This is a genomic window from Thermus brockianus, from assembly GCF_021462505.1.
GTDB classification, from domain to species: Bacteria; Deinococcota; Deinococci; order Deinococcales; family Thermaceae; genus Thermus; species Thermus hydrothermalis.
This window is the reverse complement of sequence record NZ_JAKEDV010000009.1, coordinates 53088-97939: the sequence shown is the minus strand read 5'-3', so window position 1 is coordinate 97939 and position 44852 is coordinate 53088. Positions and strand designations below refer to the sequence as shown.

42 protein-coding genes and 3 pseudogenes (1 of these 45 only partly in view) are annotated in these 44852 nt (G+C 68.7%); 32 read left to right on the top strand and 13 right to left on the bottom strand.

The genetic code is table 11. The annotated features are described in order from the left end of the window. Nucleotides 1–55 precede the first annotated feature (55 nt). Nucleotides 56–385 carry a 3'-5' exonuclease gene (locus tag LXN00_RS10930; protein WP_234508176.1) on the bottom strand — a complete coding sequence of 110 codons (330 nt, stop codon included), beginning with the start codon at nucleotides 383–385 and terminating at the stop codon, nucleotides 56–58. 138 nt (nucleotides 386–523) lie between these two features. Between LXN00_RS10930 and LXN00_RS10925 the strand changes: the two are divergent. The 5 genes and pseudogenes from LXN00_RS10925 to dnaE all read left to right on the top strand — a co-directional run bounded on the left by LXN00_RS10925 (nucleotide 524) and on the right by dnaE (nucleotide 6793). Further along, nucleotides 524–1566, top strand: a pseudogene (locus LXN00_RS10925) (transposase). Between the two features lie 256 nt (nucleotides 1567–1822). Next, nucleotides 1823–2449: a LexA family protein gene (locus LXN00_RS12665; protein ID WP_267962813.1), complete on the top strand. Its 627-nt coding sequence runs from the start codon at nucleotides 1823–1825 to the stop codon at nucleotides 2447–2449. Further along, nucleotides 2450–3682 (top strand): hypothetical protein, encoded by a 1233-nt coding sequence (locus tag LXN00_RS12750; RefSeq protein ID WP_279231877.1) that lies wholly within the window; start codon nucleotides 2450–2452, stop codon nucleotides 3680–3682. Then, nucleotides 3630–3782: a hypothetical protein gene (locus LXN00_RS10900; RefSeq protein ID WP_234508174.1), complete on the top strand. Its 153-nt coding sequence runs from the start codon at nucleotides 3630–3632 to the stop codon at nucleotides 3780–3782. The genes LXN00_RS12750 and LXN00_RS10900 overlap by 53 nt, the downstream gene beginning before the upstream one ends. After that, nucleotides 3755–6793 (top strand): DNA polymerase III subunit alpha, encoded by a 3039-nt coding sequence (gene dnaE, locus LXN00_RS10895; protein ID WP_267962812.1) that lies wholly within the window; start codon nucleotides 3755–3757, stop codon nucleotides 6791–6793. The genes LXN00_RS10900 and dnaE overlap by 28 nt, the downstream gene beginning before the upstream one ends. A gap of 48 nt (nucleotides 6794–6841) precedes the next feature. Here dnaE and LXN00_RS10890 read toward each other — a convergent pair whose 3' ends face one another. Beyond that, a complete protein-coding gene (locus LXN00_RS10890) occupies nucleotides 6842–7312 on the bottom strand; it encodes an RES family NAD+ phosphorylase (protein ID WP_234508172.1) in 471 nt (156 codons plus the stop codon). 10 nt (nucleotides 7313–7322) lie between these two features. After that, a complete protein-coding gene (locus LXN00_RS10885) occupies nucleotides 7323–7679 on the bottom strand; it encodes an antitoxin Xre-like helix-turn-helix domain-containing protein (RefSeq protein WP_234508170.1) in 357 nt (118 codons plus the stop codon). A gap of 923 nt (nucleotides 7680–8602) precedes the next feature. Here LXN00_RS10885 and LXN00_RS10880 point away from each other — a divergent pair. The 6 genes from LXN00_RS10880 to LXN00_RS10855 all read left to right on the top strand — a co-directional run bounded on the left by LXN00_RS10880 (nucleotide 8603) and on the right by LXN00_RS10855 (nucleotide 16765). Continuing rightward, on the top strand, nucleotides 8603–10294 hold the full coding sequence (locus tag LXN00_RS10880; RefSeq protein WP_234508169.1) for a tetratricopeptide repeat protein: 1692 nt from the start codon (nucleotides 8603–8605) through the stop codon (nucleotides 10292–10294). A gap of 35 nt (nucleotides 10295–10329) precedes the next feature. Further along, entirely contained in the window at nucleotides 10330–11598 is a 1269-nt protein-coding gene (locus LXN00_RS10875) for a peptidase S8 and S53 subtilisin kexin sedolisin (RefSeq protein ID WP_234508167.1), read from the top strand. Nucleotides 11599–11661: 63 nt separating this feature from the next. Beyond that, the gene (locus tag LXN00_RS10870; RefSeq protein ID WP_234508165.1) at nucleotides 11662–12975 is read left to right on the top strand and encodes a S8 family peptidase; all 1314 of its coding nucleotides are present in this window, start codon (nucleotides 11662–11664) and stop codon (nucleotides 12973–12975) included. 110 nt (nucleotides 12976–13085) lie between these two features. Further along, entirely contained in the window at nucleotides 13086–14267 is a 1182-nt protein-coding gene (locus LXN00_RS10865; RefSeq protein ID WP_234508163.1) for a hypothetical protein, read from the top strand. An 88-nt stretch (nucleotides 14268–14355) separates the two neighbouring features. Further along, on the top strand, nucleotides 14356–14979 hold the full coding sequence (locus LXN00_RS10860; protein WP_234508161.1) for a gamma-glutamyl-gamma-aminobutyrate hydrolase family protein: 624 nt from the start codon (nucleotides 14356–14358) through the stop codon (nucleotides 14977–14979). Nucleotides 14980–15349: 370 nt separating this feature from the next. Then, a complete protein-coding gene (locus tag LXN00_RS10855; RefSeq protein WP_234508159.1) occupies nucleotides 15350–16765 on the top strand; it encodes a DUF5666 domain-containing protein in 1416 nt (471 codons plus the stop codon). A 347-nt stretch (nucleotides 16766–17112) separates the two neighbouring features. Here LXN00_RS10855 and LXN00_RS10850 read toward each other — a convergent pair whose 3' ends face one another. Further along, nucleotides 17113–17328, bottom strand: a complete 216-nt coding sequence (locus tag LXN00_RS10850) for a DUF4926 domain-containing protein (RefSeq protein WP_243092367.1) — start codon at nucleotides 17326–17328, stop codon at nucleotides 17113–17115. A 285-nt stretch (nucleotides 17329–17613) separates the two neighbouring features. On the opposite strand from LXN00_RS10850, the gene LXN00_RS10845 reads away from it, so the two are divergent. From LXN00_RS10845 to LXN00_RS10820, 6 genes are all read left to right on the top strand, one after another. Beyond that, complete coding sequence (locus LXN00_RS10845) at nucleotides 17614–18048, top strand: YceI family protein (RefSeq protein WP_234508155.1); 435 nt, start codon at nucleotides 17614–17616, stop codon at nucleotides 18046–18048. A gap of 72 nt (nucleotides 18049–18120) precedes the next feature. Then, on the top strand, nucleotides 18121–18909 hold the full coding sequence (locus LXN00_RS10840) for a cytochrome c3 family protein (protein ID WP_234508153.1): 789 nt from the start codon (nucleotides 18121–18123) through the stop codon (nucleotides 18907–18909). Nucleotides 18910–18920: 11 nt separating this feature from the next. Next, nucleotides 18921–19361, top strand: a complete 441-nt coding sequence (locus tag LXN00_RS10835) for a hypothetical protein (protein WP_234508150.1) — start codon at nucleotides 18921–18923, stop codon at nucleotides 19359–19361. Beyond that, nucleotides 19358–20014, top strand: a complete 657-nt coding sequence (locus tag LXN00_RS10830; protein WP_234508148.1) for a response regulator transcription factor — start codon at nucleotides 19358–19360, stop codon at nucleotides 20012–20014. Before LXN00_RS10835 ends, LXN00_RS10830 begins: the two co-directional genes overlap by 4 nt. Further along, nucleotides 20011–21252, top strand: a complete 1242-nt coding sequence (locus LXN00_RS10825; protein WP_234508145.1) for a sensor histidine kinase — start codon at nucleotides 20011–20013, stop codon at nucleotides 21250–21252. The genes LXN00_RS10830 and LXN00_RS10825 overlap by 4 nt, the downstream gene beginning before the upstream one ends. Continuing rightward, complete coding sequence (locus tag LXN00_RS10820; protein ID WP_234508143.1) at nucleotides 21227–21766, top strand: hypothetical protein; 540 nt, start codon at nucleotides 21227–21229, stop codon at nucleotides 21764–21766. Before LXN00_RS10825 ends, LXN00_RS10820 begins: the two co-directional genes overlap by 26 nt. Here the strand turns inward: LXN00_RS10820 and nuoB are convergent. From nuoB to LXN00_RS10780, 8 genes and pseudogenes are all read right to left on the bottom strand, one after another. Then, a complete protein-coding gene (nuoB, locus tag LXN00_RS10815; protein ID WP_234508142.1) occupies nucleotides 21763–22572 on the bottom strand; it encodes an NADH-quinone oxidoreductase subunit NuoB in 810 nt (269 codons plus the stop codon). The genes LXN00_RS10820 and nuoB overlap by 4 nt on opposite strands. A gap of 8 nt (nucleotides 22573–22580) precedes the next feature. Further along, a complete protein-coding gene (locus LXN00_RS10810) occupies nucleotides 22581–23891 on the bottom strand; it encodes a hydrogenase-4 subunit G (protein ID WP_234508139.1) in 1311 nt (436 codons plus the stop codon). Then, the gene (locus LXN00_RS10805) at nucleotides 23879–25225 is read right to left on the bottom strand and encodes a proton-conducting transporter membrane subunit (RefSeq protein WP_234508137.1); all 1347 of its coding nucleotides are present in this window, start codon (nucleotides 25223–25225) and stop codon (nucleotides 23879–23881) included. Before LXN00_RS10805 ends, LXN00_RS10810 begins: the two co-directional genes overlap by 13 nt. A gap of 3 nt (nucleotides 25226–25228) precedes the next feature. After that, nucleotides 25229–25861: an NADH-quinone oxidoreductase subunit K gene (locus LXN00_RS10800; protein ID WP_234508135.1), complete on the bottom strand. Its 633-nt coding sequence runs from the start codon at nucleotides 25859–25861 to the stop codon at nucleotides 25229–25231. Beyond that, entirely contained in the window at nucleotides 25849–26703 is an 855-nt protein-coding gene (locus LXN00_RS10795) for a respiratory chain complex I subunit 1 family protein (RefSeq protein ID WP_234508133.1), read from the bottom strand. The genes LXN00_RS10800 and LXN00_RS10795 overlap by 13 nt, the downstream gene beginning before the upstream one ends. Then, nucleotides 26700–28361 carry a proton-conducting transporter membrane subunit gene (locus LXN00_RS10790; protein ID WP_234508131.1) on the bottom strand — a complete coding sequence of 554 codons (1662 nt, stop codon included), beginning with the start codon at nucleotides 28359–28361 and terminating at the stop codon, nucleotides 26700–26702. Before LXN00_RS10790 ends, LXN00_RS10795 begins: the two co-directional genes overlap by 4 nt. Then, nucleotides 28358–28687 carry an ArsR/SmtB family transcription factor gene (locus tag LXN00_RS10785; protein WP_234508129.1) on the bottom strand — a complete coding sequence of 110 codons (330 nt, stop codon included), beginning with the start codon at nucleotides 28685–28687 and terminating at the stop codon, nucleotides 28358–28360. Before LXN00_RS10785 ends, LXN00_RS10790 begins: the two co-directional genes overlap by 4 nt. 212 nt (nucleotides 28688–28899) lie before the next feature. Then, nucleotides 28900–30025: pseudogene (locus LXN00_RS10780) on the bottom strand (diaminopimelate decarboxylase family protein). Between the two features lie 73 nt (nucleotides 30026–30098). On the opposite strand from LXN00_RS10780, the gene nagA reads away from it, so the two are divergent. Both nagA and LXN00_RS10770 read left to right on the top strand, forming a co-directional pair. Then, complete coding sequence (nagA, locus tag LXN00_RS10775; RefSeq protein WP_234508128.1) at nucleotides 30099–31175, top strand: N-acetylglucosamine-6-phosphate deacetylase; 1077 nt, start codon at nucleotides 30099–30101, stop codon at nucleotides 31173–31175. Between the two features lie 15 nt (nucleotides 31176–31190). Beyond that, nucleotides 31191–31436: pseudogene (locus LXN00_RS10770) on the top strand (TSUP family transporter); the annotation flags it as partial. Between the two features lie 16 nt (nucleotides 31437–31452). Here the strand turns inward: LXN00_RS10770 and LXN00_RS10765 are convergent. After that, a complete protein-coding gene (locus LXN00_RS10765) occupies nucleotides 31453–32244 on the bottom strand; it encodes an SDR family NAD(P)-dependent oxidoreductase (protein ID WP_234508126.1) in 792 nt (263 codons plus the stop codon). Nucleotides 32245–32328: 84 nt separating this feature from the next. On the opposite strand from LXN00_RS10765, the gene LXN00_RS10760 reads away from it, so the two are divergent. From LXN00_RS10760 to dctP, 13 genes are all read left to right on the top strand, one after another. Then, the gene (locus tag LXN00_RS10760) at nucleotides 32329–33753 is read left to right on the top strand and encodes a CoA-acylating methylmalonate-semialdehyde dehydrogenase (protein WP_234508124.1); all 1425 of its coding nucleotides are present in this window, start codon (nucleotides 32329–32331) and stop codon (nucleotides 33751–33753) included. Further along, complete coding sequence (locus LXN00_RS10755) at nucleotides 33747–34907, top strand: M20 family metallopeptidase (RefSeq protein ID WP_234508122.1); 1161 nt, start codon at nucleotides 33747–33749, stop codon at nucleotides 34905–34907. The genes LXN00_RS10760 and LXN00_RS10755 overlap by 7 nt, the downstream gene beginning before the upstream one ends. Nucleotides 34908–34953: 46 nt before the next feature. Further along, nucleotides 34954–35520: a LemA family protein gene (locus tag LXN00_RS10750; protein ID WP_234508120.1), complete on the top strand. Its 567-nt coding sequence runs from the start codon at nucleotides 34954–34956 to the stop codon at nucleotides 35518–35520. 10 nt (nucleotides 35521–35530) lie between these two features. Beyond that, the gene (locus LXN00_RS10745) at nucleotides 35531–36640 is read left to right on the top strand and encodes a DUF3137 domain-containing protein (protein WP_234508118.1); all 1110 of its coding nucleotides are present in this window, start codon (nucleotides 35531–35533) and stop codon (nucleotides 36638–36640) included. Between the two features lie 22 nt (nucleotides 36641–36662). Next, nucleotides 36663–38144: an ABC transporter substrate-binding protein gene (locus LXN00_RS10740; protein ID WP_234508116.1), complete on the top strand. Its 1482-nt coding sequence runs from the start codon at nucleotides 36663–36665 to the stop codon at nucleotides 38142–38144. Continuing rightward, nucleotides 38145–39080, top strand: a complete 936-nt coding sequence (locus tag LXN00_RS10735; protein WP_234508114.1) for an ABC transporter permease — start codon at nucleotides 38145–38147, stop codon at nucleotides 39078–39080. Continuing rightward, nucleotides 39073–39870 carry an ABC transporter permease gene (locus LXN00_RS10730; RefSeq protein WP_234508113.1) on the top strand — a complete coding sequence of 266 codons (798 nt, stop codon included), beginning with the start codon at nucleotides 39073–39075 and terminating at the stop codon, nucleotides 39868–39870. The genes LXN00_RS10735 and LXN00_RS10730 overlap by 8 nt, the downstream gene beginning before the upstream one ends. Before the next feature lie 57 nt (nucleotides 39871–39927). Then, nucleotides 39928–40737: a cyclase family protein gene (locus LXN00_RS10725; RefSeq protein WP_234508110.1), complete on the top strand. Its 810-nt coding sequence runs from the start codon at nucleotides 39928–39930 to the stop codon at nucleotides 40735–40737. Beyond that, a complete protein-coding gene (locus LXN00_RS10720) occupies nucleotides 40731–41279 on the top strand; it encodes a peroxidase-related enzyme (protein WP_234508108.1) in 549 nt (182 codons plus the stop codon). The genes LXN00_RS10725 and LXN00_RS10720 overlap by 7 nt, the downstream gene beginning before the upstream one ends. Next, complete coding sequence (locus tag LXN00_RS10715) at nucleotides 41276–42049, top strand: ABC transporter ATP-binding protein (RefSeq protein WP_234508105.1); 774 nt, start codon at nucleotides 41276–41278, stop codon at nucleotides 42047–42049. Before LXN00_RS10720 ends, LXN00_RS10715 begins: the two co-directional genes overlap by 4 nt. After that, complete coding sequence (locus LXN00_RS10710; RefSeq protein ID WP_234508103.1) at nucleotides 42036–42803, top strand: ABC transporter permease; 768 nt, start codon at nucleotides 42036–42038, stop codon at nucleotides 42801–42803. Before LXN00_RS10715 ends, LXN00_RS10710 begins: the two co-directional genes overlap by 14 nt. Next, nucleotides 42800–43789, top strand: coding sequence for an ABC transporter substrate-binding protein (locus LXN00_RS10705; RefSeq protein ID WP_234508101.1), 990 nt, complete (start codon nucleotides 42800–42802; stop codon nucleotides 43787–43789). Before LXN00_RS10710 ends, LXN00_RS10705 begins: the two co-directional genes overlap by 4 nt. A 174-nt stretch (nucleotides 43790–43963) precedes the next feature. Continuing rightward, nucleotides 43964–44852 carry the 5' portion of a TRAP transporter substrate-binding protein DctP gene (dctP, locus tag LXN00_RS10700; protein WP_234508099.1) on the top strand. 377 nt of this gene lie beyond the right edge of the window, so only the first 889 of its 1266 coding nucleotides appear in the window; the start codon lies at nucleotides 43964–43966; its stop codon lies off the right edge, out of view.

Below are 44852 nucleotides of genomic sequence, written 5' to 3'. Positions count from 1 at the left end.
TACGCTTGTTGGTGAAGCGGCTGGCTAGGGCCGCGTAGCTGGCCGTGGAGGACTTTTACGACAGCCTCTTATAGGTAGGAAGGCTGTATTTTTCCAGGCTCCGGTTCAAAAGGGGCAGGTCGTAGCGCAGCAGATTGTGTCCGATGAGCCAACGACCCCCAACGAAGTTCTGCAATTCCTTGAGGGCCCTCTCCAGCGGCACTTTCTCCCGCTCGTACTCGTCAAAGACGATGCCAGTAAACCGGAAAGCCTCGTGGTTGGCGTCAAGGGGCTCTTCGGTGGATACAAAGCGGTGAAAGGATCTACCCTTCGCGTCCTGGGCAGCGATTTCCAGAATCTCGGCCTCGTTTGGGTCTGGGGAGGTGGCCTCGAGGTCCAGAATCACGCAGTCGCCTAGGGTACTCGGTAGACTCCTATCCTCAAGCATTTTCCCCCATCCTTCATTCCTTGGGCCCGAGTTTGTACACACCAGTAAAGGGATTTAGGAGTTACGCAGTTGACTGCCAACCCCTTGGTTACTATGATGATATCACACACAGAAAAACGGGCTTGGCAAGAGGAGGTGATACCTGTGAGCCCACCCAAGTGCGATGACCTTGTCTACATTCACTTCCTCATCGCCTCTCAGAAGAACTTTACCTGCACCGAGGCAGAAAGATGTCAACCAGAAAGCCCCAATAGCCCAGCCCACGATGCCTTCACCCGCCTGCTGCAAAGACAGCCTTTAGACACAGAGGCGTTGTGGCAGGAGGCAAAGGCGTTCGTAAAAAAGAGGAGGGGCTTTTGGTTTTGGATGACACCACTTTAGATAAGCCCTACGCTCAAAAGATGGAACTTGTCACCTATCATTGGAGTGGCAAGCACCAGAGGGTGGTGAAGGGCATTGCTCTTTTGACTTTGCTTTGGACGGATGGGAAAGCCCTCATCCCCTGCGACTTTCGGGTTTATGACAAGCCCATCTCCGCAAAGACCAAGAACGAGCACTTTCAGGAGATGCTTTTGTCCGCCAAGGAGCGAGGCTTTCAGCCTGAGTATGTGCTGATGGACAGCTGGTATTCGGGTTTGGAGAACCTCAAGCTCATCGCTTCCTTTGGCTGGTTTTTCCTGACAAGGCTAAAGAGCAATCGGATGGTGACCCCCGATGGCAAGGGGAATGTGCCCATAGGCAGTGTGGACATCTCAAAGGAAGGGAGGGTTGTGCATCTTCGGGGTTTTGGGTTTGTGAAAGTATTCCGGACGGTCTCCAGAGACAGAGACGCGGAATACTGGGCGACAAATGACCTGGGGATGACGGAGGAAAAGAGAGCCACGCTGGAGAAGCGGGGATGGGGGATAGAGGTATATCATCGTGCGCTGAAGCAGTGCTGCGGTGCGGAAAGAGCACAGGTTCGGAAAGCGGTGGCTTATCTCAAGCACCTTTTGCTCTCCTTGCGGGCTTTCTTGAGGTTGGAGGTTTATCGTTTGCGGACGGGGATAAGCTGGTATGAGGCGAAGGCAGCCATTCTTCGGGACGCCATCCGAGCCTATCTGGCACACCCCTCCTATGAACTCATCCCAACTGCGTAAGTCCTATCACCGTTGTACCGCAAGCCGCGGCTCTCCAATCCCTCCCGAAGCATCGAGAGGCTAAATGGTTGTTGTTGGAAGGGCTACGTCTTGGGCCAGGCGGAGAGGGGCTGGGGGCCTCCTTGGAGGTCGGTTCTCGGCGAGGGAAGCCGCGCTTGCCCATGTCAATTCGACACCTCAAGGGAGTTTGCAAGGCAAGCTCCGTAGGCCTTGACGCCCCCTAGTACCTGTTATATAACAGGTGTAGGGGGATCCTATGAAACTGCCTCCCGGGCAACAGCGGGTGCTCAAGGCCGCGGCGGAGATGGTCCAGGAGGGCTTCTCCCCCACGGCCCACGACCTCACGCGCCTCCTCGGCCTGCGGCCCCAAACCCTGCGGCAACACCTCGAGGCCCTGGAGAAAAAGGGCCTCCTCCGCCTCCACCCCGCCGGCCACGGCCGCCCCACCCACCTGGAGCTCACCCCCGAGGGCCTCCTGGTGGCGGGGGCGGCCATCCCCTTGGTGGGCCGCATCCCCGCAGGCCCCTTGGAGGAGGCCATGGAGGAGGCGGAGGGCCTCCTGGCCCTTCCGGGAAGGCCGGGCCTCTTCGCCCTGGTGGTGGAGGGGGACAGCATGGCGGAGTACCTCCTGGAGGGGGACGTGGTGGTGGTGGAGCGGGGGCCCAAGCCCAGGCGGGGAGAGGTGGCGGCGGTCCTCCACCAGGGGCGGACCACCTTGAAGTACGTCTACCTCGAGGGGGACGAGGTGGTCCTCAGGCCCCACAACCCCGCCTACCCCACCCTGCGCCTCCCCGCAGGGGAGGTGGAGGTGCAAGGGGTCTTCCGCTTCCTCCTGCGGGGACGGGAGGCCTTGGAGGCCCTAAGGATCCTGCGGAGGCTCTAGATGGTGGCCGCCGCCCTCTTCCGCCCCTGGCCCGTTTGGCTCCTCGGGCGGGAACGGCCCGAGCTCCAAGACCTCCCCCTGGCCCTGCACCGGGGCGGGCGGGTGGTGGCCCTCTCCCCCAAGGCCCGCCGCCTCGGGGTGCGGGAGGGGATGGGGGTGGAGGTGGCCCGGATGCGGGCGGCGGGCCTCGCCCTCCTCCCCTACCCCGCCCACGCCGCCCCCGCCTGGCGGGCCCTCCTCCAGGAGCTTTACCGCCTCACCCCCTGGGTGGAGCCCCTGGAGGAGGGGACGGTCCTCCTCGGGCTCGCCCCCGCCGAGGCCCGGCTCCTGGCGGAGGGGTACGGGGTGCGGGTGGGGGTGGCCGCCTGGCGGGAGGTGGCCCTCCTGGCCGCCTGGGCCGCCCGGGAGGGGGAGGCCCGGGTGGTGGCGGAAGGGGCGGAGCGGGCCTTCCTGGCCCGGCTTCCCCTCCACTTCCTGAGGGGGGTGGGGCTTGGCCTCGAGGGGCTCGGGAAGCTCAGGCTTCTGGGGCTCAAGCGGGTGGGCGAGCTCCTCGCCTGGAGCCCCGCCCAGCTTCGCGCCTACCTCCCGGAAGGGGAAAGGCTTCTCCCCTACCTCCACGGCCCCTGGCACCGGGGGGTGGCCCGCTTCCCCGAGGCGCCCCAGGTGGAGGCCAGGGCCCCCTTGGACCCCCAGGGGGAGGTGGGGGTGGACCTCCTGGAGCACCTGGCCCGGAGGCTCCACCAAAGGCTCGCCGGCCGGGCCGCCCTTTGGGTGGCGGTGGAGGCGGTGGGGGCGGGGCTTCGCTTCCGGGGGGAGCACCTGGCCAAAGCCCCCTTGCGGGAGGAGAAGGAGGTGCGGCTCGCCCTGGAGCTGGCCTTCCGGCGGAGCGGGGCCTGGGGGATGCCCCTGGAGGAGGTGCGGGCGGCGGCCTCGGGCCTCCACCGCCCCGCCCACCAGGAGGGGCTTTTCCGCCGGCCGGGGGCCGGGCTCGGCCCCCTCTTGGCCCGCTACCCGGGGGCGCTTTTGCGGGTGGAGGTCCTGGACCCGGAGGCCCTGGCCCCGGAATGGGGCTTCCGCTACCGGAGCCTGGAGGTGGAGGATGCGGCTTTACCTGGTGCCCCTCACGGTCCTCGTTCAGGAGGGGAAACCCCGGTGGGTGGTCTGGGGCAGGAAGCGGCGGGTGGTGCGCCTCCTGGACCGCTGGCGGGCCGGCGGGCGCTGGTGGCGCCTTGAGCCCGGGCGGGACTACTTCCTCCTGGAGGTGGAGGGAGGCCTCCTCCTGGAGGTCTACCGGGAGGGGGAAGGATGGGTGCTGAGCCGGGTCCTGGACTAGCCCTGCTCTGGACGGAGTCCTACTTCGGCCGAGGGGTTTCCTCCCCGGAGAGGCTTTTGGAGGTGGCCTCGGCCCTGGGCCACACCCACCTGGCCCTCACGGACTGGCGCTCCCTCACCGGGGGCGTGCGCCTATACCAGCGGGCGAAGGCCCTGGGGGTGGTGCCCCTCCTGGGGGCGGGGCTTCCCCTCAAGACCCCGGAGGGCACCTTCCCCGTCCTCCTCCTGGCGGGGAGCCGGGAGGGGTACGCCCGGCTTTCCGCCCACCTGACCCAGGCCCTGGCGGAAGGGAGCCTGCCCCTGGAAGCCCTCCTCGAGGCCAACGAGGACCTCGTCCTCCTCACGGGGGGAAGGGAGGGCTTCCCAAGCCGCCTCCTGGCGCAAAGGCGCCTGGAGGCCTTGGATCGCCTCCTAAAGGCCCTGCGGGCGGCCTTCGGGGAGCGGCTTTTCCTCTCCCTCTACCACGCCCGCCTCCCGGGGGACGACCGCCGGGCCCGGGTGCTCCGGGCCCTGGCCCAGGACCGGGGCCTGCCCTACGTGGCGGCCCTCGAGGTGCGCCAGGCCACGCCGGACCTCTACCCCCTCCTGGACGCCCTCACCTGCGCCCGGCTGGGGGTGAGCGTGGAAGAGCCCCATCCGGAAAGGCCCCGGAACGAGGCCCTGGCTCTGCCCAGCCGGGAGGAGGCCCTGGACCGCCTCCCCTTCCCCGAAGCCTGGGCCAACGCCCGGGCCCTGGGGGAGGCCCTGGCCTTCCCCCTCCTGCCCGAAAGGAGCCTGGACCCTCCCGTCCCCCTCCCCCCGGGGCGCACCCCCATGGGGGAGCTCGCCCGCCTGGCCTGGGAGGCCTTGGAGCGCCGCTACCCCCACAGGCCCGCCTACCGGGAGCGCCTCAGGGAGGAGCTCGCCACCGTGGAGGCCTTGGGCCTCGCCGGCTTCTTCCTCCTGGCCCACGGAGTGGCGGCCTGGGCCCGGGCCCGGGGCATCCTGGCCTCCGCCCGGGGGAGCGCCGTGGGGAGCCTCCTCGCCCACCTCCTGGACCTCACCCCTGTGGACCCGGTGGCGGAGGGCCTCCTCTTTGAGCGCTTCCTCCACGGGGGGATGAAGGCCCTGCCGGACATAGACCTGGACCTGGCGAGCCGCCGCCGGGAGGAGGTGATCCGCCACCTGGAGGAGGCCTACGGGGCCCAGGAGGCCATGGCCGTCGCCTACGTCACCTACCGCCTGCCCTTGGCGGTGCAGGACCTGGGGCGGGCCCTGGGCCTGCCCGCCCCCTTGCGGAACCGCCTCACCCGGGCCCTGGGCCGGGACTTCCGCCACCTTCCCCCCCACCGGGCGGGGGAGGCGGAGCCCCTCTTTCGGGAGGTGCTGGGGGAGGCCCCCGTGAAGGACCTCCTCCTTTCCCTCCTCGCCCGCATGGAGAAGGGGCAGGTGCGCCACCTCACCCCCCACGTGGGCGGGGTGGTGGTGGCCCCCGGTCCCCTCACCCGCTACGCCCCCGTGGTGCGGAGCGCAGGGGGGATCCGGCTCCTCACCCTGGACAAGGACGACCTCGAGGCCCTAGGCCTGGTGAAGCTGGACCTCCTGGGCCTGCGCACCCTCTCGGCCCTGGAGCGGGCCCGGGAGGAGGTCTTCCGCCTGGAGGGGGTCTGGCTGGACCTGGAGCGCCTTCCCCAGGAGGAAGGGGTGTACCGCCCCCTCTGGCGGGGGGAAACCCTGGGGGTCTTCCAGTTGGAAAGCCCTGCCCAGACCGCCATGAGCCGGAAGCTCCGCCCGAGGAGCCTGGAGGACCTGGCCCACCAGATCGCCTTGGTCCGCCCGGGGCCCATCCAGTCGGGGACGGTGCGCCCCTACCTGGCCCGGCGCCTGGGCCAGGCGGCGAAGCCCCCCCTGCCCCCCGCCCTGGAGCCCATCCTGGGGAAGACCCACGGGGTCCTCCTCTTCCAAGAGCAACTCCTCCGCCTCCTCCACCACGGGGCGGGGATGGACTGGCCGGAGGCGGAGGCCTTCCGCAAGGCGGTGGCCAAGGCCCGGGACGAGGAGGACCTCCGCCCCTTGCGGGAGCGGTTCTTGCGGGGCCTAGCGGCCACCTTGGGCCTTGCGGGGGAGGAGGCGGAGGGGCTATGGCGCATGGTGGAGGGCTTCCGGGGGTACGGGTTCACGGAGAGCCACGCCCTGGCCTTCGCCCGCCACGCCTACGCCACGCTATGGCTCAAGGCCCACTACCCGGCGGAGTTCCTGGCGGGCCTCCTCTCCGAGGCTCCCGGCATGTGGCCCCTCGCCACCCTGCGCCAGGAGGCGAGGCGGCTGGGGGTGCCCCTTCTGCCCCTCTGCGTCAACCGCTCGGGCCTCCACTACCGGGTGGAGGTCCAAGGGGGGGTGAAGGCCCTCCGCCCACCCCTCACCGCCGCCAAAGGGGTTTCGCCGGAGGTGGCCCGGGCCATCCTGCGGGAGAGGCTTCGGGGCCCCTTCCGCTCCTTAGAGGAGTTCCGCGCCCGCCTGGACCTCCCCCAGGACATCCTCCTCTCCCTGGCCCGGGCGGGGGCCTTTGACGGCCTCCACGAACGGCGGGAAGCCCTCTTCCGCGCGGGCCTTCCCCGCCAAGGCCCCCTTCTGGGGGAAGGGATAACGCCCCCGCCCCTCCCCTCCCTAGGGGCCGGGGAGCGGCTTGCCCTGGACCTCGAGGCCAAGGGGTTTTCCGAGCTCCCCCTCCACCCCATGGACCTCCTCCGGGGGAGGCTGGAGGAGCTCGGGGCCACCCCCATCCCCCTCCTCCGCCCCGGGCCCGCCCTCACCGCCGGGCTCGTGGTGGCCAAGCAGAAGCCCCCCACCGCCCAAGGCCACGCCTTTTACGTCCTCGAGGACGGCCCCCACCGCCTCCAGGCGGTCATCCCCCCGGAGGTGTGGGCGAGGCGCTACCCCACCCTGCGGGACGCCCGGGTTTTGCTGGTGCGGGGGGTTCTGGAAGGAGGGGCTTTGCGGGTGGAAGAGGTATGGGACCTTGGGGAAGCGTAGGCCTGCCCCTCGAGGGCCCGGCTAAAAACCGGAGGCTTATCCGCCCCGCTAGCCCCGTGCCCGCCGCACCAACTCCTCCACCCTGGGGTCCCAGACAAGGGAGAAAGGCCCCTCTACCTCCACCAGGTGGAAGGCGGGGTGCTTCGGGTTAAGGACCAGGTTCCACCCCTCAGGCACCAGCACCGAGGGTACAAGGAAAGCAAGGGCGCCCTCCTCCACCAGAAGGCGTCTGCCGACTTCCTGGGTTTCGGGAGGATGAGGGAGGGCCCTCCAGTTCGGCGGGATTTCCGCCCGGACAACCTCGGACGAGGGCACCTCTAGGCGAAAGTAGACGTAGCTCTCCAAGGAGGCTACCTCCAGGGCGTAGGCTAACCACTCCAGCACGCTCAGGGCCAGGTGCTCGCTGGCGTAGACTGCGGGAACACCTTTGGGGTTCCAGCGCCCGCCCCGGAGCGCCGCGCCGCGGCCCGAGAAGGCCTCCGGGGCATAGTCCGCCTTCACGAGACGGTAGGCTCGCAAACCCGTCTCCCTACAGGTACACCCCCTCCTCCAGGTTGTCCAGGAGGTCAAGGGTGGCCTCGAGGCCGGCTTCGTTGACCGCAAGGTCCAGGGGGCGCTTCCCGCCCAGGGCGGGGTTTGGGGTGAGGAGGAAGCGCCGAGCCCGCTCCGGGTCGCCGTGGAAGAGGAGGGCCCGCTCGTAAAGGCGGTAGAGGCGGTAGAGGCGGTCGGAGAGCTCCGGGGAAAGCCGCGCCCCCTGGCGTTGGAGGGTCCTGGGGGTGGTGCGGAGGAGGCGGGCCAGGGTGGTTTGGGGAAGTCCGAGGTTCTTTTGCAGTTCTAGGAGCGCCTCCTTGGGCAAACCCTCTTCCAGGAGGGTCGCACGCGCCACAGGATCGGGTGGGAGAACCATAATGGTATTGTCGCAAGTTATGCGACAAAGAGCAAGGGCTGCCCGCCGTATGCCCCTCCCCTTAGGTTTTCAACCTAACGCCCCCCAAAGCCCTCAGGACTCCCACCCTTGCCTCCCGTAACCCCTGCAAACGCTCGTCCGCCAGGGCATCCCATGCCCCTTCGCCCATCGCCATACCCCCCTCCATGGGATGGCAATGCGGGCTGGACCTCGGCAAGTACCTCGCCTCCCCCCTCGGCACCCCGTGTATTCCGCCGGCGGGCCCAGAGCGAAACCGCCCCCGTCCAGGGAGTCCACCCCTACCTCGTCAGGCGCACCTGCCGGGTCCGCTTCCACCCGCAACCCGTCCTCCGGAGGTGGCGGGCCAGGGTGCCCGGGGGTTAGGGCCACGCCAAAGCGCTCAGGAGGGCCTCGGAGAGCTTTGCCAACCTGAAGGTACGGTCCTCCTTGAGCCTTTCCCGGAAGCGGCCATCCCGGGGGTGAGCTTGGACCCTGCACCTCGGGGTTTGCGGTGGAGGAACCCGGGGATGCCCTCGGCGAGGGGTTGGTGGGGGATGGGGGTGGAAGGGGAGAGCGATGCGGGGGGCGGGCCATCCTGCGTTGGCCAGGCGGACCATCCACGCCTAGGTGCGGGTCTTCTTCTGCGCCTTGGCGTCCTGGGAGAGGCGCAGGGATCCTTGGCCTTCCTCGGAGGTCAGGTGGTCCTGAGGGGTGCCGCTGGGTTGGGATTGTAGGGCTTGCGGCCTGGCATCCCCCGACTTCCTTGCGAAGTAGTCCTGGCCTCGTTCCGCAAAGGCCCTTGCGGTATTGAACGAGCACGGGCAAGCCCTGCCTGAGGCAGGCCTGCCCCTCCTTCCCCAAAGCCCGTCCCAGGGCTAAACTACTCGTATCCCTTTCCTGCCATGCTGCGAACCCTAGGAACCCTCTCCCTAGAAACCCCTCAGGCCAAGGGGTTTCGCAAGAAGAAGCCCCTCCTCCTGCTGGCGTACCTCGCCCTCGAGGGCCCCCGCTCCCGCCGCCACCTGGCGGAGCTCTTTTGGCCCGAGGCCAGCGACCCCCTAAATAGCCTCTCCGTGGCCCTGACCCAGCTCCGGAAGGCCGGTGCCCCGGTCCTGGGTGGGGACGTGCTCCACACCGAAATCCCCTGCGATGCCCATATCTTTCGGACCGCTTTGGCGGAGGGAAGGCTGGAAGAGGCCCGCCGCCTTTACGAGGGAAGGTTCCTGGAGGGAGCGGACGAGGGGCTTCCCGCGGAGCTGGAGGAATGGGTTTGGAGCCAACGAGAGGCCTTGGCCGAGGCCCTGTGGCGGGGGCACGCCCGCCAGGCGAGGGCCCTGTACGCCCTCGGGCTAACCGAGGAGGCGGAAGCCCTTATGCGGGAGGTGCGCAACCTCCCGGGTATAGGCGAACCGCTGGAGGAGGAACCCCCCTGGGAGCCCTTGGACCTCGAGGCCCAACAGGCCTTCTTCGCCATCCAACTCGTGGGGCTAACCCGCGCCGTGGGCCTCCTTGGCCTACAGGCGGAGGCCCTGGACCGCCTCATGGCCCGGGGCCTCCTGGACGCCCAAGGGCAACCTACCCTGGAAGCCCCCTTGACCCTGGAAGGGCGCAAGGCCGCCTTGGAACTCGCCCGCAAGCTACCCCTGCGGGAGGCGGCCCCCCTGTACCTAGCGGCGCGGGGATGCTGGGCGGTGGCCGACCTTCCCAGGGGGCAACAGGCCCTGTTGGGCCTAGCCCGGGAGAGGGTGGAGGAAGCCCCCCACGAGGCCCTGGCCCTCTTGGCGGAACTCTCCTTCGAGCCCGAGATCCTCCTCCTCAGGGCACGCGCCTTGGAGCGGCTTGGCCGCTACCGCGAAGCCCTAGAACTTCTGGAGGAGCTACCCCCAAGCCCCGAAAGGAGCGCCGTGCGGGGGATAGTCCTCTTCCGGCTCGGCCACCTTGCGGAGGCCCTGGCCGAGGCCGAGGCGGCCTCCCAGGGGGGTGCTTACCCCCAGGCCGAGGCCTTAAACCTCCAAGGCATGGCGCTCCTGGCCCAAGGCCGCTTCCAGGAGGCAGCGGAGGCCTTTAGCCGGGCGGCGGTGCGGTTTTTGATGGCGGGGGAAGAAGCGCGGCACCTTGGAGCCTTGGGTAACCGGGCGGTGGCCTTGGCGGAACTCGGGCAGGGGGAGGAGGCGTTCAGGGAGGTCCTGGAGGCTGTGGGGAACCGGGCTTGGCTGCGGGCCCGGATCTACCTCAACCTGGGGGTGCTGAAGGAGCGCCGGGGGGAGGTGGCCGAAGCCGAAGGGCTTTGCAAGGAGTCCCTGGCCCTGGCCCAGGGGAACCTGGAGGCCATGGGCCGGGCCTGGAACAACCTGGGGGCCCTCTACCACCGCCAAGGGCGCACCGAGGAGGCCCGAACGGCCTACGAGGAGGCCCTCCGCCTCGCCCGGGCCAGCCAGGAGTGGGTGCTCACGGCGGCGGTGCTCGCCAACCTGGCCGAGCTTACAGGGGAGCGGGCCAACCTCGAGGAAGCTATAGCCCTGCTGGAGGAAGCCCGGTACACCGTGCTGGCCGAGCGCTACCGGGGCCGCCTGGAGACGTTCAGACCCCGTTAAGGGGGGGTGGTCTAGGGTGCGGGGGAGGTGGGAAGATGGTACGGAAACTTCTGGGCATGGGGTTGGCGGGTATGTTGGCAGGTTGCGGCGGGGGCACGGTCCCACCCCCGAGCAGCATCACCCTGACTGTGGTGGACACCCAGAACGTTGGCTATGCGGCGGCCTACCAGTTGGGTAGCGGCTCCTGGACAGCCCTCACCCCAAACCCCGGTGGCACCTACACCATCAGCGTGCGCGGCAATACTCTCTACGGCGTGGCCGTGCGTTGCAACCCCTTGGTCCCGGGGATGGCCGTGGAAGTCCACGTCATCCAAGCGGCCGCCTCAGAGCTCGCCAACCCCAAGGTGACCTGTAGCGGTACAAACCCCAGCACGGTGAGCTACACCCTCACCGTGAACGCCCCCGGGGTACCCGGGTTGGCCGTGGGCGACACCGTGATGGCCAGTGGAAGAGCCTTTAGTGCCGGGGGGACGGTGACCAGCCTGACGAGTCCGGTAGCGGTTCCCCTAACGGCCCCCGCCGGAACCCAGGATCTGCTGGTGACGGTGAGCGCACCGGGTAACCCCACCAACTACAAGGCGGCCAAGGTGGTACGGGGGGTAAACATCAGCGCCGGTGGATCCAGCAGCGTTACCCTTACCGCTTCGGACGCCCCACCCCTTCAGACCCTCATGGTGACCCTCCCCGTAGGCTTCAGCCCCACGTTCGGCATGGCCCAAGTGGTCTACCTCAGCGCGGATAACCAGGGCTTGGGCACCGTGGGTTCCGCCACCGGTAGCGCCGCCACCAACCTCTCCTTCCGCCCCGTGAGCGGGTTTGGCCCGGGGGACCGCTACGCCGCCTTCGCCGTGGCGGGCGCCGGCGGCCACGTCCTCGAGGCCTACAAGGGTAGCGGCGGAGGAGCCATTTCCCTGGCCCTGCCCAACCCTTGGCCCACAGGGAGCCTGGGGCTGAGCGCCGCCGCTCACCCCACGGTGAGCGGACTTAGCTATAGCGGGGCGAACCTGAGGGCCTACCGACTGGAACTGGAGGATCCCACCCTCGTTTACCACGCCACCTTGGGTAAGGGTTGGTTGGGGACCGCCACAGGCTACAGCTTCCCGGATCTCTCCAGCACCCTGGGCCACACGCCCTTCGCTTCCGGGAGTACCGTGCACGCATCGGTAAGTGCCCTGCTTTCGGCAAGCCCCCTCCTGCAGCTGGACGCCACGGACCCCGGCGCTTTCACGGCTACCACCGACATCGGCCTAGCCATCGCCACCGGCAGCTACACGGTGGGCGGGGCTAGCGCAAGCCTTCCCTAGCCATGCCCGCTTGGCTCTTGGACCTGAGCGGGCACAGCGTTCCCTGTAGCGAGGAGGAGATGGATGCGTGGACCCTTCTGGTTGATTCTCGCCTTGCTTTCCGCTTGCGCACCCGGGAGCCCAAGCCTAGACCTGTCCCCGGGCCGGGCGGCCATCGGGGAGGAGGTGACGGCCCGGGTGACGGGCATGGCCCTCGAGGGGGCCCGGGTGTTCGTGGGGGAGAGGGAGGCCACGGTAACGGCGCGTGAAGGGAACACCCTTCGCTTCCAAGTGCCCCCGGTGCCCGGGGGGCCGAGGGCGGTGCGGGTGGTGGCCGGCGCCAAGGAGGCCCAAGCCACCCTGGGGGTGCTGGGCCAAGTGGACCGGAACCGAATCCTCTTGCGCCTCCCCCTTGGGCGCACGCCTACCCTGCCGAGGGGGTTTACCCTCCTTCGCCGGGACGACCTCCAGGGGTGCGGCTTCGCCCTGGCCGAGCTCGGCTATAGCGGCGAGGCCCTAGGCAAGGCCCTGGAGGAGTTGGAAGCGCAGGACCCCAGCTATAAAGCCGACCCGGAAAGCCTGTGGAGCCTAAGCGGCTGGGGGAGCGAGGCCATTGGAGCCCCCTTGGCGCAGGGGCGGGGCTACCGAGGGAGAGGGGTCCGGGTAGCGGTCCTGGACACCGGGGTGGACGCAGCCATCCCCCAGGCACCGGGCTACGACTTCGTGGAGGACGACACCACGCCCCAGGACGCCTTTCCCAGCGGGCACGGTACCGGGGTAGCGGGGCTGGTAAAGGAGGTCGCCCCCGATGCTGAAATCGTCCCGGTACGCGTCTGCGACGAGAACGGGGTCTGCCGGGCCAGCCGGGTGGTGCGGGGGGTGTGCTGGGTGGTCCAACACCGCCAGGGCCCCACGGTGCTCAACCTGAGCCTAGGGGGCGACACGCCGGTGGAAGCCCTCAAGCTGGCCTTGCAAGCGGCCTTGAGCCAGAACATCCCGGTGGCCGCCGCCGCTGGGAACCAGGGGAACCAGGGAAGCCCAGCCCACTACCCTGCGGCCTTTGACTTCCCGGGCCTGGTGGCCGTGGGGGCTTTGGAAAGGGACCCGAACCAGGGAGGACTGCGCCCCGCCCCCTATAGCACGAGAGGCGCGTACCTGGACCTATCGGCCCCTGGGACGGGTCTGGAGTGCTCTGTCCCTGGCGGGGCTATGGGGACGTGCACCGGCACCTCCTTCGCCACGCCCCTGGTGGCGGGGGCCATGGCGGTTTGGCTCTCGGCCCAGCCCAGCCTCACCCCCGCGCAGCTCCAGGGAAACCTGGAACAGGATGCTTCGCCCCTCCCCTTCCCTGCCCAGGAGGTGGGGAAAGGGAGGGTGGACCTTTCGGCAAGGCCATGATGGCGGCATGCCGGCAGGTTGGGGTTCAGGGAGCGTTAAGGGTGCGTTCAGACCCCCTAGGCTACCCTAGGCCTCGAGGCTAAAAGGATACGCCTCAAAGGAGGAAGAGGATGAGGAAAGCCGTTTTGCTAGCGAGCTTTGGCGCTTTGTTGGCCCTCCTGGTTGCTTGCGGGGGGCAGACGGGTGGGCAGACGACCCCCCTTGACGAGCTCATCCAGAACGACAATGTGCTCTACGACGCCGGCCAGTCCCTCTTGGATGAGGCCGTGAATGCGTTTGCCGACCTCATGCCTCAAGGGTTTTCCCCTCAAGCCGTTTCTCCTCGCCCCCTAACCATGGCGAAGGACGGCGAGGACACCGTCCTTATCGGTGGCCCCTGGCGCCCTCCCTTCCCCTATCCCCTGCCGCCCGTGGATAAGCCCGTTTTTGTAGTCATCAAGTGCCCGAGCAAAACGCGCCCATGGTGCTACGCCGACCTGGCCTATTTGCGCCAAGCCCCTCAAGGGGGCTACGAGCTGGAGTGGCACGGTGAACGGGGAGCGGCTTCGGTGCGGACCCCGGCGCAGGTGGAGATGCGGGGGAACCCCGATCAATCGGGCGCATCCGAGCATCTAGTAAAGCTCTCCATCAGTAAACAGGGTTCCACTTGGACCATAGACATCATCATCATTCTCCGCAACGATCCCTCGAATCCGCTCCGCATGCACCTTGTGAGCGCCCTTCCTCCTGATACCCTAACCGGACGGCAGATAGCCTACAACGCAGGCAAAGAGGGTGCCATCCTCTATGAACGCAAGATCCGGGAGGTCTGTTGCGGCAGGCCCAAGCCCTTCCCGCCAAGGGAAGAAACCCCTTGGCTCCTCCGGGAGGATGTTTCCGTAGCGGCGATACCCTACGACAACCCCAAGTTGTGGGACAGCACCCCCATCGAGGAACTAGTGGGAGAAAACCTGGGCTTCCTCTACCTTCGCAAGAAGCCGTGGGGGGGAACCACCACCGACTGCGGCCCGAGCAATGTCTGGTGCCCACCCGAGGGCGACCCCTTCCTGAACCTGCGCTTGGTGCGCAACCCCGCCGGAGGGTACGCCGTGCAGCTCACCAAGCTGGGCGACCCCAATCGGGTAATCGCCACCCTGCCCGCCCAGGTGCTACCCAACGATGGGCCTGTGGGCATCGGCATAGAGGACGACATCGCCTCACCGGAGGAGCCTACCCTCAAAATCACGTGGCCCAAGATCAAGATCATCATCGTCATCTGCAAAGGCGACTGCAACATAAACGTGAGCGGTTAGCCTGAGCCTACAGACAACGCAAGGGCGGAGGGTTCTCCTCCGCCCCAACCATTTTGAAGGGGGGATCCCAAGCACCTAGACTATGACCATGCGCCTCATCGGCGTGGCCAGCCAGTTCCGTATGGCCGAGGGGTATATGCCTTACCGCTTCTGGGGCCTCCTCGAGCCCTACCTGGAGCGCATCCTCCCCCACCTGGACAGCCTCCTCCTCCCCGGGGGCGGGGACTTAGACCCTACGCATTACGGGGAAGGACCCCACCCCAAGCTTGGGGAGGTGAGCCCGGAACGGGACGCCCACGAGCTTTTCCTCGCCCGCTATGCGGCAGAAAAAGGCCTTCCCGCCCTGGGGATCTGCCGAGGAATCCAGGTGATGAACGTGGCCCTGGGAGGGACGCTTTACCAGGACCTCGAGGCCCAAGGGTTTACCGAGGTGGAACACCGCCAGAAGAGCCCCCCACCCGCCCTGGCCCACAGCGTGCGCCAGGTGGCGGATGGCCCCCTTTCCCACCTTTTCCCCGAGGAATTTCCCGTGAACTCCTACCACCACCAGGGGTTGAAGACCCTGGGCGAAGGCCTAAAGCCCCTGGCCGTGGCCCCCGATGGCCTGGCGGAGGCGGTGGTCCTGGAAGGCCACCCCCTCTTCCTGGGGGTCCAGTGGCACCCCGAGCTCTTGCGGGAGCACTGGGCCGTTTTCGGTCTCTTCCGGGAGTGATTCGTCACAGCTTCTCGGACTAAAGTCCGAGGCTACGAACTAGGCATCGCCTGACCTCGGTTCACGATAGAGCTATTGCTGGGTCCCTCCTCGGTCACGCAGAAGCGCACCTCGCAGGCGCCGCCCAGGATTGTACTGAGGATAGCAGAAGCCCTTGCGCAGCAAAGGCCATGCAAGCGGTCAGCTCAGGTGTAGCGCCAGGCTCCCGAGGCTTCCTCGGGCTTCGCCCGCACATCCCCGACACGATAACCAGGGAAAGAAGCCAAGGGTGTGCCGGGGATAGAGCTCCCCCCAGCCCGCCAAGCCGCATAGAAGCCCATTTACGCCCCGCTTACGCCGGAGTGCTAGGTTCGGACGAGGAGGTGTACCCATGCGCTGGAAGGCGCTTCTCGCATTGGCTGCCCTGCTCTCCGCTTGCCAGGTTACCCCGCAGACGGGCCAAGGGCAAGCCCTCGAGGCCCTGGGCGTTCTGGGCGGGACGGAGGCCCAGCCCACGCTCTTGGGCAAGCCTTTGGACCTCAGCGGGGCGTCCCTGGCGAAGGAGGGGGAAGCCTTCTCCGGCACCCTTCTCCCGGGAATGGTGGTCCAGGTGAAGGGCGAGGACACGGGCACCCGCATCCGGGTGGAGGCCCTCGAGGTCCAGGTGGAGCTGAGGGGCCCCGTGGCCAACGTGGACCTCCAAGCGGGCACCCTGGTGGTCCTCGGCCAAACGGTGTACACGGACGCCAACACCCGCATCTACGAAAAGGCTCCCCGGGGGTACCGGACGCTCCTCCTCTCCGACTTACGGGTAGGGGACTACGTGGAGGTCCAAGGCACGGCCACAGACACCGGCATCCTGGCCACGTACGTGGAGCGCTACCCTGCGCCCTCCTCCCAGGTGGAAACCGAGGGACGGGTACAAGGCCTGAAAACGGAGGCAAAGACCTTCACCCTTAACGGCTTCACCGTGAACTACGCCCAAGCCCGGGTGGAGGGCACTCCCCAGCACGGGGTGTGGGCGGAGGTGAAGGGAACCCTCTCGGGAACCACGATCCTCGCCACGAAGGTGGCCTTCAAGGGCCAGGGCCAAAGCGGCTTTGGCACCTCCCGGCGGGTGGAGCTGGAAGGCCCCATCGCCAACCTGGACGAGGCCGCCATGACCTTCTCCCTCCTCGGCTACACCGTGGACTTTAGCCGTGCCCAAGTGGTGGGCAACCTGACGGAAGGGAGCTACGTGGAGGCCAAGGGCCAGGTGGACGGTAACGACCCCACCCTCCTCCACGCCCAGCTGGTGAAGGTGAAGTACCCGAAGACGAGGGCCCCCAAGGCGGAGGCCAAGGGCCAGGTGACCGCCCTGGACCCGGAGGCCATGACCCTGGCCTTGGGTAGCCTGGCCTTCTACGCAGACCAGAACACCCTCGTCAAGCGGGACGACCCGGACGGGCCCATGGCCTTTGGGGAGATCCAGGTGGGGGACTACGTGGACGTGGCCTACGACCCCGCCACCCAGGACGCCGAAGGGCGCTTTTACGCCCTGCGCATTGAGGTAAAGGGGGCCACGGGGAGCGAGGAGGGCGAGTGGGAAGGCCCCGTCCAGAACGTGGACAGCGCCAACTACTCGTTCGGGCTCCTCGGCTACACGGTGGTCACCGATGCCTCCACCCAGTTTGAGGCCAACGACCAAACCTACGACCAAGCGGGCTTCTTCGCCCTAATCCGGGTGGGCGACTGGGTGGAGGTCAAGGGCACCCTTTCGGGCACCGCCCTCCAGGCCAGGGAGGTGGAGCTCAAGGGAAGGAGGTGACGGCTCCCCGCATTGGAGCGCGTGGCCTAAAGAGGCGGCTCGGCCTGGCCTCGGCTGGGGACGGGGCTTCCGCCGTGCCCTTCCGGATGGCCCCGTCCAGGCCTTGGCCAGGTCTTTGGCCTGCGGTTTAGTGGGAAAGAGGCGGCGCCTGGAGGCCACGATGCAAATTCTCCGCCCACCGGGGTGGGGATCGCACCGGGAGCACGTGGGGTAGGAGAGCGTCCCCTCGGGGTTTTGGGTGCCCGTTGAGTCATGGGGGCACTAAGCCCCCCACGGCGCATGTGGCTTCGCTGACCCGTGGGTCCCCGGCTGCGGTCCCGCCAGGGGGCCGGGCGGCGGGCGAGGGCTTAGGCGCCCCTGGCCCGGAGGCGGGCGGGCCCCGTGAGGGGGGCCACCTCCGCCTCGGAGAGGTCCAGGAGGGCCAGGGTGTTGCGCTCGTGGTCCACGAACTCCACCAGGTAACCCCCGTGGGGATATACCTGGACCACGGTGCCCACTTCTCCCGCCTTCAGGCCCCACGCTTCCTGGTCCCACATAAGAACAACCGAGCCGTGCTCCCCCATCCTTTCCCCTTCCAAGGGTACGCCATCACCCGAAAGGTCCTTCCTCCTAAGCGTACCTGCACGCCTCCTGCCCAGCGCCCCGTGGGAGCCTCTTAGGACCACCCGCACCCCTTGGCCTTGGAAGCCGGGGGGTCTGGGGCCAAAGCGTATCCCGGGCCCAACAGCTTGCGTGGACCAACTCCCCAACCCAAAGGGACCTCCCCGTGGCCATGGACGAGGCCCTGCCCCCTCGTTTACGCCCCGTATACGGCCTTTGGCTAGGTTGGAGGGAGGAGGTGAAAGGACGTGCGGCTTCTTGCCCTCTCGGTTCTCCTGGCCGGCTTGGCGCTTGGCCAGAGGTACAGCGTGACGGGGGAAGCGGTATATAGAGCGCAGGCACCCTTGGGAAGCTTCCAGGGGGTCAACCGGACCCTTAAGGGAGAGGTGGTCCAAGAGGGGGAGCGCCTCCAGGGCCAAGCCTGCATAGACCTTTCGGCCTGGGACTCCAAGGAACCCCTTCGCGACCGGCACACCAGGGAGATGTTCCAGGTGGACCGCTACCCACAGGCCTGCCTGAGGCTCCAAGGGGTGGACAGGGCTAAGGGTCTCGTCCTCGGCACCCTCACCCTCCACGGCGTGGAAAAGCCCGTGGCCTGGCCCGTGAAGCTGAACCAGGAGGGAAAAGGGGTACGCTTCCAGGGTGCCTTCGCTCTAACTAAGGCTAAGCGACTATGGGCTTAAGGCCCCGAGCTTCATGGGCATGCGGGTCAAGGACGAGGTGTGGGTGGAGGTCCGGGAGGAGGGAAGGACCCCATGAGGAGGCTCTTCCCCTTGCTCCTCTTGGGGCTCGCCCTGGCCTCGGAAGGGGAGCGCTACCTCTACGTCCGCTGGGATGCGGAGAAGGGGGCGGCGGTCCTTTCCGACGGCACGCCCCTCCCCCCGGGTGTGCGCCTGGTGCCAGGCCAGTACGTGGAGGTGGAGGAAGGCCGTCTCAAGCCCAAGCGTCAGTGGCAACCGCCCCAAGACCTCGTTCGGACCTTCCAGCCCCAGGGCATGGGCCGGGTGGTGTTCAGCCACGAACGCCACTTCGGCTTCCTTGGAGCGAAGGGGACCAGTTGCGAAACCTGCCACGCCAGTCTGGACAAGGGCAAGGCCTGGCCGAGCACCGCCCCCAACCCCAGCCTGGAACCCCACGGCCCCACCTCCCTGGGCCGCTTCTGCGCCACCTGCCACGACGGTAAAAGGCTGGTCCAGCAGATTCCAGGAAGCCGAAGCCCCATAAGGGGGCCCGTCTTCACCGCTTTGGGGAAGAAGGGTGCGGCCTCTTGTAACCTCTGCCATACTCCTCGGGACCACGGCCAGGACTTCACCCAAGGGCACGGGGAGGTGGCGGAACGCCTAGGGGGGCAAGCCTGCGCCAGCTGCCACCGGGGAGCGGACCAAATAGGCGCCGCAGCGCTCGCCTTGGCCAGGGCCTTCCAAGAGGCACAGCTCGCCCTAATCCGCAACCCGGACGACAGCCAAGCCTTCAACCAGATCCTGCCGGCCAACTTCTGCGCCTACTGCCATGGGCTGGACGGGAAGGCTTGGCGTGGGAAATGATGGAGGCGACGATGGGAAACGCAAGGACATGGTTGCGCAGGCATCTGCCGGAAGTGTTCGGCCTCTTTGCGCTGATGGGGTTCTTCCTCACCTTGGCCGAGCTCTTCCTCATGGGCCACGTGGAGGGCGTACAGGTCGTCGCCCCTATAGCCGCCACCCTAGGGGCCTTGGCCGTGGGCCTGGGCCTTCTCCTTCCCCAAAGCCGGCCCCTGGCGGTAGCCCTGCTCCTTTTGGTGGGGGGCGCTGGCCTGGTGGGGCTTTTGGAGCACCTCGAGGCGAGCCTAGGGGAAGCCCAAGGGACCCCTCGGGTGGTCCTCGTGGACGAGGAGGGCGAGGCGTGGCCGGGGTGGGAAGGGAAGGAGCAGGAGGGCACGCCCCCGCCCCTCGCCCCCTTGAGCCTCTCGGGCCTGGGCCTTCTCGGGGCCCTGGCCCTTTGGGTGCGGGAGCCATGAGGGTGCTCGTGGTGGAGGACGAGCAGGGCATCCTGGAGCCCGTGGTGGCGGTCCTCCGGAAGGAGCGGTACGAGGCCTCGGGGGTGCGGAGCCTAAAGGAAGCCTGGGAGAAGCTGGCGGAGGGGGAGCCCGACGTCCTGGTCTTGGACGTGATGCTCCCCGAGGGGGAAGGGGCCGGCTTCCGCTTCGCCGAGGACCTAAGGCAAAGCGGCTACCGGGGAGGAATCCTCTTCCTCACCGCCCGGGATGCCCTGGAGGACCGCATCCACGGCCTGGAGCTGGGCGGGGATGACTACCTGGTGAAGCCCTTCCACCTTTCCGAGCTGGTGGCCCGGGTGCGGGCCCTGGCCCGGCGCACCGCCGGCTTCAAGGGGATGATCCTCACCCGGGGGCCCCTGGTGGTGGACTTCGCCCAGCGGCGGGTCACCTACGCCGGCAAGGAAGTGGCCCTCTCCCCCAAGGCCTTCGCCCTCTTGGAGCTCCTCGCCCTTCACCCGGAGAGGACCTTCACCCGGGAGGAGCTTTTAGAAGGGCTCTTTCCTGGGGCGGAAAGCGACGCCGTGCTCCGGGTGTACGTGCAGAAGCTCCGGCAATCCCTGGCCCCATGGGTGGTGGAGCGGGTGCCTGGGGTGTATCGGCTGGGAGAACCATGACCCTCAAGGGCCGCCTGGCCTGGGCCTTCTTCCTGGTGGCCGCCTGCACGGGCCTCGCCAGCCTCCTCGGGGGCTACGCCGTGTTCTGGAACCTGGTGGAGCGGGACATCGCCCTGGACCTGGGGGAGGCCGCCTCGAAGGTGCAGAGGGCCCTCGTCCTAACCCCAGAGGGCCCCCGGCTCACTTCCGCCGAGGCCTTCAGCGGGAGCCACTACGTCTTTGGCTTCCGGCTCCTGGAGGCGGGGACGCCGATCCTGGAGGGGGGCTTTTTCCCCCAGGCGGGGGAGGCTTGGCGCACCCTAAGCCTTCCCTGGCAGGGCTACCAATTGGAGGTTTACCTGCGCACAGAGGAGTACACCCGCGCCCTAAGGGCTTACGTGCGCGGGGGGCTTTTGCTCCTCTTTCCCCTTCTGTTCCTGGCGACCCTCTTCGGCTACGGCTTCGCCCGGCTCATCGTCCGGCCCCTGGACGAGCTGGCCCGGGCGGTGGAGGCGGTTTCCCTCCTCCGGTTTCCCGAACCCCTCGCCCCCGGGCGGGAACGGGAGATCCGGCGCCTGGTCCAGGGCTTTAACCGCATGGCGGAGGCGGTGCGGGCCGCCTTGGAAAGGGAGCGCCTCTTCACCCGGCACGCCTCCCACGAGCTGAGGAGCCCCCTGGCGGTGATCCGGAGCCAGGTGGAGGCCCTTCAAGGTGGGCTTCTGCCCTTAAAGCGGGCGCTTCCCCAGCTCGCCCAAAGCGTGGACCGCATGGAGGCCGTGTTGCGGGGGCTCCTCGCCCTGGCCCGGTCCGAAGGGGCCGACCTGGCCCCGCTAGAGCTCAGCGCCTTTCTCGGGGAGTACCTGGCGGGAGAGGAGGGGGTGAGGGCCAGCCTACAAGGGCCCGCCTGGGTCCTGGCCCACCCGGCCTTGCTGGAGCGCATCCTGGATAACCTCCTGGAGAACGCCCGCCGCCACGGAGCCCCGCCCGTGGAGGTGCGCCTGGGGGTGCGGGGGGAGGAGGTCATCCTCGAGGTGCGGGACCACGGGCCCGGGGTGGCACCGGAAGACCTATCCCGGCTTGCGGAGCCCTTCTTCCGGGGGCAGATGGCGGGGGATGGTCTAGGGCTTGGCCTCGCCCTGGCGCAGGAGGCGGCGAGGCGGCTTGGGGGCACCCTGGAGGTGGAAAACGCCCAGCCCGGGCTTCGGGTGCGGGTCCGGTTGCCGAGGTGGGAGGATGGGGCGGCGGCAGGTTCTCTGTAGGTTAGCCCTCTGGCTCCTAGCGGCCATGGGCCTGGCCCTCGCCTCGGGGAGGGAGGGCAAGGAAGAGAAGGAAAGGAAAAAGGAGAAGGAGGAAAAGGAAAAGCGCCCCCTCTACTACGGACGGGTAGAGGTGGTGGAGGAGGGGCAGCTTTGGGCAGGGGGCCGGGCCATCCCCTCCGCCTCCCCCCTCCTCCCCTACTTGGCCCCAGGGATGGTGGTGGAGCTGGGCCCAGAGGGCCTTAAGACCCTGGAACCGGCAAGGTGGGCCTACTACGAGGGACCCGGTGCCCCCTGGGGGCTATCCTTGACCTGGGCCAGGGTCTGGTGGGTGGGCGGGAAGGTTTGGAAGGCGCTTCCGGGCACCGGGCGGGAGGCCCTCCTCGTGGCCCAATACGCCGAGGGGAAGTGGCGGGCCGTCCCCCCGGGCCTCCGCCTCCCCCGTCCCCCCAGGGAGGGGTGGTGGCTTCTCCGCCTGGAGGGCCTCGAGGGCGCTCTCGTGCGCTTCCTAAACTAGCCCCCTTCTGGGGCTTCATCGGGAAGGATCCCTCCCCGGAGCCGTTGCGCCACCCGGCCCGTGAGGAGCAGGAGGCCAAAGAGGATCGCCCCGGGCCGGGGAGGGTCCCCGGGCACGTACACGTCCACGGGCACCACCCGGTCCACCCCGCCCACCACCTCGGGGCTCCCGGCGAACACGCCCCCCGAGATGGCCTCGTTTCCCACCGCCACAACCCCCTTGGGCTCGGGTGTGGCCTCATAGGTGCGCCAGAGGGCCTGGGCCATGTTGCGGCTCACGGGGCCAGTAACCACCAGGGCATCCGCATGCCGGGGCGAAGCGGCCACGGTAAAGCCGAAGCGACCCATGTCGTGGAAGGGGTTGGCAAGAAGCGCCACCTCGGAGTCCGCAAGGCCCGTATCCCCGGCGCTCACCTCCCGGAAAGCCAGGGTGGGAAGGACCAGCTCGGGCCGGGGGGGAGGAGGAGGGCCCGGGTCCAGGAAACCCCGGCTCCTCAGGTCCACCCGCTGCACCAGGTCTTCCCTGCGCCTCACCGCCACCGCCAAGGACCGCATCTCCCCCACTGCCCGTGGATAGGCCAGGGCGCACCGGCCGCATCCCACGCACCGTGCAAGGTCAAGGCCGAAGACCCCTTCCTCTTCAAAGAAGGCGTCGCTCGGGCAGAGTGAAAGGAGGCCTCGTTGCGCTTCCCGGTCAAGCCCTTCGGGCTTCAGGCGTGGCAGGCCGAAGGCGTGCACCGGGACCCTCAGGAGATCCTCGAGCTTCCTCGCTAAACGACCGATGCGCAAGCTGTGCCAAAGGCTCACCTTCCCCCCTACAGGTCGTTCCCCGCATAGGAGAGGTCAAAGGACTTGTTGCAAAGGGGGAAGTCGGGAAGCCCCTCCCCCCGCACCGCAAGCTCCAGGGCCCGCCAGTTTTTGAAGGAAGGGTCCACGCCCTCCGCCACGTCCACCTGCCCCTCCAGGAGGCGCACGAACCAGAAGACCTCCCCCCTACCCGCCTCCACCCGCGCCATCCCCTCCCCTTCCCCCGGGGGCGGTTCCCAGGCCAGGGGGCCTTCAGGGAGGCCCTTGAGGAAGCGCAAGGCGAGGTCTAGGGCCGCCACCGCCTCCTCGGCGTATACCTGGGCCCGCGCCAGAACGTCCCCGCCCTGGCGCACCGCTGGCGCAAAACCCGGGTAGAGGGGGTCGTCCTGGCGCAGGTCGCGCGCCACCCCACTGGCCCGCGCCGTGGGGCCCACGAAACCTAGGGTTTCCGCCTCCACCCGGCGCACCACGCCCACGTACCGCATCCGGTCCAGCACAGGGGGATGGCGCAAGAGGCGGGGGAGTAGGCGGGCGAGCTCCCTACGGTAGCTGGCGAGGGCCTCGAGGTCCGCCCGGCCCTCCCGCCCCACCCCGCCCACGCGGACGAAGTTGCGCCCGTACCGGTGGCCGGTGAGACGGTCCACCCCCGCCTGCAGGAGGGCGCGGATCCGCCCCACCTGGGTGGCCCCGTAGGCGTAACCGATGTCGGTGAAAAGCCCCGCCAGGCGCCCCAAGTGGCCAAAGGCCCGCTCCAGCTCCAACGCCGCGCGCCGAAGAGCCTGGGCCCGGGGAGGGGCCGCCCGCCCGAGGGCCCTTTCCCAGGCCTCGGCGAAGGCCAAGGCGTGGGCCACCGGCTCGCTCCCTGCCCGCTCCACCAAGAGTAGGGCCCGCTCGGGACCGGCCCTGCGCAAAAGGGTAAGAAGGCCCCGGTGCTGGTATCCGAGACGGATCTCCAGGTGAACGATGCTCTCCCCGAGCACGCTGAAGCGGAAGTGGCCCGGTTCGATGATCCCGGCGTGGACGGGTCCCACCGGCACCTCGTGCAGTTCGGCAAAGCGCCGGAAGGTGTAGGGAAGGTCGTGGCGCCGCAGGGGCTTCAAGTCCGGATGCCCGTCCACCTCCAGGCCCCGCTCCCATAGGGCGCGCTCAAACCAGTCCAGGGCAGGGAACTCGGCTGCCAGGCTCGGGAACCGCCCCCCACCCCCGTAGCGGTAGACCCGAAGCGTCCCTTCCACCTCCGCCACCAAGGCCACCCCATCCCCATAGGGGTACAGGGCCACCGGCCGACCCGACCGCAACGCCTCCCTCACCTCGTCCACAGCACCGCCTCCACTGCCTTAAGTAGCGCCACCGGGGGGAATAGTCCGAGGAAGAGAAGGGCGCCGAGCAAAAGCCAAAGGGGGGCCCACGGCAGGCCCCGGGCCTTGGGCGGCTGCCCGGGACCGAAGCCCATCCGGGTTACGGCCGGAAGCAACCCGGCAAAGGCAAGCCCGAGTCCGAGGAGGTAGAGGAGACCCAGGACAGGCCACCGCCACGCCGCCGTCACCGCCTGGACCTCGGCGTAAAAGAGGGGGAAGGGCGGGAGCCCCCCAAGGGCCAAAAAGGCCAGGACCAGGGGCACGCCGAGGGCGGGGAGGCCCAGGAAGAGCCCCCCCACCCGCCCCACCTCCCGGGCATGGGTGAGGGCGTACACCCCGCTCGCCCCGAGGAAGGCGAGGGTCTTGCTCAGGGAGTGGGCCAGGGTGTGGAAGAGGGCGAGCCAGGGCAGTCCGAGGCCCAGCGCAAAGAGGGCAAGCCCCATGTGCTCCACGCTGGAATAGGCGAGGAGCCGCTTGTACTCCTTCTGGCCATAGAGGAGGAGCCCCGCCGCCAAAAGGCTCAATAGGCCAAAGAAGAGGAGAAGGCCCTGGACGAAGGGGAAGAGTCCCGCCGCCTGGGCTAGGGCGGCGTAGCGCAACAGGGCGTAGAAAGCCACATTCAAAAGGGTTCCAGAAAGCAAGGCGGAAGCGGGCCCTGGGGCCTCGGCGTGGGCATCGGGAAGCCAGGTGTGGAGGGGGAAAAGGCCCACCTTGGTCCCGAAGCCCACGAGCAAGAAGGCGTAGGCCACCTTGAACCCCTCCGGGTTCACGGAGGCCATGAGCGACCGGGCCCGCCCCCAGTCCAAGGTGGCTCCCCCCAGGAGGGCGTAGACCAGGATGACGCCCAAAAGCCCGAAGGCGATGCCCACGCTCCCCAGCATCAGGTACTTCCAGGTGGCCTCGAGGGCCCTGGCCCCGCCCCTGTGGTAGACAAGGAGGGCGGAGGCCAATGTGCTCCCCTCTACGAAGATCCAGAGGACCCCGAGGTTGTGGGCCAGGTAGGCCCCGTGGGCGGCCAAGAGGAAGAGGGCGCCGGCCCAATAGAAGCGCCAGGCTTCCTCCTTTGGGAAGTACCCGAGGGCGAACCGGGCCACCAGGGCGTACAGCAAATCGGTGAGTACGAGGTAGAAAAGGCCCACCGCATCCAGCCGAAACGGGCCCGACGCCTGGCCCAAGAGGGCCAGGGAAAGAAGCGCCGCCCCTAAGGGCACGAGCTGGGAAAGGAGGGCCAGGCGGCCCGCCTCCCGCCGGCCCAGGAGCGCCAGGAGGGGGAGGAGAAGGAGCAGGTAAAGCACCCCTCACCCCCTCAGGGCCCGCATCCGGGCGGTGTCCAGATGCCCCAGCTCTCCCCGGATGCGGAAGAGGAGAACGCCCGCCAGGAATACGGCGGCGAAGGCGTCCAGGGCCACGCCCAGCTCCACGAAGAGGGGCAGGCCATGGCTCTCCGAGAGGGCGAGGAGGAAGACCCCGTTCTCCAGGGCCAGGAACCCCAGTACCTGGCTGATGGCCTTCTTCCGGACCACCATGGAGAGCGCGCCCAAGAGGACCAGGCTCAGGGCCACCGGCACCCCTTCGGGGAGCGGAGCCCCGGGAAGAATGAACACCCCGCCCACGCGGAAGGCCAGGGCGGTGAGGGCCCCCGCCAGGGCCAAGGTGAGAAAGACGGAGAGGTAGCCCTCCACCTCGTGGCTCACCTCGAGGCGGTCCAGAAGCCAGAAGAGGTAAACCGGTATGGCAACCCCCTTGAGGAGGAAAAGAGCGAGCCCCGCCAAAACGAAGTGGAGTTCCCCATGGGCCAATCCAAAGGACACCAGGGCCAAGAGGATGTTCTGTAGGGCGTAAAGCCGGATGATGGCATCCAGGCTCCGCCGACTCACCATGAGAAATCCCGTGGCCAACACCGCAAGGACCAGCACGTTCACCGTAGCCATATCGCCCCCAAAAGCGCCAGCGCCCCAAACAGGGTGTTATAGGAAAGAAAGTCGGGGAGCCGCAGATAGCGGAGTTTCACGCCATAGGTTTCCAGGTAGGCGAGGACCACCGCCCACACCCCTACCAACCCCAAGAAGACGCATAGCCGCGGCCCCGGCAGGAGGAGGGCCATGAGGCCAGCGTAGAAGAGCATCTTGGCCGAGGCCGCCAGTTCGTATAGGCCGAGGAGGGGGCCGCCGTGGTCCAGGAGCTGGGCCTCGTGGATCATGGTCAACTCCAGGTGCGTGGCGGGGTCGTCCACCGGCATCCGCGCCCCCTCCGCCAGGAAGGCCACCGCCAAGGAGGCGAGGACCAGGACCACCACCAGGGCATGCTCCCCGTTCAGGACCGCCAGACCCTGGAGGCTACCCCCCTTCCCCACGGCCGCCGCAGCCGCCAAGGCCATGAGCGTTCCCGGCTCCGCCAGTAGGGTAACCACGCCCTCCCGGTAGCTACCCTGGGCTCCAAAGGCGCTCCCGGCGTCCAAGGCCGCCAGCATCTGGAAGAAGCGGCCCAGGTTTACAAGGTAGACAGCCAACAGGAAGTCTCCGGGTAAGGCCAATCCTGGGAGGATGGGGAGGAGGCTCACCGCCAGGGTGGTCCCCAGAAGGGCCACGATGGGGCCAAGGAGAAAGGCGGGAGAGCTAGGCCATGGACGCACCCAAGCCTTGCGCCATAGCTTAGAGAGGTTCCGGTACTCCAGGAAAGGGCTCGCCCCCTGCCGGTGCGTGAGCCTCGCCTTGAGCCACTTCACGCTTCCCGTAAAGAGGGGGGCTAGGAGGAGGATTAGGACCGCCGTCATCGCAACACCACCCAAAGAACGGCCACAAGGGTGAGGAGTTGGAGGAGCAGGTAGAGGTGGATGCTCCCCGACTGGAGCCCCTGGAACGCCCGAGCGAGGCGGGCGTAGCTGCGGCCCACTCCGGCATACGTGTTGGCGAGGGGCTCTTCCAGAAGAGGCTTATCGCCCACCCAGAGGCGGAGGAAAGGGAATAGGCCCAAGGCGGGGGCGGCGAATCCTAGGCCGTTGGGTTGCATCCTGGGCTCCAGCTGCCCATAGCCGCAGTCCCAGGTGCCGTAGTCCCGGTGGGGCCGGGCGAGGAGGTGGCGGTAGAGGGGGTACGCCAACGCCACGAGAAGGAAAAGCAGGATCCCGTTGAGGTAGAAGGAAGCCCGAAGGGGCCCAAGCGCCAAGCCCGGGAAGAACGCAAGGGCGAGCAAGGCCACCACAAGGAAACCCAGGCCCTGGCGCATGCCCCGCCCCAGGTGGACCTCCACCCTGGCGCGGGGCAGGCCCAGGAAGGCGAGGCCGAAGAGGCGGACATAAAAGTAGAGGGCGAGGGCCCCCACCAGGGCCAAGACGCCCACCGCCAGAGGCAGAAGGCCCGGCGCCCCAAGGAAACCCCGGTACAGGGTCCACTCCGCCAGGAAAAGGGGCCCGGGCGGTAACCCCGCCCCCACGCCCATCCCCAGAAGGACCAAGGCGCCTAAAACGGGTTCCGAACGCCACAGACCCCCAAGGCGGGATAGACGTCGCTCCGGCAAGGCCCCCGCCGCCAAGAAGAGGAGCCCCTTGAAGAGCGCATGGGCCAATTGGTGCAGGAAAAAGGCGTGGAGAAAGAGGGGCGTCTGGGTCAGGAAGTAGGCCCCGAGCGCCGCCTGCATGAGGCCAAGGTTCTCCACGCTGGAGTAGGCCAGGGCACCCTTCACGTCCTCCTCGCCCAAGCCCCGTACCAGAGCGTATACGCCCCCCGAAAGCCCCAAGACCACAAGGGCCCAACCGGCCCAACTGGGAGGTGGGCCGAACCAGAACGGGGCCTGGTACAAGCCGTAAAGCCCAAGCTTGGTCATGGCCGAGGAGAGGAGGGCGGAAACCGGGCTAAGGGCCACGGGGTGGGCCAGGGGAAGCCAAGGGTGCAAGGGAAAGAGGGCAGCCTTCACCCCAAATCCCAGCAAAAGCCCCGCCCATAGCCATTCCCTAGGAAGGGTTCCCTGGCCCAGAAAGGCCAGGTAGAGCCCCGCCGCCCCCAGTCGGCTCGCCAGGAAGAAGGCGCGGGCCCCCGCCTCCGCCTTGGGGCCCTCCAGAGCGATGAGGAGGTAGCCGAGAAGGGCCATGCCCTCCCAGAGGAACAGGAAGGGAAACCCCGGGGGGGCCACCGCAACCCCCGCCATGCTCCCGAGGAAGAGGGGCACCAGGAAGCCATAGACCCTCGCCGTCCTGGGGTGATGGGCGAGGTAAGCGGGGAGATAGGGGGCGAGGGCCAGGGTGAGGAGGCCAAGGAGCGCAAGGAAGAAGCCCCCCGCCTGAGCGTTGTGCCACCAGGCCAGCCCTCCCCCACCGAGCCAGAGGGCCCCCACCGCCCCAAGAGCCAGGCCGTAAGCGTGGCCCTTCGGATCCCTTAGCCCTAAGAGGCTCGCTCCGAGCAAGGCGGGCCACGCCCCGAGGAGCCAGGCGCTCACATCCCCTCCTCGAGGGCCTGAAGGCGCGCCCGCTCCGCCTGCAGGTGGCGCTCGAAGATGCGCCGCCCCAGGTCCAAGAAGGCGTAGACCTCGGAGTCTTTGGTGCGGTAGTAAGCGAGGGCACCTTCCCGCCTCACCTCCACCAACCCTCGCTCACGCAGAAAAGCCAGCTGCCGGGACACGGCCGACTGCTCCACGCGAAGCTCCTTTTGTAAAGCGGTGACGCTCTTCTCCCCCTCCCGCAAGGCGTCCAGGATGGCTAGCCGCAAGGGGTGGGCCAAGGCCTTGAAGAACTCCGCCTTGTAGCGGTGCAGGGCGCTCGGCATGCATGTCTCCTTTCGCTTATGGCAATATTGCCATATGTGGTCATGGTACCGTGCTAACGGCGCGCCGTCAACCCAAGGCGCTTGCACATCCCGCTAGGGGCGGTGTGCCCCATCTGGGGGCCACGACCCCGTCGCCCAAGCCCGGCACCCCTACCACCTGGCAGAAGCGCCAAGCGTAGTCCCCGGAGGCCTTTCCCACCGTTCCGAGGCCGTTAGTCCCCCGGCGGCCCCTCCCCGGCCATGAGGCTCTCCCAGGGCTCCCGCTCCCGCAACACCTCCCAAGCCTCCCCCGTCCAGAGGAGCTCCAGGGGCCTCGGGGTATCCAGGTAGGAAAGGGCCATGCTGGCCCCGTAGGCCCCCGCCTCGAGGAGGGCCAGGGCGTCCCCCTCCTCGGGGGCGGGGAGGCGCACCCCCCGGGCCAGGACGTCCCCCGCCTCGCAGGCGGGCCCCGCCAGGTCGTACACCCCCTCCTCCCCGCCCTCGTACAGGGGAAGGACCGGGTGCCGGGCGCCGTAGAGGGCGGGGCGCAGGAGGGCGGTCATGCCGGCGTCCAGGAGGAGGTACCGCCTCCGGGTTTCCTTCACCCCCACCACCCGGGCCACCAGCACCCCCGCCTCCGCCACCAGGTAGCGCCCGGGCTCCAGCCAGACCTCCGCCCCGTAGGCCCGGGCCCAGGCCGAACCCGCCCCCCAGGTCCAGCACCTCCACGGGCCCCACCTCCGGCCTCAGGGCCTCCAGCACCCGGTAGCCCAGGAGGAAGTCCTCGGGGTCCTCGAGGGCGGAGCCCAGGTGCAGGTGGAGGCCCAAAACCCTTAGCCCCCGCTCCCTCGCCTCCCGGAGAAGGACGGGCACCTCCTCGGGCAGGACGCCGAACTGGCTCTCCCCCCGGCCCGTGGCCAGGTGGCCGTGGGTCCTCACGGGGAGGTCCGGGTTCACCCGCAGGAGGACCCGCACCCCCGGAAGCTCCTCCGCCACCCTCCCCAGGTCCTCCCGGGAGTCCAGCACCACCACGGGGGCCTGGCCCCTCAGGGCCCGCAGGGCCTCCCGGGGCTTCACGGGGCCATTCCAGAGGACCTCCTCCGGGGAAAAACCCGCCCAGTAGGCCCTTAGGACCTCCCCCAAGGAAACCGCCTCCGCCCCCAGTCCCAAGGCGCGAAGCCGTCGGAGAAGCCCAAGGCGCGGGTTCGCCTTCAGGGCGTAGAAGAGGCGGGCGAAGGGAAAGGCGGCCCGAAGGCGCTTTAGGCGTTCCTCCACCGCTTGCCAGTCGTAGGCGTAAAAGGGGGTGGGGTAACGGGAAAGGGCCTCCTTCAGGGCCTGGAGGAACTCCGGGCGTAGCAGGCTCACCCCTTCAGGCTACCCGAGGTAAGGCCCCCCTGGGGTCCGGCATGGCCTCGAGGCTAGGCTAGAGGGTATGGGCGGGGTCCTGGAGGGGCAGATCCTCACCCCCTCGGGCTTCCTCCGAGGCCGCCTCCACTTCGGCGAGCGCATAGAGGCCCTGGAAGAGGCCCCCGTGGAGGGCCCCTATATCCTCCCCGGGTTTCTGGACCTCCACGTCCACGGGGGTGGGGGGCACGAGGTTATGGCGGGGAAGGAAAGCGTGGAGGGGACCCTCCGCTTCCACCTCTCCCACGGCACCACGGGCCTCCTGGCCACCACGGTCACCGCCCCCCTTCCCGACCTGGAGCGCGCCCTTAGGGGCATCAGGGAGGCGGGAGAAGGCCACTTGGGAGAGGCCCTTTTGGGCGTCCACCTCGAGGGCCCCTTCATCAGCCCAAAGCGCCTTGGGGCCCAGCCCCCCTACCCTCTCCTCCCCGACCTGGAGGTGGCCTCCCGCCTCCTCTCCCTGGCCCCCGTGCGGGCCATCACCCTGGCCCCCGAGCTCCCTGGGGCCCTGGACCTGGTGCGCTTCCTGGCCGAGCGGGGCGTGCGGGTCCAGCTCGGCCACACGGAAGCGGGCTACGAGGAGGCCCTGGAGGCCCTGAAGGCGGGTGCTGCGGGCTTCACCCACCTCTACAACGCCATGACCGGCCTCCACCACCGCTCCCCCGGGGTGGTGGGCCTCGCCCTGGAGCGGGGTGCCTGGGCCGAGCTCATCCCCGACGGCCTCCACGTGCACCCCTCCGCCCTTCACCTGGCCCTGAAGGCCATCCCCGGCCTCTACTTCGTGACGGACGCCGTGGCGGCGGCGGGGATGCCGGACGGCACCTACCCCTTGGGGGCCCACCGGGTGGAGAAGCAGGGGAACGGGGTCTGGCTTGGGGAGAGCCTGGCGGGGAGCACCCTCACCCTGGACCAGGCCCTGAGGAACCTGGTGGCCTGGGGCCTCCCCTTGGAGGAGGCGGCGAGGCGGCTTTCCCTCTATCCCGCCCGCTACCTGGGCCTTTCCGACCGGGGGGAGATCGCACCCGGGAAGCGGGCCGACCTGGTGGTCCTGGACGAGGCCCTCCGGGTGCAGGCGGTTTACCTGGGAGGAAAACGGGTGGCCTAAACCCTCACCCGCCATGACCCCAAACGGGCGGCAGGCATCAACGCCTTCGCCGTAACCCCTCCCTCCTTCTCCGCCTTCCTCCCCCACATGGCCACCGCCCGGCTTGACCTGGGCCTCACCCCCACCCTGCTCGTGGCCGGGGCGCTCGGGTCCTACCTGGGCTCGAGGCTCACCAGCCTCTTCGTCCCCCCGGCCCGGATCAAGCAGATCTTCGGGGTCCTCATCGTCCTGGTGACCCTGTACAAGATCGTCCAGCTTTGACCCCGCCCAAAGCCCCCTACAGGGGCGGCGCATACCGCCCGTCCACCGCCGTCCAGCCCCCGTCCACGAGGAAGAGGGTCCCGGTGACGTAGCTACTGGCGGGGGAGGCCAGGTAGACCACGGCCATGGCCACCTCCTCGGGCCTGCCCCAGCGGCCCAGGGCGGTCTTCTCGGCGTAGGCCCGGTACCACCCGGGGTTGGCCTTGATGGGGGCGGTGAGGGGGGTTTCAATGGGCCCAGGGGCGATGGCGTTGGCCCGCACCCCCTTGGGCCCAAGCTCCGCCGCCAAGGCCCGGACGAGCTGCAGGATCCCCGCCTTGGTGGCGGCGTAGACCCCTTGCCCGGGCTCCACCACCAGGGCGCGGATGGAGGCGAAGGCGATGAGGCTTCCCGAGCCCTGCTCCGCCATCACCCGCCCCCCGGCCCGGAGGAGGCGCAGGGTGGCCTTCAGGTTCAGGTCCACCACCCGGTCCACCTCCTCGTCCGTGTAGGCGAGGAGGGGCTTGCGCACGTTGATGGCCGGGGTGGTAACCAGGGTGTCCAAGCGGCCAAAGCGCTCCAGGGTCCAGGCCACGAGGCGGTCCGCCGCCTCCTTTTCGGCGATGTCCACGGGGAGGGCGTCCGCCTCGAGGCCATTCCGCCTTAGGCCCTCCGCGACCTCGGAAAGCCCCGCCGCATCCCGGTCGGCCAGGGCCACCTTGGCCCCGAAGGCCGCCAAGGCCTCCGCCGAGGCCCGCCCGATCCCCGAGGCCGCCCCCACCACCAAGGCCACCTGGCCCGTCAAGTCCAAAAGGCGCCGGTAGTCCATAGCTTTTCACCCCATCCTACCCCCGGCCCAAGCCCTTGCCAAGCCGCCCGGCCTTGGGGATGATGGGGGACAAAGGGGGAAAGCATGCTCAAGAACCTCATCGGCGGCGCATGGCGGGAGGTTTCCCGGCCCACCCTTCCCGTCTACAACCCGGCCACGGGGGAGGTGCTGGAGGAGGTGCCCCTCTCGGGGCCGGAGGAGGTGGACCAGGCGGTCCGGGCGGCGGAAGCGGCCTTTGCGATTTGGAGCCGGACCCCCCTCCTGGAAAGGGTGCGGCTCATGTTCCGCTTCAAGGAGCTTTTGGAAAGGCACCTTGAGGAGCTCGCCCGCCTCATCACCCTCCACCACGGCAAGACCCTGGAGGAGGCCCGGGGGGAGGTGCGCCGGGGCATTGAGGTGGTGGACTTCGCCCTCTCCGCCCCCACCCTTCTCCAAGGGCGGACCCTGAGGGAGGTGACGGGGGGCGTGGACCAGAACCTCTACCACTACCCCTTGGGGGTGGTGGCGGGCATCCCCCCCTTCAACTTCCCCGTGATGATCCCCCTCTGGATGTTCCCCATCGCCGTGGTGGCGGGGAACACCTTCGTCCTGAAGCCCTCGGAGCGCACCCCCTTGGGGGCGGTGCGCCTTGCGGAGCTCTTCCTGGAGGCGGGCTTCCCCGAGGGGGTCCTGAACCTGGTCCACGGGGGCAAGGAGGCCGCCGAGGCCCTGGTGCGCCATCCGGGGGTGCGGGCGGTGCAGTTTGTGGGCTCGGAGCCCGTGGCCCGCCGGATCTACGCCCTGGCGGCGGAGGGGGGGAAGCGGGTTTCGGCGGCCGGGGGGGCCAAGAACCACCTGGTGGTCCTGCCGGACGCCGATTGGGAGGTGGCGGTACCCGCCATCCTCAACTCCGCCTTCGGCAACGCCGGGGAGCGGTGCCTGGCGGGGAGCGTGGCCGTGGGGGTGGGGGAGGCGGGGCCCGAGCTCCTGGAGCGGGTGGTGGCGGCGGCCCAAAGGCTCAAGGTGGGCCCGGGATGGGAGGAAGGGGTGGACCTGGGCCCCCTCATCCGGGAGGAGCACCGGAGGCGGGTGGTGGGGTACATCCAACGGGGCCTGGAGGAGGGGGCCACCCTGGCCCTGGACGGGCGGGGGGTGGAGGGGCCGGGGTTTTTCCTGGGGCCCACGGTGCTCGCTGGGGTCTCCCCCCGGATGGCGGTGGGGCGGGAGGAGATCTTCGGCCCGGTGCTCTCCGTTTCCTTCGTGAAGACCCTGGAGGAGGCCATCGCGCAGGCCAACGCCGTGCCCTACGGGAACATGGCCTGCGTCTTCACCGGAAGCGGCAAGGCGGCCCGGGCCTTCCGGGAGGGAGTGCAGGCGGGGATGGTGGGGGTGAACGTGGGGGTGGCCCAGCCCTTCGCCTTCTACCCCTTCTCCGGCTGGCGGGACTCCTTTTTCGGGGACCTCCACCCCCACGGCCCCGACGCCTTCCTCTTCTACACGCAAAGGAAGGTGGTGGTGGAAAGGTGGTAAGGGAAGCCCTTCGGGCGGCGGAGGCCGTGGACGAGAAGGAGGTGGTGGACCTCCTCAAGGCCCTGGTGCGCATCCCAAGCCACTACCCGGGGCCAGGGGAGGCGGGGGTGGCGGCGTACCTGGAGGCCTACCTGAAGGAGCGGGGCCTAGGGGTTTTCCTCCAGGAGGCGGCCCCGGGCCGGCCCAACCTGGTGGCGGACCTGGGGGAGGGCGAGGGGGGGCTCCTCCTCGAGGGCCACACGGACGTGGTCACCCCAGGGGATGAGGCCCTTTGGACCCATCCCCCTTACGCCGGGGTGGTGGAGGGAAGGAGGCTCTACGGCCGGGGAAGTTGCGACATGAAGGGGGGCCTCGCCGCCCTGGTGGGGGCCATGCTGGCGGTGAAGCGGGCCCTGGGAAAACCCAAGCGCCCCCTTCGCCTCGCCGCCCTGGCGGACGAGGAGGGGATGATGCTCGGGGTCAAAGCCTTCCTCCGGGCGGGGCTGGCGGAGGGCTTCCGGGGGGCCTTGGTGGCGGAGCCCGAGGAGATGGAGGTCTGCCTCTGGCAAAAGGGGGCCCTGCGCCTCCGCCTCCTTTTCCCGGGAAAGATGGCCCACGGGGCCATGCCCTACGCCGGGGAAAACCCCATCCCCAAGGCGGCCTGCTTCGTGGTGGCGCTAAAGGACCTGGAGGAGCGCCTGCAGAAGGCCCACCCCCACCCTTACCTGGGCCCGCCCTACCTCACCCCCACCCGCTTCCTGGCAAGCGCCGGGGAGGGGCAACTCAACGTCATCCCCGGCCGGGCGGAGGTGGCCCTGGACGTCCGCACCGTGCCCGGGGTGGACCATCATGGCTTGGTAAGGGAGCTGGAAGCCCTCTCCGGGGTAGGGGTGGAGGTCCTCGAGGACCGCCCCCCCGTGGAAACCCCCCGGGACGACCCCCTGGTCCAGGCGGCGGAGGAGGCCTTGAGGCTCCTAGGCCTGTCCGTGCGGCTTGGCGGGGTGCCGGGGGCCACGGACGGCACCTTCCTCAGGGCCTGGGGCGGGCTTCCCGTGGTGGTCATGGGGCCAGGGAGGAAGACCCTTCCCCACCAGGTGGACGAGTGGGTGGACCTCGAGGAGGTGGTCCTGGCGGCCCGGGTCTACGCCGCCCTAGCGGTGCTCTACCTGGCGTAGGGCCCCTGGAAGGCCTAGGTCTTTAGGATGGAGGGGGAGGGACAGGATGGACCTGGCTATCGTGCTAGGGTTGGTGGCGCTCCTCGTCTTGGGGGGCTTTCTCACCTACAACGCCCTCATCGCCCGCAAAAACCAGGTGGAAAACGCCCTTGGCGCCGTGGAGGCCTACCTCAAGAAGCGCCACGACCTCATCCCCAACCTGGTGGAGGCGGTGAAACGGTACATGGCCCACGAACGGGAGCTTTTGGAGAGGCTCGTGGAGCTCCGGGAGAAAGCTTCTATGGCCCTAAGGGAGGGCAAGCCCGAAGAGGACTTCCGGCTGGAAGGAGAGCTCTCCCGCCTCCTCGCCCAGGTGCGCCTCCGGGCGGAGGCCTACCCGGACCTAAAGGCGAGCCAGAACTTCCTGCAACTCCAAGCCGCCCTCACGGAGGTGGAGGACTCCCTGGCCGCTGCCCGGCGCTTCTACAACCAGGCGGTGACGGACTACAACAACGCCATTGAGCAACTGCCGGGCCGCCTCCTCGCCCCCCTCATGGGCCTAGGGCGCAAGCCCGTCTTCACGGTCCCCGAAGAAGAGCGGGAAAGGCCCGACTTGGGGAAGCTCTTCGGGTAGGGAGGGCTAGGTGGAGAAAGAAGAAATCCTGGCCGCCCTCGAGGCCAAGCTCGCCCCCCTGGAGGCCCAAAGGAGGCGGGAACTCCTCCTGGCGGGGGTCCTCCTTCTCCTCACCCCCTTCTGGGCCTACCTCCTCCTGAAGGCTTTCCAGGCTATCGGAGTCCGGGGGCTAGGCACCCTCTGGACCCTCCTCGTGGCCATCCCCCCGGGGCTCGCCCTGTGGCGCCTCCACGTCCTCCGCTCCACCCTCAAGTGGAAGCTCGCCAAGCCCCTGGCGGAAGCCCTGGGCTTCACCTACTTTCCCTCCTCCGGCCTGTCCCGGGAGGACGTGGAGGCCTCGGGCCTCCTTCCCCGGGCGGACCGCTATGAAAGCGAGGACTTCCTGGAGGGGCAAGTGGGCCCCTTCGCCTTCCGCTCGGGGGACATCGCCCTCTACCAAAAGCAACGCACCAAGAACGGCACCCGCTACGTCCAAATCTTCCAAGGGACCCTCTACCGCTTCTCCCTCCCCTTCGCCTTTCCCCAGGAGGTACGCCTCGCCCCCCAAGGGGCGGGGGTACAGGCGGGTGGGGCCTCTCCCGCCCTCGTCCTCGGCTTCCTGGCCCTCTTCTGGGGGATTTTCGTCCTTGGCGTTACCTTTGGCGAAGGGGATAAGGCGGAACTCCCCCTCGTGGTGGGGGGCTTCGCCCTCCTAAGCCTCCCCTTCCTCCTCTACGGCCTTGGCCTCTGGAAGCCCGGCGTGGGGCCTAGGGAGCGGGTGGCCCTGGAGTCGGGGGAGTTTGAGCAGCTCTTTGACGTCTACGGGGACCAGATAGAGGCCAGGAAGCTCCTGACCCCAAGGGTGCAAGAGGCTTTGGTGGCCTTCAGAAAGGCCCTGGGGAAGCCCTTCTGGGCGGCCTTTAGGGGAAGCGAAGCCTGGTTTCTCATCCGAGGGCGGAACCGCTTTGAGCCGAGCCCCCTCCGCCCCCTGAACCGAGAAACGCTTCGGGGCTACGTGGAAACCTGGACCCACGACCTCACAGAGGCCAAGCGGCTTTTGGAGGCGGTGGGGCTGGACCTCGAGGCCAGGAAGCGGGGCCTCTTGGGGGGCGAGGGCGCCACCCCTGGAACCCTGTGGTAGGCTTTCCCTAAGGGAGGAACCCATGAAGCGCACCCTGGCGATGCTCGCTCTCGGCTTCTCCCTCGCCCTGGCCCAGACCCGGGGCGGGGAGCTTCGGGTGGCCATCCTGGCCGAGCCCCCGGTCCTGGACCCCACCGCCTCCACCAGCCAAGAGATCGCCCGGATGCTCTACGACAACGTCCTCCAGGGCCTGGTGAAGTTCAACGAGAAGGGGGAGATCGTTCCCGCCCTGGCGGAGCGCTGGCAGGGAAGCCCCTCCAGCCTCACCTGGACCTTTTACCTGCGGAAGGGGGTGCGCTTCCACGACGGGAGCCCCTTCACCGCCGAGGACGTGGTCTACAAGTTCAACCGGGCCCGGGACCCCAGGTCCGGCCACACCCACCCCGAGTACTACCAGGACATCCAGAGCGTGGAGACCAAAGACCCCTACACCGTGGTCTTCCGCCTGCGCCAGCCCAACCAGGACTTCCTGTTCAACTTGGCCCGTCCCGACTCCGTGATCGGCCCCAAGGGGCGGGTGGAGGCGCAGCGGACAAACCCCATCGGCACCGGCCCCTTCCGCTTCGTGGCCTGGGAGCGGGGGGTGGGGGTGCGGCTGGAGCGGTTTGAGGGGTACTACGAGCCCGGCCTCCCCTACCTGGACCGGGTCTTCTTCCGCTTCCTTCCCGACGCCAACGCCCAAATCGCCGCCTTAAGGGCCGGGGACATCCACGTGATCGGCCTCGGGGTGAGCCCGGAAAACGCCCTGGTGCTCGGGCGGGACCCCGCCTTCAAGGTGGTCACGGGCTTCACCACCACGGAGATCACCGCAGGGATGAACAACAGCCGCCCCCCTTTCAACGACCCCCGGGTGCGCCGGGCCATCCAGCACGCCGTGGACAAGAAGGCCCTGGTGGAGGGGGTGATGCTGGGCTACGGCACGCCCATCGGAAGCCACCGCTCCCCGGGGGAGAGTTGCTACGAGGACCTCTCCGGCTACTACCCCTACGACCCCGCCCGGGCCCGGGCCCTCCTGCAGGAGGCAGGGTATGGGCCGGGCAACCCCTTGCGCTTCACCTTCACCCTCGCCGCCCCCTACCCCTACGAAAGGCGGCTTGGGGAGGCCATCGCCGCCCAGCTCGGCCAGATCGGGGTCCAGGCCCGCCTCGAGGTGGTGGAGTGGGCCACCTGGCTTTCTCGGGTCTTCCGGGGGGCGGACTACCAGATGACCATCATCGGCCACTCCGAGCCCAACGACATCGGGATCTACGCCAACCCCAACTACTACTTCCGCTACGACTCCCCCAGGTTCCGGGAGCTCTACACCCAGTACCTGCGCACCCCGGACCCCAAACGGGCCTGCGAGCTCATGAAGGAGATGCAACGCCTCCTCGCCCAGGACGCGGTGAACCTTTGGGTGATGAACGCCCCCTACTTGGCCGCCATGCGCCGGGAGGTGATGGGCTGGTGGACGAACCAACCCACCCCGAGCCTCAACGTGACCCGGGTCTACCTGGCGCGCTAGATGCGGGGCTTCCTCCTCCGCCGCCTCCTCCTCGCCCTCTTCACCCTCTGGCTTTCCGCCACCTTGGTCTTCGCCTTCCTCCTCCTCCTGCCTGGGGACCCCGTGCAGGCCATCCTGGGCCTGGAGGCCTCCCCCGAGGCCCGGGCCGCCCTGGAGCGCTCCTTGGGCCTGGACAAGCCCCCCCTGGCGCGCTACCTGGACTGGCTAGAGGGGGTTTTCCGGGGGGAGCTGGGGGAGTCCATCCGCTACGGGAAGCCCGTGGCGGAACTCCTCTGGGAGAGGCTTCCCCTCTCCTTGGCCCTGGTCCTCCTGGGGCTTGGGGGTAGCCTGGCCCTCTCCCTCCCCCTCGCCCTCCTCGCCCTCCGCTTTCCCCTTTGGGACCTGGCCCTAAGCGGCCTCATGGCCTTCCTCCAGTCCCTCCCCACCTTTTTCCTCGGGGTGGCCCTCCTCTACCTCCTCGCCGTCCACCTTCCCCTTCTCCCCGCAAGCGGCTTCCCGGGCTGGGAAAGGCCCTTAGAGGCCCTCCGCCACCTCCTCCTCCCCGCCTTCACCCTGGCCCTCTCCCGGGCCGCCCTCCTCTTCCGCATGGCCCGGGCGAGCCTCCTGGAGGTCCTCTCCCAGGACTACATCCGCACCGCCCGGGCCAAGGGGGTCCCCGAGGGGCGGGTGCTTTGGAAGCACGCCCTGAAACCGGCAAGCCTTCCCCTAGTGACCCTTTTAGGCCTCGAGGGGGGCTTCCTCCTCACGGGGGCGGTGGTGGTGGAGGCGGTCTTCGCCCTCCCCGGCCTCGGGAGCCTGGCCCTCACCGCCCTGGAGGCCCGGGACTACCCCCTCCTCCAGGGCCTGGTCCTCGCCATGGCCTGCCTCATCGTCCTCTTCAACCTCCTCGTGGACCTCCTCTACGGCCTTCTGGACCCCCGGGTGGCGTATGCCTAGGCCAAGCCTCCTCTTGGGAAGCCTCCTCGTGGGCCTCTTCCTCCTCCTGGCCCTGGCCTCCTTCCTCTACCCCGTGGACCCCAACGCCCCGGACTTCCTCCGCCGTCTAAGCCCTCCTTCCCCGGACCACCCCCTGGGCACGGACCCCTTGGGCCGGGACCTCCTGGCGCGGGTCCTCCACGGGGCCAGAAACGCCCTTTGGGTGGGGGGCATCGCCGTGGCGGTGGGGTTTGGCCTGGGGGTCCCCTTGGGGCTCCTCGCCGGGTACCTGGGGGGCCTGGTGGACGGGGCCCTAAGCCTCCTCATGGAGGCCCTCTACGCCCTGCCCGGCCTTCTCCTCGCCCTCCTCTTCGCCGCCCTCCTGGGCCCCGGGGCCTTGAGCAGCATGCTGGCGGTGGGGCTATCCATGGTGCCCGCCTTCTTCCGGGTGGCCCGCGCCGGGGCCATGGCCCTCCGGAGCGCCCCCTTCGTGGAGGCGGCCGTGGCCTTAGGGGCCTCGAGGGGGCGCATCCTCCTCCGCCACATCCTCCCCAACCTCCTCGGGCCCCTCCTGGTCCAGGCGAGCCTAGCCTTCGCAGCCGCCCTCCTGGCCGAGGCCGCCCTCGCCTACCTGGGCCTCGGCGTCCAGCCCCCCGCCCCAAGCCTCGGCCGGATGCTCCGGGAGGCGCAAAGCTTCCTCCCCCTCTCCCCTTACCCCGCCCTGGTCCCGGGCCTCGCCCTCACCCTGGCCGTCCTCGGCTTCAACCTCTTGGGGGACGGGCTACGGGACCGGCTGGACCCCAGGCGGTAACCCTTGCCTACCTTTGCGGGGACGTGGTAAGTTTATTCGGCAAGAAAGGAGGACGCCATGTGCGCACCCTTGGTGATGGAGGCGGTGGCCCGCTCCCTTTCCCGGAGGGCCTTTTTGGGGGCGGGCCTGGGGCTTCTGGCGGGGCGGGCCCTGGCCCAGGCGGAGGTGCCGGGGAAGGCCTTCTCCCGGGCGGTGGACCTCACCCATGAGCTCTCCCCGGAGATCCCCCTCTTCCCCGGGGCCGAGCCCATGCGCATCACCACCCTGGTCACCGTGCGGCAGAACGGCTACTACGGGAACCGCCTGGACCTCTGGGAGCACTCGGGCACCCACATGGACGCCCCCGCCCACTTCGCCGAGGGGGGGCTTACGGCGGAGAAGCTCCCCGTGGCAAGCCTCATCGCCCCCCTGGCGGTGCTCCACCTCCACGAGCGGGCGGCCAGGGACCCCGACACCCAGGTGACCGTGGACGACATCCTGGCCTACGAGCGCCAGCACGGCCGCCTGCCCAAGGGGGCCTTCGTGGCCATGCACTCGGGCTGGGAGGCGCGCTGGCGCGACCCCAAGGCCTTCCTCAACCAGGACGCCTCCGGCACCCTCCACTTCCCCGGCTTCTCCCCCGAGGCGGCGGAGTTCCTGGTGCGGGAGCGGGAGATCGTGGGGGTGGGGGTGGACACCCTCTCCCTGGACCACGGCCCCTCCAAGGACTTTAAGGCCCACGTGATCCTCCTCGGGGCCGGGAAGTACGGCCTGGAGAACCTGGCCAACCTGGCCCAGGTGCCCCCCGCCGGGGCCCTCCTCTTCGTGGGCGGGCCCAAGCACCGGGGCGCCTCCGGCGGCCCCGTGCGGGCGGTGGCGGTATGGTGATCTCCTGGCTCCGGGTCCCGGAGGAGGCGGAGCTTCCCGAGGAGGTGAGGGCCCTCTTCGGGGAGTTCCGGGAGCAAATGGGCTTCGTCCCCAACGTGGCCCGGGCCTTCGCCCTAAGCCCCCGCTTCCTCCTCTGGTTCCGCTACTACCACGCCCTCATGCGGGGGGAGGGCCTCCTCAGCCGGGAGGAAAAGGAGGCCATGGCCATCGCCATAAGCGGGGAAAACCGGTGCGAGTACTGCGTGGCGAGCCACAAGCGCTACCTGAAGGAGCTCACCGGGGACGGGCGGCTCCCCGAGGTCCTGGCCGCCAACCCCCGCCGGGCGGAGCTTCCCCCGAGGATGCGGGCCCTGGTGAACTTTGCCCTCAAGGTAACCCACCGGCACTACGAGCTTTCGAAGGAGGACCTGAGGCCCCTCAAGGAGGCGGGGCTTTCCGACGAGGCCATCCTCGAGGCCGCCGAGGTGGCGGCCATGTTCAACTTCACCAACCGCCTCCTTAACGCCCTTGGGATAAGGCCCAACCCCGAGTACTATTCATGAGCCTCCTGGAGTTCCGGCAGGTTTCCGTGGCCTTTGGGGAGTACGTGGCGGTGGAAGGGGTTACCCTCCGCCTCGTCCCCGGGGAGTTCGTGAGCCTGGTGGGGCCCACGGGGTGCGGGAAGAGCACCCTCCTCAACGTGGCGGCGGGCCTCCTCCCCCCAAGCCGGGGGGAGGTCCTCCTGGAGGGGAGGCCCCTCAGGGGCCTGAACCCCTTGGCGGGCTACCTCTTCCAGCAGGACGCCATCCTCCCCTGGAAGACCGCCCTGGACAACGTGGCCCTCCCCTTGGTCTTCCGGGGGCGCCCCTGGGCCGAGGCCCGCAAGGAGGCCCTGGCCTGGCTGGAGAAGGTGGGGCTTGGGCGTTTTCCCCACCACTTCCCCCACCAGCTCTCCGGCGGGATGCGCAAGCGGGTGGGCCTGGCCCAGGTCCTCATCGCCGGCCCCAAGCTCCTCCTCATGGACGAGCCCTTCTCCGCCCTGGACGTGCAGACCCGGCAACTCATGGAGAACGAGCTTCTAAAGCTCTGGCAGGAGGACCGGAAGACGGTGCTCTTCGTGACCCACGACCTAGAGGAGGCCATCGCCCTCTCCGACCGGGTGGTGGTCCTCTCCGCCGGGCCCCGCTCCCGGCCCATCGGGGAGTTCCCCATCCCCCTCCCCCGGCCCCGGGACGTGGCGGAGATCCGGCTCACCCCCGAGTTCCTGCGGCTCCACCGGGAGATTTGGGAGCTTTTGCGAGGGGAGGTGATGCGGGCCCATGCGGGGGCTTAGGGTACGGCTTTGGCAGGCGGGGCTCCTCGTGGCCTTCCTCCTCCTTTGGGAGTGGGCCTCGAGGACAGGCCGCATAGACCCCTTCTTCTTCTCCTACCCCTCGGAGATCCTCAAGCGGGTCCTCCGCTGGTTCGGCACGGGGGAGGTCTACCCCCACCTCTACGTGACCACGGTGGAGATGCTCCTCGCCTTCGCCATCGGCACCCTCCTCGGGGTGGTCTTCGGGCTCTGGCTCGCCCTCTCCCCCGGGGTGGCGGCGGTGCTGGATCCCTACGTGAAGGCCCTGAACGCCATCCCCCGGGTGGTCCTCGCCCCCATCTTCACCCTGTGGTTCGGCCTCGGGGTCCTCTCCAAGGTGGCCCTGGGGGTCACCCTGGTCTTCTTCGTGGCCTTCTTCAACACCTACCAAGGGGTGAAGGAGGTGAGCCCCATCGTCCTGCAAAACGCCCGCCTCCTCGGGGCGAACCGCCGCCACCTCCTCGCCCACGTTTACCTGCCGGCGGCGGCGAGCTGGATCTTCAGCTCCTTGCGGACCTCCATCGGCTTCGCCGTCATCGGGGCCGTGGTGGGGGAGTACCTGGGAAGCGCCGCCGGGCTTGGCTACCTCATCGCCCAGGCGGAAGGGGTTTTTGACACCACGGGGGTCTTTGCCGGGATGGTGGTCCTCATGGCCTTCGTCCTGGCGCTGGACGCCCTGGTGGGGGCCGTGGAACGGAGGCTTCTCGTGTGGCGGCCCAAAGGAGGTGAAGCATGAAGCGGATTGCGGTCTGGTTCCTTCTGGTCCTTTTGGCCTTCGGCCTCGCCCAGAAGCGGGTGGTCCTGGGCGTGGGGGGGAAGACCGCCGTGGTCTACCTGCCCCTCACGGTGGTGGAAAGGCTCGGCTACTTCAAGGAAGAGGGCCTGGACGTGGTGATCCAGGACCTCCAGGCGGGTAGCCGCGCCCTCCAGGCCCTTATCGGGGGAAGCGTGGAGGTGGTGATGGGCTACTACGACCACACCATCCAGATGCAGGCCCAGGGCCGGGACATCGTGGCCTTCGTGCAGGTGGGGCGGTATCCGGCCATCGTCCTCGGGGTGCGCTCGGACCTGGCGGACCAGGTGCGGTCCATCGCCGACCTCAAGGGGCGCCGGGTGGGGGTCACCGCCCCCGGCTCCTCCACCCACTTCTTCCTCAACTACCTCCTGGTGAAGAACGGCCTCAAGCCCACGGACGTGGCCGTGGTGGGGGTTTCCGTGGGGGCGCAGGCGGTGGCCGCCGTGCAGAACAAGCAGGTGGAGGCCATCGCCAACGTGGAACCCGCCATCACCCTCCTGGAGGAGCGGGGCCTCATCAAGGTCCTGGCGGACACCCGCACCACCAAGGGCACCCGGGAGGTCCTGGGAGGGGAGTACCCCGCCGCCGTCCTCTACACCACCCGGGCCTGGCTGGAGCGGAACCCGGACACGGCCCAGCGCCTGGTGAACGCCATGGTGCGGGGCCTGCGCTGGATGCAGGGCAAGTCCCCCGAGGAGATCGCCGCCATTCTGCCCGAGGAGTACTTCCTGGGGGACAAGGCCCTCTACCTGAAGGTGCTCAGGAACTCCTTGGAAAGCTTCTCCCCCACGGGGCGCTTCAGCGACACCGCCCCCTTGCGGCCCCTCACGGTGCTCTCCGCCTTTGACCCCAACGTGGCCCGGGCGCGGATAGACCTGAAGCGCACCTACACCAACGCCTTCGTGGACCAGGCGCCCAAGCAGTAAGATTATGCATAAGAGGCGAGGGTTCCTGCGCAAAGCCCTGGTAGCCCTTATCGGCATTTCCTGAAGGCCCAAGCCCAGACCTAGAACATGGCCACCCCCTATCCCCCGGCCAACTTCCACACTCAAGAACATCCTCCAGTTCGCCCAGGAGGTGGAGGAGGCCACGGGGGGCGGGTGAAGATCACGGTCCACCCCGGGGGGTCCCTCCTCCCCCACCCGCAGATCCTCCCCGCGGTGCGCAACGGGCAGATCCAGATGGGGGAGGTCCTCATGTCCCTCCTCGCCAACGAAAACCCCCTCTTCAACCTGGACTCCATCCCCTTCGTGGCCATGAGCTACGAAGGGGCGCAGCGGCTTTACCAAGCCCAGCGGCCCGAGGTGGAGCGGTGGCTCGCCCAGCGGGGGGTGGTCTTCCTCTACGCCGTGCCCTGGCCGCCCCAGGGGCTTTACACCAAGAAGCCCGTCCAGTCCGCCCAGGACCTCCAGGGGATCCGCTTCCGCGCCTATAACCCCGCCACGGCCCGGCTGGCGGAGCTCCTGGGCATGACCCCCGTGCAGGTGGAGGCGGCGGACATCCCCCAAGCCTTCGCCACGGGCATCGTGGAGGCCATGATCACCTCCCCCGTCACGGGGGTGGACAGCCAGGCCTGGGACTTCGCCCGCTACTTCTACGACGTGAAGGCCTGGATTCCCAAGAACATGGGGGTCATCGGCCGCCGGGCCTTTGAGAGCCTCTCCCCCCAGGACCGGGAAGCCCTCCTGCAGGCGGCCAAGCGGGCGGAGAAACGGGGCTGGCGGCTAAGCCAAGAGCAGGAGGAGAAGGCGCTAAAGACCCTGGAGAGCCGGGGCATGCAGGTGGTGAAGCCCTCGCCCCAGCTCCTCGCCGACCTCAAGAAGGTGGGCGGGACCATGATCGTGGAGTGGCAACGCCAGGCGGGGGCCACAGGGGTGAAGGTCTACCGGCAGTACCTCGGCCGAATGAGCCTCCTATTTCGCCTGGCAGAACTCCTCGCGGCCCTCATGGGCCTTTTCGTCCTCCTGGTGATCCTGGCCCAGGTGGTGG

What these genes read in the sequence shown, in the direction of transcription:
- LXN00_RS10720 (WP_234508108.1), top strand. Translation starts at nt 40,731, where the DNA reads ATGGTGATCTCCTGGCTCCGGGTCCCGGAGGAGGCGGAGCTTCCCGAG.
- LXN00_RS10860 (WP_234508161.1), top strand. Translation starts at nt 14,356, where the DNA reads ATGCGCCTCATCGGCGTGGCCAGCCAGTTCCGTATGGCCGAGGGGTAT.
- LXN00_RS10730 (WP_234508113.1), top strand. Translation starts at nt 39,073, where the DNA reads ATGCCTAGGCCAAGCCTCCTCTTGGGAAGCCTCCTCGTGGGCCTCTTC.
- LXN00_RS10820 (WP_234508143.1), top strand. Translation starts at nt 21,227, where the DNA reads ATGGGGCGGCGGCAGGTTCTCTGTAGGTTAGCCCTCTGGCTCCTAGCG.
- LXN00_RS10800 (WP_234508135.1), bottom strand. Translation starts at nt 25,861, where the DNA reads ATGGCTACGGTGAACGTGCTGGTCCTTGCGGTGTTGGCCACGGGATTT.
- LXN00_RS10795 (WP_234508133.1), bottom strand. Translation starts at nt 26,703, where the DNA reads ATGACGGCGGTCCTAATCCTCCTCCTAGCCCCCCTCTTTACGGGAAGC.
- LXN00_RS10785 (WP_234508129.1), bottom strand. Translation starts at nt 28,687, where the DNA reads ATGCCGAGCGCCCTGCACCGCTACAAGGCGGAGTTCTTCAAGGCCTTG.
- LXN00_RS10750 (WP_234508120.1), top strand. Translation starts at nt 34,954, where the DNA reads ATGGACCTGGCTATCGTGCTAGGGTTGGTGGCGCTCCTCGTCTTGGGG.
- LXN00_RS10710 (WP_234508103.1), top strand. Translation starts at nt 42,036, where the DNA reads ATGCGGGGGCTTAGGGTACGGCTTTGGCAGGCGGGGCTCCTCGTGGCC.
- LXN00_RS10840 (WP_234508153.1), top strand. Translation starts at nt 18,121, where the DNA reads ATGAGGAGGCTCTTCCCCTTGCTCCTCTTGGGGCTCGCCCTGGCCTCG.
- LXN00_RS10825 (WP_234508145.1), top strand. Translation starts at nt 20,011, where the DNA reads ATGACCCTCAAGGGCCGCCTGGCCTGGGCCTTCTTCCTGGTGGCCGCC.
- LXN00_RS10850 (WP_243092367.1), bottom strand. Translation starts at nt 17,328, where the DNA reads ATGGGGGAGCACGGCTCGGTTGTTCTTATGTGGGACCAGGAAGCGTGG.
- LXN00_RS10715 (WP_234508105.1), top strand. Translation starts at nt 41,276, where the DNA reads ATGAGCCTCCTGGAGTTCCGGCAGGTTTCCGTGGCCTTTGGGGAGTAC.
- LXN00_RS10725 (WP_234508110.1), top strand. Translation starts at nt 39,928, where the DNA reads ATGTGCGCACCCTTGGTGATGGAGGCGGTGGCCCGCTCCCTTTCCCGG.
- LXN00_RS12665 (WP_267962813.1), top strand. Translation starts at nt 1,823, where the DNA reads ATGAAACTGCCTCCCGGGCAACAGCGGGTGCTCAAGGCCGCGGCGGAG.
- LXN00_RS10880 (WP_234508169.1), top strand. Translation starts at nt 8,603, where the DNA reads ATGCTGCGAACCCTAGGAACCCTCTCCCTAGAAACCCCTCAGGCCAAG.
- dnaE (WP_267962812.1), top strand. Translation starts at nt 3,755, where the DNA reads ATGGGTGCTGAGCCGGGTCCTGGACTAGCCCTGCTCTGGACGGAGTCC.
- LXN00_RS10875 (WP_234508167.1), top strand. Translation starts at nt 10,330, where the DNA reads ATGGTACGGAAACTTCTGGGCATGGGGTTGGCGGGTATGTTGGCAGGT.
- LXN00_RS10760 (WP_234508124.1), top strand. Translation starts at nt 32,329, where the DNA reads ATGCTCAAGAACCTCATCGGCGGCGCATGGCGGGAGGTTTCCCGGCCC.
- LXN00_RS12750 (WP_279231877.1), top strand. Translation starts at nt 2,450, where the DNA reads ATGGTGGCCGCCGCCCTCTTCCGCCCCTGGCCCGTTTGGCTCCTCGGG.
- LXN00_RS10765 (WP_234508126.1), bottom strand. Translation starts at nt 32,244, where the DNA reads ATGGACTACCGGCGCCTTTTGGACTTGACGGGCCAGGTGGCCTTGGTG.
- nagA (WP_234508128.1), top strand. Translation starts at nt 30,099, where the DNA reads ATGGGCGGGGTCCTGGAGGGGCAGATCCTCACCCCCTCGGGCTTCCTC.
- LXN00_RS10830 (WP_234508148.1), top strand. Translation starts at nt 19,358, where the DNA reads ATGAGGGTGCTCGTGGTGGAGGACGAGCAGGGCATCCTGGAGCCCGTG.
- LXN00_RS10705 (WP_234508101.1), top strand. Translation starts at nt 42,800, where the DNA reads ATGAAGCGGATTGCGGTCTGGTTCCTTCTGGTCCTTTTGGCCTTCGGC.
- LXN00_RS10865 (WP_234508163.1), top strand. Translation starts at nt 13,086, where the DNA reads ATGAGGAAAGCCGTTTTGCTAGCGAGCTTTGGCGCTTTGTTGGCCCTC.
- LXN00_RS10735 (WP_234508114.1), top strand. Translation starts at nt 38,145, where the DNA reads ATGCGGGGCTTCCTCCTCCGCCGCCTCCTCCTCGCCCTCTTCACCCTC.
- LXN00_RS10855 (WP_234508159.1), top strand. Translation starts at nt 15,350, where the DNA reads ATGCGCTGGAAGGCGCTTCTCGCATTGGCTGCCCTGCTCTCCGCTTGC.
- LXN00_RS10870 (WP_234508165.1), top strand. Translation starts at nt 11,662, where the DNA reads ATGCGTGGACCCTTCTGGTTGATTCTCGCCTTGCTTTCCGCTTGCGCA.
- LXN00_RS10740 (WP_234508116.1), top strand. Translation starts at nt 36,663, where the DNA reads ATGAAGCGCACCCTGGCGATGCTCGCTCTCGGCTTCTCCCTCGCCCTG.
- LXN00_RS10835 (WP_234508150.1), top strand. Translation starts at nt 18,921, where the DNA reads ATGGGAAACGCAAGGACATGGTTGCGCAGGCATCTGCCGGAAGTGTTC.